Below are 43,246 nucleotides of genomic sequence, written 5' to 3' on the forward strand. Positions count from 1 at the left end.
TCAGATGTGTATAAGAGACAGGTGAACCAAGTGAACCGAGCGAACCGAGCGAACCAAGTGAACCAAGCGAACCAAGTGAACCAAGCGAACCGAGCGAACCAAGTGAACCAAGTGGACCGAGTGAGCCGAGTGAACCAAGTGAACCGAGTGAGCCAAGTGAACCGGTGCTACCAGGACACGCTGACGAGGATAGTGATTCAGATCAGGTTGTCACAACGAAGACTGAGACAGCTAAGTTAGTCAAGCAAACTAATTTAGTAACCACGACTCGGCCAACGAAATTGTTAGGACAGCCAATAAAATTAGTAGCAACTTCTAAACCAGTTGTTAAAGTTACAAAAGCAACTAATCGCAAGTCGGCGCAACAATTGCCACAGACTAGTGAACAATCAATGGATTGGCTAATGATTTTGGGCTGGTTCTTGCTAGGGCTAACAGTTGTTAGTCGTCAACGGCGATTTAATTAAACAAAAAGGCTACTGGAATTTCGCTTCCAGTAGCCTTTATTTATATCATAGATAAGTGTCGCCACATTATCGACGATTTTGAGATGTGCGTTGGTCATGCTTAATTCTGACTGGTTGGGCAGCGGGAACACGGGCGCCAGCCACGACGCCGGCAACGGCAGCTAGTCCGGCTGCGGCCAATAAACCTGCTAATAACATGGGCAAGACCTCCTCAATAGTTGTAAAAACTCGTCTTTTAATACTTGCAGTTTAGGCGACTTATTAACAAAAATCAATTATTTAACCGTAAATTAGTGAGAATCTGAATAACTTGAAATATTCTTAAGTAATTGCCGGTTATTGTTCATTCTGGCAAGGGCGGCCGCATCATTTAAATATTCATGAATTTGATCCGGTTCATCGGATAATTGAGCCTGTAAGAATTTGATCCGCGCTGCGTAATAGGTAACGTGGAATCGCGCACAAATCTCAATCCCGTAGTTTAATAACTGCAAACTCCGCGGTGTATCATTAATGTTAGCGTAAAAAGCCCCCGTGTAATAAGCTAAGTTAATCACGCGCCAAACACTAGCGGTCGTTTCTAGCGGTAGGTTCGGTAGGGCGTGGCGTACTTTTTCAAAATAGTACTGGGCTTTATCGTTATCCTGGTTCTGCTGATAAGCAATCCCGATACCACAGTAGGCCAGCTGTGTATAGATTGTGATGTGAGCCTCGTCCAAATCGGTGATGATTTGGTCAAAATTAAAGATGACATCACTGATCGGGTGGTGGTTAAGGGCAGCAACATAGCCTTTTAGATAACAATATTGTAATTTGGTTTCGCGGTCATGTCGCGGCATATCCGCAGCCTTTTCAAGTTGTACTTCGGCATCTTGATATTCAGTTGTAATGAGGTCGAACTCGACCTGTTCCAAAATCTTCAAAACAGCGGCATCAGCGACGCGTTCGGTTGGAAAGACATCTTCCAATTGTAGGTTGAGTCGCTGACAAAGTTGGGCAACGATTCGTATGGCAGGTGCTTTGCCATTGTTCTCGAACTTACTTAGTGTCGCCTGAGTACAAATACCATCTGCTAGGGCCTTTTGTGAAAGTCCTAGGGCTTTGCGGCGGGCGATGAAAAGCTCAATGTTCATACCATCAACGCTTCCTTTACATATTTAAGTCATAATTGAAACAGCTTTCATTTACCCTAATTAAAAACTTTTTATATAATTTTGTCAATATTTAAACATAATCTTGCATATTCTAAAAATATATCTTGACTATATAAAAAACGCTCGCTAGTCTTTGCTAGTGAGCGTCTGTGAGTTATCTGATGGTTTATTTTGCCATATAGGCGTCTTTGAAGTTATAGTTGGTACCAGAAGTGTTATAAATCAGGCCCTTTAACTTAGGGTTGACCATCTGTGCCAGCGTTGTTTGAGTTAATGGTGCAACGCCTTCATCCGTCCCAATAATTTTTTCAGCTTTGCCTAGAGCAGTCCAGCGTACTGTCGGATCAGTTGATTGCTCGGCCTGCTTGACAGCAGCGTCATAATCAGCATTTTTCCACTTACCAAAGTTGTAATCATTCGTGGAAGTGAGAATGCCTAGGTCAGAGATGGGGTCGGCGAAGTCAGCTTGCCAGCCAGAAATAGCGAGTTGGAAATTACCCGATGTTTCACGTGCAAGTCGGTTTTTGAATGGCAAGGTAATATCGGTAATCTTCAAACCGGGTAGTTCCTTTTCTAGCTGTCCCTGAACATATTCGACCGTCTCTTTGGTTTGGTCAATATTATCGTGCGTAAGCGTTAAGGTTAATGACTTTTTGCCGGTTTCTTTTAATCCTTCTGCCCACAGTTTCTTGGCCTTAGCGGTGTCTTGAGTTGTCGCCGCACTAACTGCATTTTCAGTAGCGAAATCTTCACCAGTCGTTGGATCGGTTGCGAGCCCGGTGGTGACAAAGCCCTTTGGAACTGCTGAGCCATCCGCTAGTACGTCCGTGACAAGTTGGTGCCGGTCAATAGTTAAGGACATCGCTTGCCGGAGCTTGGCATTAGCTAGCGCGGGCACCTTTTTCTGATTAAACTCGAGGTAGTTCAGACGGGATGTCTTACGGAGCACTAACTTGGGATTATTCTTTTCGTTTTTGACTTGTTCGCCGCTCAGGGTGGCCATGTCGAGTTTGTTGCTCTGGAATAAGTTGAATCCGGTCGTGGTTGACTTAACGACTTGGTCATTGATCTTTTCTAAGTAAACGTGTTTTTTATCCCAATATTTAGGATTGCGGTTCAGGGACCATGTCGTATTAGTGCCTTTCCAGCCCTTCATGGTAAACGGCCCATCGTAGACCATCTTGGTGGCCGTTGTCCCATAGTCCTTGCCGTATTTCTGTACGGCGTGTTGGTTCTGCGGGAAGAAGATGGCAAAGCCCATTAGGAGTTTAAAATAAGCCATGGGTTTATCAAGTGTCACGGTTAGCTTGTATTTACCGTCAGCTTTAATTCCTAAACTATTGGCTTTAGCTTTACCATTGGTGATTTGGTCGGCATTCTTGATACCAGAATAAAGATAAGCATATTGCGAAGCGGTCTTGGGATCGATGGTTCGCCGCCAACTATAAACGAAATCTTGAGCGGTTACGGGATCGCCGTTGCTCCACTTGGCGTCTTTGCGCAATGTGAACGTATAAGTTTTTTTATCTTTGGAAATGACAGTATGGGTCGCAATGCCCGGTGTGATTTTATTATTATTGCCAATACGGTAGAGGCCCTCCATCGTGTTATTGATCATATTGGCACTGATCGAATCGGTGACTAGCGAAGTATCCAAAGTCGTTAGTTCGGAGCCATTTTCTGACCAGTTCAAGACTTGCTTTTGTGCCATTCCCGCGCGTAAGTTCCCCGCATTATCTGACTTGGACTGACCTTGACTACAGGCAGCTAACAAAAGGCCGGTCGATGCGGCCGCAGTAGCAGTTGTCAACATTACTTTCCATTTCATAGTAAAACTTCCCCCCAACTTGAATGGTCACGAGAATACATTAAAGCAAGATTAAAATCAATGTTTTGATTCTAATAATTAAAGTAATTAACAGCCGCAAAATGTGTCAAGGAACACAAAAAAAGTACCGTAGTTTGTTGCTACGATACCTTTTATTGTGCGATTTAAGGGTAGTTTGACGTGAGGCGATGCTAGTTAGGTCACCTTATTTTGCCATATAGGCACTCTTGAAGTTATAGTTAATGCCCGCCGTGTTGTAGACTAGGCCTTTCAGCTTAGGGTTGACCATTTGTGCGATGACGTTTTGTGAGAGCGGTGCGACCCCTTGATCCGTCGCCATCGTCTTTTCAGCGGTTGCGAGAGCTTGCCAACGCTTCGTTGTACTGGTTGTACTATTTGCTGTGTTGATAGCACTATCGAAAGTCTTGTTGGTCCACTTACCAAAGTTGTAATCGTTAGTTGATGTCATGATACCGAGGTCTGAAACTGGATCAGCAAAGTCGGCTTGCCATGCGGAGATGACCAGCTGGAAATTACCCGCAATTTCTCGGGAAATTCTCGTCTTATAAGGAACGGTGACACTTTGCACTTTAAGTCCCGGTAACTCCTTTTCCAATTGTCCCTGAACATATTCAGCGAGGGCCTTCATCTGATCTGTATCGTCATGAGTTAGCGTTAAGGTAACCGACTTCTTGCCGGTTTCTTTTAGTCCTTGTTTCCAGAGCTTTTTAGCTTTGGTGGTGTCCTGAGTAACAGCTGATTTAACCGTATTTTCGGTGGCAAAGTCTTTACCAGTCGTTGGATCAGTAGCAAGTCCGGTCGTAACAAAGCCCTTTGGAGTGACGGAACCATCGCCGAGGACATCGTTGACCAACTGCTTACGATTCAAAGTCAGTGACATTGCTTGACGAATCTTCTTATTGGCGAGTAACTTCACCTTCTTTTGATTGAATTCCAAGTAATTTAGACGTGAAGACTTACGGATGACCAGTTTGTTATTATTCTTTTCGTTCTTGACTTGTTGTCCAGATAACGTTGCCATGTCGAGCTTATTACTCTGGAAGAGGTTAAAGGCTGTCGTCGTCGACTTCACGACTTGGTCTTTGATCTTAGTTAAGTAAACGTGTTTTTTATCCCAGTAATTAGGATTGCGCTTAAGTGTCCAGGTCGAGTTGGTCCCTTTCCAACCAGTCATCTTGAATGGCCCGTTGTAAACCATCTTGCTGGAACTGGTCCCGTAGTCCTTTCCGTATTTTTCCACCGCGTGCTGGTTTTGCGGGAAGAAGACCACGAAACCCATCAATAATTTGAAATACTGCATGGGCTTTTCAAGTTTGACGGTCAGCTTATACTTACCATCGGCCTTGATGCCCAAGGTACTAGTCTTGGCCTTGCCGCTGACGATTTTGTCAGCATTTTTGATACCGGAATATAAGTAGGCGTATTGGGAAGCCGTCTTCGGATTAACTGTACGACGCCAGCCATACACAAAGTCTTGTGCGGTCACTTGATCGCCATTACTCCATTTGGCATTTTTACGCAGGGTAAAAGTATAAGTCTTTTTATCTTTGGACACGGTCGTTTTAGTGGCAATACCTGGTGTGACCTTACTGTTTTTACCTAATCGATACAAACCTTCTTGCGAATTACTGATCATCGTCCCACTGATAACATCAGTGGCTAAGGACGGGTCAAGGGTGGTCAAATCCTGGCCGTTTTCCGACCAATTGAGGACTTGAGTCTTGGCCATTTTGGCCGTTGTGTTGCCGGCATTGCTTGAACTGGATGAGGACTGACCACAGCCGACGAGTAAAACGCCGGTCGTTGCCGTTAACGTGGCAACTGTGGCAAATAATTTCCATTGCATATATGTACCCCCTGCTTCAAATGATTATGATATGTAGATGAGAATACATTAAAATTAGATTAAATACAATATTATTTTTTTAATCATTAATATTATTAAGCAAATAAAGCCAGTACGACTCGTTAAGAATCGTACTGGCTTAATTAAGAAAACTAACGTTGCCATTGCATCGTATATTCTGGTTGCTGGGTTGCTTGGTCACTAGCCTGATCAATGACACGGAAACCGTGATAGTGATAAAAGGCAATGGCTGGGCGATTAGCAACATAGACGTTTAATTGTAATTGATGATGGTCAGCTTGGGCAGTCGCCAATAGCGCCGTCCCCAGACCTTGATGTTGAGCATCATTGCAAATGAAAATTCCGGCAATGTAATCGTTTTGTAAGCCTATAAAGCCCAGAATATAAGCTTCAGGTCCGTCGGTCAGTCCGACGATGAGTTCGGCTGATTGTAATGCTTCACGTACTAAGGGGGCTTGTTGACGCCAGTAGTCGGCACTGACAAAGTCATGGGCCGTTAAATTACCACTTAACCAGATTGTCATTAACTGATCGAGTTGGTGAGTTGTCGGGTGTTGTAAGTGTTCAATCTTCATTCGACGCTACCCCGTTTTAATAGTCGAACGCGACTCACTGCCGGAATTTTAGACAGTTCAGCTATTAGGTCGGCTTGTTGTGGCTGCTGTAGGTCGTCGACGTCAATGATGGTGTAAGCAATCTGGTGCTTAGCGGCGTTAGCCATGGTAGTGATGTTGAGGTTGGCCGCTGCTAGTTTGGCCGTGATTTGACTCACCATGTTAGGCACATTTTCGTGAATGACTGTAAAGCGGTAAGCCGCGTTGAACGGGACGTTTAAGTCTGGCAGATTGATGGCCGCATGAACGTTACCGGTTTCCAAATAAGTCATGATAGTGCGCGCAGCTTGTGTGGCACCGTTGATTTCAGCCTCGATAGTCGAGCCGCCGATATGGGGTGTCACGGTAACCGCGGATTGGTTGGCAAGCTGGGGTTCGCCAAAATCGGTGTAGTAGTGGGCAACTTGTCCCGTGGCTAACGCATTCATGACGGCAGTATTGTCAACGATGCCCAGCCGTGAATAATTAAATAATTGAACGCCTGTTGGCATGGCGGCTAACGCATCTTTATTAATCAGATGAAGTGTGTCGGCATTTTTAGGAACGTGGACGGTGACAAAATCAGCTTGTTTGACTGCATCTGGCAGCGTGGCCGCTCGCTGGACTTGTTTGGCAATGTTCCAAGCGGCATCTGCAGATAGATAGGGGTCGTAACCAATTACATTCATGCCTAGACTCAATGCTGCATTGGCAACGAGAGCGCCAACATGGCCGAGTCCGATGACGGCCAAGGTCTTACCCGTTAATTCAATACCATTAAATTGCGTCTTGTCGTGTTCTGTGCGTTGAGAAATATCAGCTTCTGTATGCTGGGCCGAATAGGTCGTTGCAGCTATTAGATTACGGGATGCCATAATGAGCAGGCCGATGATGAGTTCCTTAACGGCATTAGCGTTACTTCCCGGGGTGTTGAAAACTGCAGTCCCGTTGGCGGTTGCCTGATCGATAGGAATGTTGTTAACGCCGGCACCAGCGCGCACAATGACTTTCAACGATGACGGTAATGTCTCGGTATGTAGGTTGACCGAGCGAATTAAGTAAGCATCCGGATGCTCAGATTGATTGAGCGTGTAATCAGCAGTAAACGTGTTGAGGCCGGCTGTGGCGATGGCGTTATAGGTTTTAACTTGATACATAAATATCCTCCTTGATTAACGATGGTGTGCTTCAAAAGCGGCTAGATAGTCAACTAATGCCTGAACACCGGCTAACGGCATGGCGTTATAGAGGCTGGCACGCATACCGCCAACTAAGCGGTGACCCTTTAGGTTTAATAACCCGTGCTCACGGGCGCCTTGAATGACTGCGGCATCGAGGTCGGCCTGACCTGTGACGAATGGAACGTTCATGGTCGAACGGTCGCTGGTCTTGACTGGATTAGTAAATAGTTGTGACTGGTCTAAGAAATCATAGAGTAAGGCGGCTTTAGCGTGATTGCGAGCAGTCATTGTGCTGAGCCCGCCTTGGGCCTTTAGCCACTTGAGTACGAGACCCGCGGCGTAAATAGCAAAAACAGGCGGCGTGTTGAACATCGAATCTTTAGCCGCGAATAGCTGGTAATCCAGCATGCTTGGCAGGTTGGCGACTTGACCAATTAAATCATCACGGACAATGACGATTGTCAAACCAGCGGGACCCAGATTCTTCTGAGCACCAGCAAAGATGAGCCCAAAATCGCTGACTTGGTAAGGTTCACCTAAAAAGTTTGATGACATGTCGGCTACCAGTGGTACTTGACCCGTAACTGGCAGGCGCGTCATCATGGTTCCTTCAATAGTATTATTAGTTGTAAGATGAATATAATCGAGGGATTGATCGATGGGCTGGACGACCGTTGGCAGTTGGTTAAAATGGTTGGCAGCGCTACTCCCCAGTATCGTGACTTTAGTACCGACCCGTTTAGCTTCATCGGCGGCGCGTTGTGCCCAGTGACCGCTGTCAAGCAACCCGATACGATGATGAGGCGCCAGATTTAGTGGCGCAGCTGTGAACTGTAGCGTGCCCCCGCCTTGAAAGAAGAGCACGTGATAGTTGTCAGGAATGGCCATTAAATCGCGAAGATCTTGTTCGGCATCTTGAAGGACTTGCGCAAATAAATCGGAGCGATGCGAGATCTCTAAAATGCTCATGCCGGAGTCTCGAAATGATGGTAGCTCCGCTTGAATTTGAGTGATGACTGGTTGTGGTAGAACGGCTGGCCCAGCAGAAAAATTATAAATTGGCATGAAAAATCCTCGCTTTCAGTAGTTTAATCAAGGTAATAAAAAAGTCCTCGCAGTCGGTTTCGACTACCAGGACGGATAATAACGAGATTAAGCAATTCCACCTGGTAGCGAATGTCTTAGCATCCGTGCTCAGGCTGATTTGCGTACGCAAAATTAGGCCGACACAGATGGGTGTGTAGACCAGGAGGAACTGATATGATGATTGATAGGATTAGTTAGAACCATCAGTTGGACACTCCTTCGTTAAACTGGTGTTGGCACCAGTTAGTTAATTGCGTTGGTATTAATTTAGCAAGCACGTAACTATTTGTCAAGCTAGATAATGAAAAAAGACTGTGGCACAATTAGTATTATTAATAATAATTTAATCTTGGAGGCGCACGATGACAACCTTTTACGTGGTACGACATGGACAAACAGTGGCCAACGCCCAAAATTTAAAACAAGGCACGATTAATACAGCCGTCACGCATTTGAATTCGGTTGGCAAGCAGCAAGCGCAAACGTTGCACGATACGTTTGACATTAGCTTCGCGGATCGGTTGATTTGTAGCCCGCTTGACCGGACCCAGGCCACGGCGGCGATTTTGAATCAAGGCCGGCAACTACCTGTTAGCCAGGACGAGCGGTTATTGGAAATTTCATACGGCCAGTGGGATGGACAGGATAATGATCAGTTGCTAGCGGCCTATCCGCAGTACTTTGATCCACTTTTACAGGACGTTTTGCCAAGCTACGTGGAGGTTGCGACGGATGGCGAGACTTTTGAGCACGTGCAACAACGGGTAGCAGCATTTTTGAAGACAACAGCACAAGCCCATCCAGACGAGCAGATCATTGTCGTGACCCATGGTTTTACCGTCAAAGCCATGGCCTTAGCGATACTAAAGCCGACCGATCCGATGAGCTTACCGGAGCCAGCTAATACGAGCGTCACTAAAGTAATGGTGGATGCTGTCCATGGTCGCCAATATTTAGCATATTATAACCGCCTACCTCAATTCTGACGCGCAATGACTTAACGAACGGGCGATTCCGGGCTACAATAGATGGTGGTTTGAAATAGCCACGCACTGTTGAACCTTATTTCAAATCAAAGTCTAATTAGGCAGCAACAGCAGACATCACATATAAACTCCTAAGTGAGGTGGTCCTAGCATTTGGCGAGGATCGCCCTTTTGTATCCGCTTAAGCGTTTGATCAGTACCAATATTACAGGCGCGGTATAATATAAATAGTATTCAAAAATTAGATGAGATGAGTAATGATGACATATTCAGCAGCATCAACGCGCTATGACGAATTACCGATTCGACGCGTGGGTAAGACGGGGCTACAGTTACCCGTTGTCTCGTTAGGGCTATGGCGAAATTTTGGGGATGAAGCGCCGTTTGCCAATTCACGAAAAGTGGTTCTAGATGCCTTTGATCATGGCGTTTTTAGCTTTGATTTAGCAAATAATTATGGACCATCGAAGGGATCGGCAGAGCGGACGTTCGGACAAATTATGCAACGAGATTTAAAGCCGTATCGTGATGAGCTCGTCATCACGACTAAAGCCGGATATCCGGCCTGGTCAGGGCCGTATGGGGCTTTCGGCTCACGCAAAACGTTGATCAGTTCATTGGATCGTAGTCTTAAGCAAATGCATTTAGATTACGTCGACATTTTCTACTCACATCGTCCAGACCCTAACATCGATTTGTATGAAACTGCCGCGGCCCTTGACCAGTTGGTTCGTCAGGGGAAGGCGTTGTATGTCGGAATTTCAAATTATGACCGCGACCAAACGGCAACGATGGTTAAGTATTTTAATGAGATGCACACGCCGTTTACGGTTAATCAGTACTCATATAACATGTTGAATCAACAGGCTCAAACAACGGGCCTGATTGACTATCTCGGCCAGCATAATGCGGGCTTGGTGGCATATGGTCCATTAGCTGAAGGATTATTGACGCAGCGCTACTTACAAGGAATTCCAGCCGATTTTCCGATTCATCGAACGAATAAATATTTATTTGATCAGGGGACTGCAGCCGTTGTCAATCAGTTGAATGCCCTGAACAGAATCGCTGAGCAACGGGGACAAACCTTGGCCCAAATGGCTTTGGCTTGGCTACTACGGTCACAGGTCGTCACGAGCGTCATCATTGGTACGACCAATGTCGACCACTTGCACGCTAATCTTGAAGCAACGCACAATTTAACCTTTAGTGATGATGAAGTAAAAGCTATTACCGCGATTCTAAAGTAAATTGCATTAAAGGCCACTCCCCCAATATGCCGGGGAGTGGCCTTTTTATTAGCGCGTCCTGTTTATTAAGGTCAAAAATAGCTCACTCTTAGGCTCGTTAGGTAGACCCCTGTTCTTCAGCAATAATCGCCCTATTTCCGACCTCCGGGGCGGAGCGACAATTGCTGGAACGTAAACCGACATCGATTTGAGCCCGAACCCGCCCAGTCTCAAATACGAGACTTATTCTAAGCTGGCGGCTTTTGAATTTAATGACGGTCATGTTTTGAACTGAGCCATAGCCGTGCGCTAACTTCAACTGACCGAATCCGGGCAATTTTAAAATAATTTGGGCGAATGTTCGGTAACCTCGGTAGTTAACGGCATAATTAGTTAGCTGGTGAAATTACTGATTGGTACAAGTGACCGGTTTATCAACGTCATCAAAATGTAATAGTTTTTATCGAACGTACGTTCTAAAAATGTGCTATGATGGAGCTACTATTTCGATGAGGTGATCTAATGGAACAGCTGAAACCAATTGAAGCGTCGTTATTGCAAGCTTATGAGTTAAACTGCGTGGTTCGGTTAACTTTAAGTGATGGTCATCAGCCGAGTGGCTTAATTGCGGCTGTGGACGACCAGCAGCTTTTTTTGAATCAACAAGCGGGAGTCGTTAAGCCGATTGCGTTGAGTGACGTAACCGCCATTGATTTTCTTAAACAGTCTTGGTGGCAGCGGTAATCCTAAAGGTCGTATTTCGCTATGATTTCGTGACGACGGAATTCGGTAATAGCAGTAATCAATTCAAGTGGTAGGGGCTGATCCAGCGGAAACTGGATGGCCCCTTTGCTTGTTTTATAGGTGATTAATTGATCATGAAAAGTCTCAATTGCACTTGGCGTTGGGTACAAGCCAAAGTGATGTTTGAATAAAGCAAAATGGATGACGTTTTCGTGCCAATAGAAGGTCGGCATCTGGTACTTTAACTGCTCTTGCGCCTCTGGTAAGACCGTTGCAATGGTTTGCTGTAAGGCTATTAATTGCGATTGATAGGCTTGTGGTGTGTTAGCAATATAGGCCTCAATCGGCGTCATGGTGAATATCCTCTTGGTCACGTAATTCAGCGGCTAAAGTAGCATCAGGGACAACGGTGATCGTGCGTGCAGGACCACTAAAGGTGACAAGCCCAGCCTTAGCACCCTTGGGTTTACGCATCTGGCCAACGGTGAGCACATCAACAGGTACGCGGTTCATCTGACGACCCTTACTGTAATAGGCCGTCAGTACGGCCGCTTCCTGCAAGGTTTGTTCACTCGGATGATTACTGTGAATAACCACGTGTGAACCGGGAATTTCACCACCCGCGTGCATCCAGTAGTAATCTTTACGGGCCGTCAATGTTAGGTGGTCGTTTTGACGACTATTTTTACCAACTTCAACCAGCACGTGGTCGTGCGTGTAAAAGCGGCGGGGATGGGCGGGTGTTGGGGCCTTAGACGAGTGTAAAACGTGGGTATGAATCGCGCCCGCAGCAATCAGTGTTTGCTTAAGCGCGGCGACCGCTTGTGGATCATTAGGGTCGAAAGCTGCTTGAGTTGCTAATTGCTGGTATAGTTCGGTCTTGGCCGTCGTCAAATTTTGTTGAACGGTCGCTTGACCGCGTTTGCTTTTGTGATAATGATGAAAATAATCCTCGGCATTTTCAATAATTGATTTTTTAATATCGAGTTTAATACTGAGTTGGTGGCCTTGATAGTCGGGCAATTCGACGAAATGATGGTGCCCTTCGATCTGGCTAGCATACGTCTTCAATAACGTGCCCTTGAGTTGCAAATCACTGACATCAGGCAGGTGGTCTAATGCTTTAGTTAATGATTCGATTTGTTTACGCGTGTGGTGAATTAAGTGCGCTAATCCAGTTTGGACTAGGTCGACATCGGTTGTGGTCGTCATTAATGGGTTCCTCTAATCTGTAAAAGTTAACGTCTTAATAATAACATGTTCTGGTTAGTTAATAGTGGAAGATTGGGACTAGCGAATGAATTAAGATGTCAAATGACACGATTGAAAAAAGTTGAGCAATTTTCAGAAAAGTTCGGTATTCTATTACATGGGAGTTGATTGAGAAATGCAAAAAACATTAATTATTAACGCAGGTAGTTCATCATTGAAATGGCAATTATTTGCTATGCCTGCTGAAACGGTGGTTGCTAGTGGTCTCGTTGAACGGATTAGTATGCCCGGTTCAATTTTCACCATCAAGTATGGTGACCATCAAAAGTTTGAAACGACAGTCGATAATTTAGATCAAAATCATGCGGCGCAGATGTTATTGGCTGAATTACAGCGATTAGCAATTATTGACTCATTAACGGAAATTACGGCAGTTGCTCACCGAGTCGTTGCGGGTGGCGAAACGTTCAAGCAAGCAGTTGAAGTGACGCCAGCGGTACTCGAGGCCATTAAGGGGCTTAGTGACTTTGCACCATTGCATAATCCGATGGAGGCACGTGGTATTGAGACGATGGCTCAGGCTTTACCGACCGTTAAACAGTACGCGGTATTTGATAGTCAATTCTTTACCGATTTACCAGAAATGAATGCAATTTACAGTTTGCCATATGAATTGACCCAAAAATACCATATTCGCCGTTACGGTGAACATGGTATCTCGCATGGTTACTTAACCGGTCGGGCTGCAGAACTGCTGGCTAAGCCGAAAGATGACCTCAACCTGGTGACGTTACACTTAGGTAGTGGCGCGTCATTAGCTGCCGTAAAAAATGGCCGGGCCTTCGACACATCGATGGGCTTTACGCCATTAACGGGTGTCACAATGGGAACGCGCGCGGGTGACGTTGATCCGGCCGTATTGCCATTTCTCATGAAAGCTTTAAAGATCGATGATCCGAATGAAATCATGATGATGCTTAACAATCAGTCTGGGTTGTTAGGAATCTCAGGAATTTCACCAGATATGCGTGAAATCCGTGCGCAAGAAGCCACGAATCCCCAAGCCCAACTAGCTGTTGAAATTTTTGTCAATCGGATTGTTAAGTATGCCGGTAGCTATTTGACAGAATTAAAACGGGCGGATGCGCTGATTTTTGCGGGCGGCATTGGCGAGCACAATGCGACCTTGCGCCAGCAAATTATTGATGAACTGAGCATCTTTGGTGTGACCCTGGATCCGAAATTAAATGAAGCGGGTCAAGAAGGACTCATCAGTGGCGCAGATTCCAAGATTAAAGTGATGTTGATCCCAACTAACGAAGAATTAGCGATGGTGCGACAAGTTGCGGCGTTGCAAAATTAAGCTTCTCTTAATTTACGACTGCAATCAGTCTGCCGCTGCATAGCGCGTGCTATACTAACTGGCAAGGTACCCATGATGGGACTTGTAAGGAGGGAAGCTCTCTTCGCAGAGCGCATAGATGATCGGTTTATTGATTGCTTTAGTAATTGGTTTATGGTTGCTCAAAGTTATCTTTAAAATTGGTTTTAAAATTATCGGTTGGGTGTTCATGATTGTGATTGGGTTGTTTTTATTTAAAATCGCATTATGGTTAGGCCTGATCGTCGTGGCGATTGCCGGCGTTGCATTATTCGGAAATGCCACCACGTAATTTGAAAGATAAAGATGAGCGTTGTTAAAACTAGTGTCATCGGCACGCTAGCCGTAAAGGCGGCTTGTTGGAACTAAATAGTCATTGAACAAAAACAGGAAATCTCAGTTAGTTTTGTGAGACTTCCTGTTTTTTGAGTTAGATTAAAGTTCCGAGATAAACCATGACTAGGCCACCGACGAGACTCAAGCCAAAGTATTCCCAGGCGACCCGTTGATGGTGGTTACGGCCGAGCAACACGAGTTCGTTGATCATTGTTGAAAAAGTCGTATAGCCACCCATAATCCCAGTTCCTAGAAAAATCTGCCAGTTGGGCGGTAATGAGCTGGTTAAAATCCAACCGAGCAATAAAGCGCCGGTTAGATTGATAAATAACGTGGCAATTGGTAACGGCCATCGATTGAGAGGTAGTGCTAAGCGCATGATGCCGTAACGACTTAAGGCCCCTACAGCTGCGCCGGCACCGGCCAATCCGACTAGGACTAACATTAAAATTCCTCCTTTGGTAGCCAATAGGTGCTAAGGAAGTTTCCAGCTAGCCCCGCTAGCAAACCCAACCCTAAGCTAGCAGCGACATAACTTAAAGCTAAAACGCTATGACCACTTTGAAACGATTGTAGCGTTTCAAAAGTGAAGGTGGAAAAAGTAGTAAAGCTACCAACGAACCCGACACTTATACCGATAACAATATCTTCAGAGACGGGTAACCGCGCTGGTAACAAGTTAGTAATCAGGCTAAGAACAAATGCTCCCACAATATTAATCAGACACGTTATCCAGAAATGTTGTGGCCAAGTGACGAGCAAACTAAGCCCCTCCCGGAGACCACCACCTAGCATTGCGAAGCCGGTAATTGCAATGATCTTTTTCAAGCTGACACCTGCTTTCTGAAAGTAATTTTAGTTTACTGAAAAAACTTTTAAAAAACAATGGTTCTTGCAAATTGAAATTAAACATGCTAATCTACAAAGTAACTTATAAAACACGAGGTATTCAGCCAATGCGCAACTAATTAATTCTAGTAACTGAACAGAGCCATGCCTAGCGATAGGGGTGGACTGTCCGTTTTGGGATTAATTAGGGTGCTGGTGGAATCAATTGCCAGCGTTCTCATTTTGAGGACGTTTTTTTGTGCCATAAATTAGTCCCTGCAACTAAGGGGATGCTTATTAATGACAATGATTAATTTAAAAAATATTCAAAAAGATATGGCGGGACGGCCACTATTTACAATTGACCGATTAGTCGCCAATGCCGGGGATAAAATCGGCGTGGTTGGGCGGAACGGTGCTGGTAAATCAACACTGGCCCATTTACTGACGGGTACTGATCGTGATTATACGGGACAAATTATGGTGGACGAGCCAGTCAGCTATGTTGCCCAAATCGCACCGACTTTTGACCAAAGTGGTGGTCAAGCTATGCTAACCAGAATTCGGCAGGCTTTGAGCGCCCGGCCAACAATTTTAATTCTAGATGAACCGTCATCTAATTTGGATAAAACACATCAGCAATGGCTTATTAATCAGTTACAACGTTTTCGTGGGTTGCTGTTGTTGATTTCACATGATCGGCAATTATTAAATGCTGTGACGACACAGACTTGGGCGGTTGAACACCAAAAATTCACCGCATATGCAGGCAATTACGCATATTATCAGACGGTAAAAGCGCAGCAACTCGCAACTCAGGAAGCCGCGTATCAGCGCCAAAACACTCATCAGCGTGAGTTACTAGCAGCGCAGCGTCAACGTAATGAAAAAGCCCAGCGGATTCGAAAAGGCAATCGGCGAATGTCGCAAGTAGAGCGTGCCAAGACGAAAGCGACTAGGGAAGCTACTGCAGCCAAGATGGAACGAACGGCTAAACGCATGGTCGCCCGAGGACAACGGGAACCGCAAGTTGCTAAGCCCTTTACGACTTCAGGCTTTAAGTTAGTCGCGACAGATTTTCCGACGTTTACAGGTAAGACCGTGGTAACTGGTCTTAATGTCACATTGGCTGAATATGGAAAAACGTTGTTAGCACACGCTGACTTTCAAATCAGGCCGCATGATCGGGTCGCTATCGTGGGGCCCAACGGTAGCGGTAAGACCACATTACTGCGTGCAATTTTAGGTGGCCGGGTGTCAGGATTACGATTGGCTCCGGCGGCACGAGTCGGAGTATTCAACCAAGATATGACAGTGCTCGACGGTAAACAGTCAGTGTGGCAAACGGTGCGGCAAGTCAGTCAGCTACCGGATCAAACGATCCGTAACGTCATGGGCGCGTTGGGCCTGCCAGCACGCTTTTATCCGCAACTGGTATCGGCGTTAAGTGGTGGTGAACTAGTTAAATTACAGCTAATTCGTATTTTAGTCGGTCAATATAACGTTTTAATGTTAGATGAACCAACCAATTATTTGGATGTGGACGCGCTGGATGCGTTGGCCGATTACTTACAAAATTATCCTGGAACCGTAATTTTTGTTTCACATGATGAACCGTTTCGCCAGGCCGTTGCTACTCGGGTGTTGCAATTCGAGACGCACCAATTAGTTGATCCTGACAAAGTTGTTAAAGCGCCGCAACCGGTAGAAGCTGACTTAGCAGTACTTCAGTTCAAGTATGATCAATTAATGGCAGACCCGACGTCTTCTACAGCTGCTATTCAGGCGTTACGGCAACAAATTGATCGGCTGAAAGCATGAATTAAGGTCAACTTGTTATTGTTGTGACCCGACCTAAGTGGGGAATATTACCCAAAAACAGGTTTTCTCATAATTGAGAAAACCTGTTTTAATTTAGTGTTTATTCAGTGAATGATACCACTAGCGCCACGGAATGACGAAGGCGCCGACTTGTAAAAGCAAGACGCCACTAATCACAATGGTCCAATCCAACTTAGTCAGTGGAATCTGATGATAGTGAGTGCGGGGTGCATCTTCGACAAAACCATGGGAGCGCATGGCCTGGGCAAGGTTCTGCGACCAATTGATAGAGACCAAAATTGCTTTAAAGTAGAGCTGTGGCGACCAGAAGGACAGGACCTGCCCACGCATCAGACCAGCAGCCCGAATCACTTGAACTTCGTGCTGAATCCGTGGTACCAAGTTATACGCGGCGAGGACGCCATATGCAAATTTGGCGGGTAAATGCCAGTTTTGCTCAAGCGAATCGGTTAATTGTAAGACGTCAGTCGTGAGCGTAAAAGTAGCGCCCGTAAAAACAAACGCATAGATCCGTGTGAACAGGACCCAGGCCATCAAAGTCTTGTCACCGCTACCGTTAATGTACTGGGTACTCCAAAGTCCAATTGCTGGTAGCAACGGAATGAGTAGCAACCACCCTAATGTTCGAAGCCGAGTTCGGTGACCGAGCAGGTAAATCAGTGCCAGAATAATCAGTGCCACGTTCAAACTTACAATTGTCGTGAATGAAATTTCTAGCGCAATGATGAGTAGTAATAATAATTTCATGCTAGGATTCATGATCGCACCACCCAATCTAAATGGTGATTTTCAAAGTGTAGCTGATAGTCAATCAATGGCATCAGGCCGGTTAACTGGTGACTAATAATAATCAGCGTCTGCTTAGTTGCCGCTTGGGTGGTCTGTAATAACGCGACCAGGGCATTGATCGAATGCAAATCTAGCCCTTTTAAGGGTTCATCCATGAGTAGAACTGGTGACTGCATGATTAACATGAGCAGAATTTGTAGTTTCTTTTTCTGTCCCTCACTCAAAGTATAGATGACTTGTTCATCACGACCGGATAAGTTGAGTTGCACTAAGGCCGTTTGAATACGGTCTGCGGTAAAGTAGTCGCCATACGCATAGCGTTTACTTTGAGCCAGTTCTTCAGCGACCGTGATGTTTAAAAACTGGGTCTCAGCGTCCTGAAAAAGCAAGGCGACGTGGCGAGCATAGCGTTTGCGTTTTAGCTTGTCGATAGGTGTCCCTTCGTAACGAATTTCGCCAGTATAGGGGTGCAGACGGACGAGGGCTTCAAATAACGTGGATTTACCGCTACCGTTAGGACCCGTGATCAGCGTATTGTGTTGTGCTAACAATTGACGCGTTGTCGGTACTAATAGTTGACGATCACCTGCCTGTAAAGTGACGTGATCAAGTTGAAAACAAGGGCGTTCAACGCGTTGCGGTGCTGACCATGACCGTTGTGGCTGCTCAGTAAAGGCTGAAAATAACTCAGACCAGGTGGTGCGATCAATGAGCTGTAAGTGCTGGTCCTTGATTTGGACGACTTGATCGACGAGCTGTTCGTAACCTGATAGGTCATGATCCGCCAAGATGATTGTCTTCCCATGTTGATTGCGTAGTTCCACGAGTCGGTCTAACAAGACGGCTCGTGCGGTCGGATCGACACTGGCAAAGGGCTCATCTAGTAGGATGACATCGCTATCCATAGCGACAATGATTGCAAGGGCCACTTTCTGTTTCTCGCCACCGGATAAATGATTTAATAGTCGTGACTGTAAATTTCGGATACCAACAAAGTCAAGCGCACTAAGTAAGCGGGCCGGTATTTGGTCACGGGGCACTTGTAAGTTCTCAAGTACGAAAATTAGTTCATTTTCAACGGTATCCATGGCAAACTGCTGATTAGGATTCTGAAACATCATGGCAACGTGCTGAGCGCGCTGATTAGCGGTGCTAGCAGTTAATGACTGACCATCAAAGGTAATGGTGCCGTAATCTGGAGTCAGGGGTAGTAAGCCTGCAATCAGCTTTAGGAGCGTCGACTTACCTGTTCCCGATGGCCCTGTCAATAGGATGAAGCTTTGCCGTGGTAGTGTTAGGTTAACGCGATCCAGAATGGGTGTCGACGCCTGTGGATAGGTGTAAGTTAAATTATTCAGCGCGATACTAGCCATTCGAGAAAGCCTCCATTTTATAAAGTGTATTAATGCGTTGATTTTAAAACATGACTGCGATCAAGTAGGTCCGTGATGGTTTTAGTTAACAGACCCCCGAAAACAAACATCGAAATAAAGCGAACGACCACGTATAAAACCAAGAGCCATAGCTGTAATTTATAGTAACCATTACGGGCAAGGTCCCAGCCAAAGGTGACCACAGTAGTTGTTGCGGCCGCAGCCGTTAAGCCTAACCAGTCATAGTGTTTGTAGCCAGTGACGATATAACCTAGTTCGGCCCCAAATCCTTGCACGACACCAGAAATCAATGTGGTGATTCCCCATTGACCACCGAAAAACATTTCGACGGTTGCTGCGAGGAGCTCACCTAGCGTTGCCGAACCCTTTAGTCGAATGAGGTAGCCAGCTAACATGCCGGGCATGCACCATAAGCCAAGTAGTAGTTCATTAGCCAGACCGCTTAGACCAAATGGTGTCAGGGCCGCACTTAAAATGTTATAAACAAAATTAGTCCCCATAAAGATGGCACCAAAGAAAATACCAATTAGTGCCAGTAAAATAATATCGTTCAAGTACCATGATTTAACCCATTTCATTGTTAAATCCTCCCAAAAGTAGTTTGTCATTCACGCATCCAAGCGACAAAAAACGCCTACCACGATTATCGGTGGCAGGCGGCTAAGTCTGAATTGATGGTTCCCCAAATAAAAGCATTGCTCCCTGCGCTGGCATTGTCCAGATTCAGGTTCAATGGGTATTATCTCAGCCGTGATGGCACCCCAGTTGCTATGAATGATACGTTTAGTGTAACGGATAATGACATTCAGTGCAATCAATTTTCCGGAAACTAAAGCAAAGTATGATGAAAAGTCACAATTTTGTGGTTTACTATGGATAAAGCAATGTATTTGGTTAATATTCTTAGGAGGGATCTCGATGGCAGAATCAGTGTATGATTTTACAGAAACTGAGATGAGTGGTGCGCCACTTGACTTGTCACAATATCGCGGTCAGGTCTTGCTAATCGTGAATACGGCTAGCAACTGTGGCCTGGCGCCACAGTTTAAAGGATTAGAAGAACTTTATCAGAAGTATCAGCAGGAGGGCCTAGTGGTCTTGGGATTGCCATCCAATCAATTTCATCAAGAAAAGGCGGATGACGATGAGACCCATGACTATTGTCAACGGCACTACGGGGTAACGTTTCCCATGACCAAACGGGTGATGGTTAATGGTGATGACGCTGATCCGTTATTTACTTACCTCAAACAGGCGGCGGGACATGGCCGAATCAAGTGGAATTTCACAAAATTCCTGATTGGTCGTGATGGCCGTGTGCTCGAACGCTATGCCCCAACGACACGGCCGGCAACATTTGAAGCAGCGATTCGTGATGCCTTGGCTGATCGTTCAGAAGATTAACGATAAATTTAACAATGATCGTTTAATTTAAAAGAAAGAAGTGGCTTAAGTTGGAAACTTATACGTTACGTGATGGTTTAACAGTACCTAAAATTGGCTTTGGAACATATAAACTGAATGGTGCTCATGGTGTGCAAGTGATCGACTCAGCGATTGATCGCGGCTACCGATTATTAGATACGGCCTTTAACTATGAAAATGAAGGTGCTGTTGGTGAAGCGGTTCGGCGTTCGTCAGTACCGCGTTCGGAACTCTTGATTTCATCAGAACTTCCTGGTCGCCACCACACCTACACGGAAGCTATCAATACGATTCAAGAATCATTATATCGAGCTGGCCTGGATTATTATGATTTATATCTAATTCATTGGCCTAACCCTAAGGAAGATCATTATGTTGAAGCTTGGCAGGCACTGATTGATGCCCAGAAGTTAGGCTTGATTCGTTCGATTGGGGTCTCGAATTTCTTACCAGAACATTTAGAACGATTAAACAAAGAAACGGGTGTTTTACCCGTCATTAATCAGGTCGAATTACATCCGTACTTTAACCAGCAGGCACAACGGGATTATGATCAAGCACACGGTATTTTGACGCAAGATTGGAGTCCCCTTGGCCGGGCCAGTGAGATGCTTCAAAATGAGACGCTCAAAGAGATTGCAGTGCACTACCATAAAAATGTTGGTCAGTTGATTTTACGGTGGGAACTACAGTTAGGGACCTTGCCGATTCCAAAGTCGTCAACGCCGAGCCGTCAAGCAGGTAATATGGACGTGTTTGATTTTGAAATCAGTGCAGCTGATATGGCAACAATTAATGGTTTGAGCCAAGTGGATGGTCGCTTGAATAATCAAGATCCAGCAGTGTACCAAGAATTTTAATTTGAATGATATAAAAAGATAGCGACGTTGTGATGATAACTCGTCGCTATCTTTTTATGGGCAACTGCTTGTTGATGATTGGTTTGTGATATCAGCGTAATCGCAATGCATGGTGCAGTAGCGATTGGCTTTTTTAATCATACAAAATGCTAACTGTGTAGCTGTGAGCCACTATCTGGTAAAATATGTTTATAGGTATGTTTTAAGGGCGGTTGGCTGTTTTCATCTTGAAAGGTCGTGGTAGTATGACAAATACGTTTCCCACACTAGGAAAGGTTTTCAGCCGTGGTCACTCTACTTGTTTGGTTTGCTTTCTTGCAAATCATTTTGAGCATCGCACTAGCGATGTATCAGGTATGGAACTCCAGAAACAAAAAATAGCCACCCCAAAACTTTGGCCGGTATTGGGTGACTGTTCTTTGATTATCTAAATTTAAAGCCAACTGCTCTTAGAGCGGGCCTTGATTCAAGTCGGTATTAACGTACCGGCTTTTTTACTGTCTTTATTTTAGCACGTATACGCTTCAGAAAGTGTATTTTTGATTCAAAAAAATAAAGATAAGCTTCCAATCGATTGGCATAACTATTTTATTACGCGCGCTTAACCGCGATTACCTTAACTTGATAAGCCCCGTTCGGTGCGTTCACAGTGACCACATCGTCAACAGTATGATTAGCGAGCGCTTGACCGATGGGAGATGTGAATGAGATTTTTTGTTGTTCGAGATTGGCTTCCTGTTTTCCAACTAATTGATAGGTGATTTGGTCATGATCATCCAGAAATTCGATGGTCACGAATTTACCGATATCGAGTTGATTGTTGTCAGCTGGTTGAACGATTTGGGCGTATTGCAACTGCTTGTTGAGATAACGCAGGCGGCTTTCTAAGCGACCTAAGTCCCGTTTGGCACTACTATATTCGGCATTCTCAGAACGGTCACCTAGTGCCGCAGCCGCAGCCAGAATTCTGATTCGCTCGGGCCGTTGTTGCTTTAAGTCTTCAATTTCCTGTTCGATGGCATGGTAACCAGTCGCAGTCATTTTGTTAAAAGTTGGTTCCATAGCAAAAACCTCGTGTCCGTTGAATTTCTGGGAATAGTTTACCGCAAATGTGATTAGAATGGTACCGTCTAGGTGATATCTGATGTTAATCACGATCGCGCAGGTGGTTGCTATACAGCATGATACCGCTAGTGACGGTGGTCAGGGCGATACCAGCGATCAGACTAATGAACGGCTGATTTATCGCAATCAGGAAGTAGAATAGGGCGGTGAAACCGATTAGTTCAATGAGTGCCCACAGGCCAAGGTAGCGCCATGACCGTTTGGGTTTGTCTTCTATTGGGGTGCTGACATTAACAGACAAAATGATCATGGTAAAAACGGCAATCATCAGGACAATATACAACGGATTGTCGTACGTAAAGGCTTTCTGAAGATTGTTTTTTTGCCAGCCTTGCCAAAATAAAATCAGTAAGATAGCACTATTTTCAATTAACAACGTGGTACGGATGTTCTTGAAATTTTGTAAAATTAAACGTTCGTCACGAATCTTTTTCATGGCAGGGATCTCCTAACTGGGTTCGACCCAAAAGACAGTATCGAGTGTTTGGTTGAGTGCGTGACAGAGGTTGAGGCAGAGTTTCAGTGATGGGTTATAGGTGCCCTTTTCAATCAAACTCAGGGTTTGACGGGTGATGCCAGTCTTGCTGGCGAGTTCTTTTTGTGAGAATCCGGCCATTAACCGGTATTGCTTGACATGATTCGCGGTTAACACCTCCCTTTATGTAATATATATCTTCCATACAAAGCTAATTTTAGCCGTTACCAATTGCAATGTAAATATTGGATAGTTTGATTGAAATGTGAACAAATAAATGGTTGGCGTAGAGGTATGAGCGCAAAAAAATAGCCAATGACTTTGCAGCCTTGGCTAGTCGTGGAATTTCTCACGTTCCACGGAGTTACGAACATGTTAAGTATAGGCAAAATTATCGAAAAATACAATTAATTTATTAAAGGAGTTTGGCTTGACAGTTTAACAATGATAACGATTGCAAAAAATAAAAGTGAAATATTTCAGACAAACCTCTTGAATTTTAGTCTAGACCAATATACAATTGGACTATACCAAACAAAGAGGGAGTCAGTTAATTATGAAAGTTATCGTAGTAAAGGATCAAGCTGCCGGCGGAAAAGAAGGTTTCAAAGTATTTAAGAATGCTTTAGACAATGGTGCGAAAGTATTTGGGTTGGCAACTGGTTCGACACCCGTTACAACTTACAAAGAAATCGTTAATAGTGACTTAGATTTCAGTGACTGCACATCCGTTAACTTGGATGAATACGTTGGGATTGCACCAGACAACGACCAAAGTTATAAATACTTCATGCAAACTCATTTATTCAATGACAAGCCATTTAAGGAATCATTCTTGCCAAACGGTTTAGCTTCAGATCCAGAAGCTGAAGTTAAGCGTTACGACAAAGTGATTGACGAACACCCAATTGACTTACAAATCTTAGGGGTTGGCCGTAATGGTCACATTGGTTTTAACGAACCAGGTACTCCTCGCGATATTACGACGCACGTGGTTGATTTAACTGAATCAACCATTGAAGCTAACGCGCGGTTCTTCGCCAGCGAAAATGATGTTCCTAAGCAAGCCTTCTCAATGGGCTTAGCTTCCATCATGAAGAGCAAGCACTTATTGCTCGAAGCATTCGGCGAAAACAAGGCTGATGCGGTCAAGGGTATGATTGAAGGCCCAGATACCCCTGAATTACCAGCAAGTATCTTGCAAAACCATCCAGACGTTACCGTTATCATTGACGAAGCGGCTGCTAGCAAGTTAAGCAAGAAGTATTAATTTTAATTAAGTTAAAAATGAACTGAAAGCCGTGCTTCATAACGATTGCGTTGTGAAGCACGGCTTTTTAATAAGTACTCATGTAAAGTAAAAAATGATTCGACTACTAGGATAGTTAGCAGTTGAATCATTTTTGGCTTATTCATAGATTTTGTCCTTTTTCCCAAGTCGTTTTCGATAACAACAGCCCTTGCTTAACTAAAGTATCAAACAACGCATGGGTCCGGTTGGAAATTTCGGCGGCGGTTTCGCTATTGGCTTTGGTCAAGAAATCGGTCGGATTGCCGGTAATGGCTGCGTCGGTTGCAGCAACCCGGCCACGGGCATATGATTGGCACCCGTCGCGATAGGCATTGACCGTTTCAGAAAATTCATGCCAGTGTGGTTCAATCAAGACGGAGAGCGTTTTTGATAACCAGTAGACGTTATCAACGCTGACCGTGCTAGTTGTATTGCGATAATCAATCGGCGTGTCATTGATGTTGGTAAAGAAGGGCACGTATGGGGCGTAAGCGAAGAAACCTAGTGCGATCCATTGAATGGCGGCTTGCTTAGCAGGCACGTCATTCCGGATTTGCAGAATAGATGAGCACTGATTGCGATCCATCGCGATAGACCGGTAACGTGTTTGTTCACGGGCGTTACCAGAAGCGAAAGTGCCAAATGGATCGTAAGGCGTCCCGTTATAGTGTGAAGATAAGAAGAACTGGACGTCTTCAATAGCCAATTTTTTGCTTGGTTGTCGGAATAGCGGCATGTTTTGATCAGTGGGATTCTGTTCGATTTCGGGATTAAATAGTTTTTGACCATACCATGTTCGCGGAGTGTTGTAATAAGCATCCGCCTCACTTTGGGTACCGAAGATTTCACGGAAATTAAAGTGACCGGGTGTTGGGTTGAGGTGATACTTTTCAACGAAGTCCACTAAATCACTGGCACCTAGGAAATTGTCGGTATCGTTGAGATCCATCTCTTGCACCACGGTTTGGTTGGGAACAATTGCGTAGGTGTCTTCGGGCATCCGAACTGCCCCCCAATGGTGACCACCAGCGGTTTCGAACAACCAGATATCGTCGTGATCGTTAAAGGCGATACTGTTGCTTTCACCAGTTCCGTATTTTTCAATTAGGGCACCTAAGCGTTGGACACCTTCCTTAGCACTTTTAATGTAGGGTAAAACGAGGGTGACCATGGCTTCTTCATCTACGCCATCATGGACGAGCGGATCATAACCGAGTACGCGGGCATTGGTGGCAGTGGTTTCAGTTGCGCTCATCCCGACATTTAATTCGTTGATCCCAGCTTCCTCGTACTGCCCATCGCTTTGATCGGCTTGGGGGGTTGCGGTGTAGCGGTAGGCATGGTCAGGCAGCGGAACGGTGACGCCGGTAGTTACGGAAGTGTAGCTGGCGTTAGTTTGGTCGTGGGCTTCGTGCACAATAAACTTAATCGGATTAATTGGGCCGTAGCCATCTTCGTTGCGGGCAACGATGGTCGAACCATCCATGCTAGCAGCTTTCCCAACCAATATTTCGGTACAATCAGTGTCTTTTTTCATTACATAGGTCACTCCTTAGTTAATTATAAGTATAGGAGCTTGCGGGGGGATTTCAACGTTAAATCGTATTCGTAATCATTTAAATAATAAAATGATGAGAAAATTGCCAGGTGTTTTCTGCATAAAATGTTGAATTTGATTGTGAAAATTAAATCATAGCTGACGAAAAAAGTTTAATTAGTCTGCTGGTATTGCCGATATAAAAGTTTTTATCGATACTGTGCCAAATTTTAACTTTGTGAATTAGTGAGTTTAATTGTGGCACAGTTTCCTGTGCCACGGGTCTAACTAGAAGTTCTTGAAACCGCTTACCCCGATGGATATGATTAAGTTGTTAAGAAAAAGGAAGGAGCTTTACCTAATGAGTGAAAATGTAAATACGAATGCAACCCAAAGCGCTCCTGTTGCGAAAAAGAAACTGGGCGTTAAGGCACGCGTTCAAAAATTTGGGAGTGCACTAAGTAATATGGTTATGCCGAACATCGGCGCCTTCATTGCTTGGGGCTTAATTACCGCCATCTTTATGGCTGGTGGTTGGTGGCCTAATGCTGGATTAGCTAAGATGATTCAACCAATGGTCCATTATTTATTGCCATTATTGATAGCGTTTACTGGTGGGACTTTGTTTGCCGGTCATCGTGGTGGGGTCGTTGGTGCGATTGCCACTATGGGGGTCATCGTTGGTTCTTCAATCCCAATGTTTATCGGTGCCATGATTATGGGGCCTTTAGGCGGTTGGTGCATTAAGAAGTGGGATGACGCCATTTCCGATAAGATTAAGAGCGGGTTTGAAATGTTGGTTAACAACTTCTCCGCTGGGATTATCGGGATGTTACTAGCAATCCTGGGTTACTTTGCAATCGGCCCATTGGTTGCTGGTGCAAGTGCTGCTATGGCTGCCGGTGTTGACTGGATCATTAAGATGAAGCTATTGCCATTAGCCAACGTCTTCATTGAACCAGCCAAGATTTTATTCTTAAACAATGCGATTAACCAAGGTATCTTAACACCGCTTGGGATTCAGGCTGCATCTAGTGCGGGTAAGTCAATTCTGTTCTTGCTCGAACCAGATCCAGGTCCAGGTCTTGGGGTCTTATTAGCCTTTGCCTTGTTTGGTAAAGGGACTGCTAAGGCTTCTGCACCCAGTGCGATTATTATTCATTTTCTTGGTGGGATTCATGAAATTTATTTCCCATACGTATTAATGAAGCCAGCATTGTTCCTAGCTGTTATCGCTGGTGGGGTTACTGGGACAGCCACATTCAGTTTACTAAACGTTGGTTTACGTTCAACACCTTCACCTGGTTCCATTATTTCATTACTATTAATGTCACCAAAGAGTATTTCTAACTACATTGGTTTAATTATCGGGGTAACGTTAGCAACCTTAGCATCATTTATCGTTGCCGCAATTGTCTTGAAACGTGATAAGTCGACCAGTGATGATGACTTAGCCGCTGCTCAAGGTAAAATGAGCGATATGAAGAGCGGCAATACTGAAGCCGGCAGTGCTACTGACGCTGAACCAGCTGATGTGATTGCTTCATACAAAGATGTTGACCATATTATCTTTGCCTGTGATGCCGGAATGGGATCATCCGCAATGGGGGCTTCCTTATTACGGGATAAAGTCAAGAAGGCTGGCATTAGCATGTCCGTCACCAACACGGCGATTAGCAATTTGAAAGACGAACCTGGTTTATTAGTGATTACGCAAAACGAATTAGCTGATCGGGCGGCTCAAAAAGCACCACACGCCTTACGGTTAGCCGTTGACAACTTCTTGAGCAGTCCAAAGTATGACCAAGTTGTGGTTAACTTAAAGGCTCGTGATCAAGTTAGCGATGCTGCACCTGCATCCGCAGCACCACAAGCAACGACGGCTGCACCCGACGACCTACCAGCTAACTTAGATTTGAGTGTTGTTGATGAAATTGTCTTTGTTCACCACGATGGTCATTTAGGAACAGCCACAATGGCAACGTCCTTGATGAAGGATCGGGTCAAGAAAGCCAACAAGCATGTGAGTGTTAAGAACTTAGGAATTGACGAATTGGCTGATAATAATAGTTTATTAGTTGTTTCAAGTGCAGAAGCAGCTAAAAACTTGAAGACCCGTTACACGCAGGTCCAAGTATTAATTACTGACGATCTATTGAGTTCACCTAAATATGATAAGATGGTATCAGAATTGAAATAAAATGATATTATTACCATTATCGTATGAGGTGGCATCATGGTTAAGTTTACACAACGTCAAGATGAGTTGCTACAGCTGCTACTAGCGAATCCCGCCGGCCTTTCAATGAGTCAGATTGAAACCGGTCTCAATAGTAGTCGCCGAACAATTTATCGCGAGTTCAGTAATTTGGAATTGGTATTAGCCAATGCTGATTTGAAAATTGTTAATGAGAAGCATCACTTTCAACTAAGTGGATCGCAGACGGCCCTGGCCAAGTTTCAAAGCCAATTGACAGCAGAGCGGAAGATTGCACCGGCGTTTGACTCACAAACGCGGCAAAACGCCCTAGCTTGTCGGTTACTGATGACGGGCCATTCCGTAAAATTAAAAGAACTTGCGCTTGACTTTGATGTGAGCGTTGCAACGATTTCAAACGATTTGACGGCATTAGCAACGCCATTCGCTGACTACGACTTATCGATTGAACGGTTGAAGTCCCGGGGTATTCAGGTGGCAGGGACTGAGGGTAGTATTCGTAATCTGTTTGCCACCATTTTGAATAATGAAATCAACGACTACGAGTTTTTTAAAACAATCGGGAAGCTGAACCAAGGCTTAGCAATATCAGCAAGTGATGAGCAATCGTATTTTTTGAACTTACTGGACGCCCAAACGTTGATTATCTGTTATCAAGCAGTGCGAAGTTTGAAGAAAAAGTACTTTTCTTCGGTGCCGGATGGTCAGCTACAACAGTTGATCATCACGTTGACGACGGGAGTAATGCGGTTACAGCATGAACGTCGGGTCACGTATTTGCGCGGGATCAATCGGGATGATTTCTTGAAATATCAACGGATTGCTCTGGCAATTATGACCCAACTACCCGCTGAGATTAAGACGGTGGTGACGGGAGCTGAAATTGATTTTCTCGCCCAGCAAATTAAGGGCTTGACGTTTCGAATCGATCAAGACGCGTCGCTATCGAATTATGATTTGCAACTAACGTATCGGGTCAAAAAGTTTATTGACGCGGTTGCGACTAACTTTAACTGGTCGTTTGGGACGGATGACCGCTTGTTGAATAACTTGACGGCACATATGCAAATTGCCCTACAACGTAACGGTGTTAATGGTCCCGTGCCGCCAACCGCTGAGTTACAAGAGGTCCGTGAACAGTATCCTAAGCTGTATTCGGCGGTGGTGCGCGGCTTCGCAACGATTTTTAAAGATCAGGATTTTACAACTGATGAGTTGACGTACTTGTTGATCCACTTTGCTAGTACGTATGAGCAACAGTTGAGTCACCAAGCACTCAAGGTTTTGGTCCTGTGCCCGAATGGGATGACGACGGCGCGAATTTTGAAAACGCGACTGATGCGGTTAGTACCTGAAATCACGGCTATCGAGGTTGCACGGATTGGTAATTTAGGCCAAGTTAATTTACAAGACTTTGACATGATTTTATCCACGACAACGTTACCGGGATTTAAGTTGAATTACCGCGTTGTCAGCCCACTGTTACTAGAAAACGAAGTCACTGCCTTACGGGAATATATTCATCAGTATTTTCCAAGCACCAAAGTGATCGATTCACCGGTTGATGAGCCGACGAAAATCAACTTGGATTTTGACACCGTTTACCAACAGATGACGATTGCTAAACAGATCTTAGACCGTTTCACTATCACGCCGATTCGCAACGATGATGAGACGGTGGCCGAGACGCTAGTTAAGATCACGCGGCATATTGATTCGAACTTGATTCATGATCCGCTAGAAGTTGCGGGCCGGTTGTTACACCGCTTAGGACTGGCGCCGGTCGGTATTCCCAATACGAACTTGGCGTTGGTGCATACGTTAAGTCAGGAAGTCACCGCACCATATTGTGCGATTTTCGAACTTGACCAGCCATTACCATTTAAGAGTATGGACAACCAATCGATTCGGTTGCAGCGAATCGTCCTAATGCTCGGGCCCGCCAATATCAGCGATTTTGAAAATCGGTTGATGGGTAAGTTAAGCGCACTAGTCATTGAAAGTCAGGCCAATACGCAGACGTTTATGACTGGCGATCGCCAGCAACTTTATCAATTAATTAGTAAAGCATTTTTGAACGAACTAACGAAATAGCGTAGGTGAAAACAATGGAAGCTTTAGATAAGAAAATGATTGCGTTGAACCAGCAAGTGGCTACGCAAGAAGAAGGCATCCGCTTAGCCGGTCAACTATTGGTCGATGGCGGTTGTGTCGAACCAGAATACATTGATGCAATGCAGGCTCGTAATCAGGATGTCTCCGTATATATGGGTAATTTCATTGCCATCCCCCATGGTACTGAAGATGGCATGAAGTATATTAAAAAGACCGGGATTTCCGTGGTCCAAGTACCAATGGGTGTGAGCTGGGGTAATCCAGATGATAACGATGATGATAAGACTGTAACGGTTATCTTCGGGATCGCTGGGTTGAACGGTGAACACTTGAACCTCTTGTCTCAGATTGCCATATACTGCAGCGACGTTGCCAACGTTGCTAAGTTAGCGGACGCTCAATCTGAAGATGAAATCATAAATCTATTAAAGGAAGTTGATTAGCATGTTAGACGTACATTTTGGCGCAGGGAATATTGGTCGGGGCTTCATTGGCGAAACCTTGGCTGACAACGGGTTTAAGATTACTTTCGTTGATGTTAATGATACTTTGATTGACGAATTAAACAAACGGAATGGTTATACCATTGAATTGGCTGCAGAAGGTCAAAAACATATTGAAGTTCACGATGTTAAGGGTATTAACAACGGTAAGGATCCTAAGGCGGTTGCTGAAGAAATTGCCCAAGCCGATATGGTTACGACTGCGATTGGACCTAAGATCTTGAAGTTCATCGCGCCATTAATTGCTGACGGGTTAAAGTTACGGCAAGCTAACAACAATACGACACCAATTGATATCATTGCTTGTGAAAACATGATTGGCGGGAGTCAGTCATTAAAGAAATCCGTTTATGAATCATTAAATGAAGACGAACAAGCTTGGGCTGACCAAAATGCGGGCTTCCCTAATGCCGCTGTTGACCGGATCGTACCGCTTCAAAAGCATGATGATCCATTGTTCGTTTCAGTTGAACCATTCAAGGAATGGGTTATCGACAAGTCCCAGATGAAAAACCCTAAGATTCAATTAAAGGGTGTTGATTATGCTGACGACTTGGAACCATACATTGAACGGAAACTCTTCTCCGTTAATACTGGTCATGCCACCGTAGCCTATACTGGTAACATGAAGGGCTACAAGACGATTGGCGAAGCGGTCAAGGATGACAGTGTTGTTGACCAAGCTAAGCACGTTTTAGGTGAAACCGGCGACTTGTTGATTCAAAAGTGGGGCTTTGATCCTGAAGTACACCATGCTTATCAAAAGAAGATTTTGAGTCGGTTTGAAAACCCATATATCTCTGATGATATTGAACGGGTCGGCCGGACACCAATTCGGAAATTAGGTTTCAACGAACGTTTCATTCGCCCAATTCGGGAATTGAAGGAACGTGGTCGCGATTACAGCGCCTTAGTTGATACAGTTGGTGAAATGTTCTTCTTCAACTATCCTAATGATAGTGAAAGTGTTAAGTTACAACAATTATTGAAGGATGAACCAATCGAACAAGTCATTCGCGAAACAACTGACTTGAAAGATGAAGATTTAGTTAATGAAATCAAAGCTGCTTACGAAAAGCACTTAGCTGCAACGAAGTAGTTCGATAAAAAAACTAATTACTAACCGCCATGGTAATTAGCTGCAAAAGGCGCCCAGAAATTTAATTCTGGGCGCCTTTTGCGTCTTGCCTGACAAAGAGTCACTTGATAGCAGCCATCGCTGGGCGAGTTAACTGGAACGATGAACGTGTAGGTAGCTTATTTTTAAGACTGGCAGCACACGTTAATTTGGATTGTAGGTAATGCTTGCCCTACCGAAGTAAGTCTGATGAGCAAGTATGTTGACCAGCATATGGCTACTTTTCCCAAAAATGCCACCAAGGTTTGGCCGCTTGACTGGCTTGTTGATCAAGTTGGTCAAGGACTTGGTTTAAGCGGTCACTGAGTGAATCTAAGCGCCGGATGATCATTTCTTGCTGCTTATAGAGCTCAGCATTAGTCGGGCCATCTGGCTTGGCCGCTGGTGCCATTTTGCTGGGATCGACGGTGGTTGTCGTGATGAGGGGCGACTTGGTGGTAGTTGCAGGCGCTGGTTTCTCAGACTGAGTCGTCGTTGCCGCCGGTTGTTTGGATGTCGGGACCTTAGAACCAAACGCCCGTCCTAGCGCAGTGGCTAACGTTGTGCCCTGTTCGGCGAGTTCGATGGCCGCCTGAAAAGTTTTTAAATCAGCGGCTGTATATAAGCGATGACTGTTATCGGCCGGGCGGAAGCGATTTTCATCGTTAAGCTGTTTTTCAACCATGGTGCTATATTTGCGCAACGTCACGGCTTTAATACCGAGTTGTTCAGCGGCGACGGAAGCGACTAATTCGGAGTCCTGTTCGGGACTGATTGTTTGTGTGGACACAAAAATTCCTCCTTTAGGTTATATCGTTTCTATAACGCTATTATATCGAATTTTTGATTGGTAGAACACCGATATACCAAGATTTTGTGACCTATGTACGTGATTCAGACCCGGAAGTCATAATTTTGTGGGAAAACATGCTATGATAGAACGGAAATCAATTGGAAATGAGGATTAGATATGATCGAACCAGTCGATAAGACGACTTTTGCGACGGTGGCTGATGGTACCGCGTTAACTGTGGTTGACTTTTGGGCGGATTGGTGTGGCCCTTGCAAGATGCAGGAACCAGTGCTTGAAGCGTTAGATGAACTGTACGATGGGCAAGTGAAATTTGCTTCGCTCGACGTTGATCAACATCAGGAAATTGCGCAACAATTTGAGATTATGAGTATTCCGGCGTTAGTGATATTCAAGAATGGCCAGCCCGCTGAAAAGGTGGTTGGTTTTCATCCCCAAGCAGCATTGAAGAAATATCTGGATCAAAAACTAGCCGAAGTGAAGCCTGCCTAACGAGCGTTATTTAACGGTAGCTGTTGAAGCAATCAATAAGTCCCCCCAGAAACGGTTACCGCATCTGGGGGACTTATTTTTCTTGGTGAGTAATTTACGCGTTATGACGTAATTGATAAGCTGCCCATGTGCTGAAAATGGCAATGCCAAGAATTGCGAGGTTAATGAGAATCGTTTCTGTCAGTGGCTGGGTTGATGGGGGAGAAATACCATTGTTCTAGTAAAAAAGTGTACAAAAACACGGGTGCGTAGAAGAAGCGGAGCCATCGTTGCTGGCGGTGTAACCACACCAGCGTAATTCCCGACAACCATATCAGTACTGATATAACAACCGTTGTCAGTGGACTAACTAGGATCGTCAGTGTGGCGATTATGGCTAGCAGATAGGGTGTTGTCATAAGTGGGTTCTTGAATGAGTTCATCAGTAGTGCCTCCTTATTGAAAAAGCTAATGCTCGTCTAATGTATATCGCGATAATCAAAGTGTTTGTATTGCCATCATAAAATAAAATATTTAAATAGTGATTTTGACAATAAATCAGTTTAGCTGTCAAGTTAGAAATCGTTAATAGTTTAAGGGGAAGCGCAACTAGAGATAGCGAGTTGGTGCGACTGCCCTATTAATAATTAAATTATTACCGGCTTTGCCAATATAATTAGCTAAGACCATGTTAAATTAAGTAGCGTAATTATGGTAAAGTGGGGGCTAATCATTGAAAAAATTGATTTGGGCATTACGGGTCGGTATCGTCCTCTTTGGTGTTTGTTTGGTGTGGGAACAAGTGCAGCTTGAACGGCATACAAGCCAGCGCCGGACCTATCATCAACGTCGGCTGCAGCGTAGTACCGCAGCAACGTTTAAGGCAATCCGTCAGCCACAACTTAGTGATTTTCCGGCAGCTAAGGTGGAAGCCGCACAAGTTTGGCTACACCTGAAGGGGACTCGGGTCATCAACGAGGCAACCCCGTTACATATCCGCAAAATTGCGGCCGGACAGCGAATTCAGCCAGACGATCCGCACAGCGCGGTCTATCATCACCAAATGACCCAGATTTATAGTGATGATTTACAAGATGCTACTAATAGTGTGATATACGCGCGGAATGCGGATAATACTGTATTGGTTGCGCATAGTCGTTCGGGGCAACGCTCGCAAGTGGGTCCGGTTGCCCAAAATGTTCACACAGCAATGCCAGCCGTTCAAAAGATGAAGATTCCGGCTAAACCATCCGCGACACTGCTTAAAGTCGTTCAACTGATCATTTAATATGGGGCAATTTAAAAGGCTAACCCACACGGTGGGTTAGCCTTTGGTGCGTGATGCTGGCCAGCTAATAGTGGTCATAGAGTTGCTCAATTAAGTCATCACTATTGGTAATGAGCTGGCGATTTAGTGAAATCAGATAGTCTGGTTGTGCTGGGTGAACGGCGTTGTAGAGCGTGTCTTCAATGAGACAGCCAGTCAGCGTGAACGACCGCTGCCGACCTTGAACAATGATGGTGAAGGAACGTCCACGACTAGTTACGATGACATTCAATCCCATTAAGTGGGTTAGGTTCAAACCTAACGTTGCAGTTGAATCAATTAATCCTGGTGTGCCAGTACGTTTAATCAAGACTAGGCATTCATCAATTCGTCGTAGCGAATTAAACATCGAAAATTTACTGGTGATGCGCGGGTCCGATTTGACAGCCCGCGGCCGCCGTACATATGGTCCAACGACTATGTTCATAATGATTCCCCCAAACCATTTAGTTGATTGGTTTAATCATAACTAGTGCGAACGATTAGTGCGAAAATTTCGGCGCGTGTTGGCAGTTAGTTGGGCCAGTTTACGGGTTATCTTTGGAAGCTTTACTAACGTTGTGACGGAAAACATCCAGTGTATACAAATTCGCAATTACTGGACGCAATGGCGTTCAGACCATTGATCAGTAATTGCGAATTGCGTAATCGTGATGTTAAAAATGAAGCTAGGCTTTTACTTTGTTGTCTGCTTTTCGTGCTTTAACGGCTAATTCGGGGAACCAAATTGCAATTTCGTGATGCGCATTTTCACGGCTATCTGAGGTATGGATAACATTTCGTAAAATACCGTCTGGATATTCATGAGAGAAATCCCCCCGAATTGTGCCAGGTTGTGCTTCGGCAGGCCGGGTGCTACCAGCTAAACGATGCACCGCTTTGACGACGCCAGTACCACTTACGATAATGGCGACGAGTGGACCTTCCATCATGTAGGTCTCGATTTCCTTAAAGTAAGGCTTACCAACCTTCTCACTGTAATGTTGTTGAAGTTGCTCCGCGGTTGCTTTAATAACCTTTAAGGCGGCAATTTGATAACCCTTGCGTTCTAACCGGGTGATAACCTCACCAATGTGTCCTTCACTGACACCATCGGGTTTAACTAGGACCAATGTTTTTTCAGAATTTGCCATAATACGTGACCTCCTCGCTTTTTGAAAGCGGTATCATTTATAACTTAAATTGTAGGTGACTTTGAGGGGTACGTCAACTAGAATCGCCGTTTTATCATGAAAATTGCTTGTAAATTGGCGTCAGCTGGTCAATAATTGGGACGCGAGAAGCGGGTTCAACTAGCTGAATTATTTTCTATCGTTGGAAGATATCGCTATAATAAAATTAGTAAATCATAAAAGGATTTGATACTCATGCCACCACTTGATTTAACTCATATTCGACAACATCATACGGTTGCTGAATTAATTGCGCTAGGAAAGGCGCGGCGCCAAGTCACCCCATTTGAAAAATTAGGGACATTTACACCGGTGAAACGAAACGCCAGTGATTATCTGAAACATGTGCGGGAGATGCTGGTACCAGAACTATTGCCATTGCGGCGTGAACGAATGTCTGCTTCGGCTTTTGCATTCTTCCGGGGATCAGTTGAGTTAATGGATTACGATTTGGATTACCAGTCGTCCACTGAAATTCCCGCCGTAGTTTGTGGCGATGCCCATATTGGTAACTTTGGATTCTATGCGTCACCAGAACGGCGACTGGTATTTGACTTAAATGACTTTGACGAAGCTGGCGTTCATCCGTGGGAATGGGATTTACGTCGGTTATTAGTTAGTGTGTTGCTAGCTGCTCGTGATTCTAACTTTAAACCAAAAAAGGTCGAAAAATTGATACAGGCGGCGAGTGCGAGTTATCGGGAAGCACTCAAACGGATGTTTGATCAGACGACGTTAGACCGTTTTTATCGCGATAACGAAGTTCAGGCTGTCTTGAACTTCGGTGGTGCTCCCGAAGATACGGCCGATTTAATTGCATCCTTGGTTAAAAAGGCTCAAAAACGTAATTCAGAACAAGTTGTGCGTAAGTTTACGGTCACTAATAGTCGCGGTGAACGGCAATTTAAGGAGAACGCGCCCCGTTCTGTCCATATTGATCGGCAAACTTATCAAGGGCTAAAGGCCGGAATTAGCGAGTATTTATTGAACGTACGGACCGATGTCGCTTTGCTGTTGTCGCAATATGAAGTTACTGATATTATTCGGCATAGTGTGGGCGTCGGGAGTTTTGGGTCACTATGTTACTTGGTTCTTCTGACGAGTACGGATGGTAGCCATATGGTGTTACAAATCAAGGAAGCTTTACCAACGCGGAAAGTCGGGAGCCAGTCGCGGCCAGCGTTAACGGCCGCCATGGAATTGACGGAAGGGCAACGGATCGTCAGTTCGCAACGCATTTTACAAGCAACCTCGGATGCGTTCCTGGGCTATTTCCAAATGGAAAATAAGAGTTTTTATGTCCGTCAATTTCGGGATATGAAGGAATCCATCGATATTCCAACCCTAGACTGGGGTCAATTCCAAGCCTATGCAAATACGTGCGCAATGATTTTGGCAAAGGCTCATGCGCAAAGTCCAACGGCGGCCATGATTCGGGGATACGTTGGTAATTCGGCGAAGTTTGATGAAGCCATGGCTAAATGGGCCACGGCGTATGTTGAACAAGTTGATAATGATTATCAAGATTTCTTAGATGTTTGATGGTTTAAACGAAGAGTTGATCAAATATCGCGCTGAAACGCGTGACGATTAGACGTGTATTGAAAATAAAGAAAGGGTCATCGGAATCATTGATACTCCGATGACCTTTTCTGTCGGTAATTAGACATAGACTAAAATATTTTTCTGGAGCGTAAGTCTTGATTTAACAACGTTTTTTGGCGATTGAACAAGTGATTTTGAAAATTGATAGGCTAAAATGGTTGCACTTTTTCAACAACTTGATATACTTACTATTAGTAAGTGAAACGAAGAAATTAGTTTTGAAAGGATTGTTTGATATGACAAAATATGGTGTAATTGTAGGTTCTATTCGTAAAAATTCTTATTCTAAAGGGGTCGCTGAAGCCATCGTTGCTGGGTTACCAGACGACGCTGAAGTAACGTACTTAAATATCGCTAAGTTGCCACTATATAACCAAGACTACGATGCGGATTCACCCGTAGAATATACAGAATTTCGTCAGGCCGTTGCGGCTCAAGATGCGTTCATCTTTGTCACACCTGAACATAACCGTAGTATCCCAGCAGCCTTGAAGAATGCTTTGGACGTTGCTTCACGTCCATGGGGTCAAAGTGTTTGGGGCGGCAAGCCTGCTTTGGTTGCTTCCCAATCGATCTCTGGTATCTCTGGCGTCTTAGCACACCATGTTTTACGTCAATCCTTGGTCTTCTTAGACATGCCAACGATGCAACAACCAGAATTGTACATCGGTAATACTGATAAGTTGGCTGATGAAAATGGTCATATCACAAATGAAGGCACCCAATCATTCTTAGCTGGTGCTGGTAAGCAATTCAGCGAATTTGCAGCGAAGTTTGTCAAATAATTGTGGATAATAAATAAATTTTCAAAGTAACGTAAAAACGTACTTATAAAATCAATTTTGATTTTATAAGTACGTTTTATTGTCGACACAATAACTGATACGAGCAAACGGTTATTCTAAGCCGCAGTTTTGATAAGAATCAAGCTTGATTGCTGGTTGTTTCATGATAAGCATGCAATTGAGTGGCAACTAGATGGGCCGGGTTACCGACCGCAGTAACGTGGGCGGGAACGCTATCTAAAACAATCGCACCAGCACCAATTTTACTGTTGGCGCCAATCGTAATAGGGCCCAAGAGTTGGGCGTGGGCACCAATGAAAGCACCGCGACAAACATAGGGATGCCGGCGCCCAGCTTGTTCGGTTTTACGTGCGCCTAAAGTGACGCCGTGTAAAATTGTAACGTCGTCTTCAATGACCGCCGTTGCACCAATGACAGTACCAATACCATGGTCAAAGAAGACCCGGTGACCAATTTGCGCGGCCGGGTGAATCAGAATCCCGGTACGCCGGGCCGCATGTTGGCTCAGCAAGGCGGCCAATAATGGTAAACGGTGTGTTTCAAAATAATGGGCAACCCGGTACCAGGCGAGCGCGTGAATACCAGGATAGGTCAACATAACTGTCCGCAAATTGATCGCGGCGGGGTCACGATTGAGAATGGCACGAGCCGTCTGAAACACCAGCTTAATCTGCCTGAATGCTAGCGAACCCGCGCTCAAGGTCTGCTAACAAATCGTCACTGGCTTCAACACCGACTGATAAGCGAATCAGCTCGTCTTTGATGCCATTCTGTAGCCGAATTGTGCGTGGGATGGCACCGTGAGTCATTAAGGCTGGAATTTCAATTAAACTTTCCAATGCTCCGAGACTTTCGGCGAGCGTGATGACTTGTAAATGTTCAACGAAGGTCTGGGGGTTCATTCCTGGTTGTAATTCAAACGAGATCATTGCGCCGAAGCCATTCATCTGTTGCTTGGCAATCGAAAAATCGGGATTATCAGGATCGCCTGGATAGTAAATCTTAGCAACTGCTGGGTGAGACTTTAAGTAAGTAAAGATTTTAGCGGCATTATTCAGGTGGGCTTGCATGCGCAATGCCAGAGTCTTCATACCACGTTGTAATAGCCAGCTTTCTTGCGGGGCCAAAATACTACCGATGGCATTTTGCAAGTAGCCGATTTTTTCGCCAAGTGCTGGCGTCTTGGTGACAACCAAGCCACCGATAACATCACTGTGACCACCGAGATACTTGGAAGCACTGTGTAAAACAATGTCAACGCCTAAATCCAGGGGCTTCTGGACGTATGGGGAGGCGAAGGTGTTGTCGATGATACTCAGTAAATCGTGTGCTTGCGCGAGCTTCGCAATGGCAGCAATATCCGTAATGTGTAATAACGGGTTCGTCGGTGTTTCCAAATAAATCGCCTTAGTTGTGGGGGTAATTGCGGCTTCAACGGCGGCCAAGTCACGCGTATCTACGGCTGTAAAAGTCATGCCAAAGTGTTTCAAAACGGCGTCGATCAAGCGGAAGGTGCCACCGTAGACATCATTTCCCACAATAATGTGATCACCAGCCGAGAATAGTGAGAAGACGGTATTAATGGCAGCGGAGCCAGAAGCAAATGCGAAGCCAGCGCTGCCATGTTCGAGGGTGGCAATTAATGCTTCGACGGCGGCCCGGGTTGGATTTCCCGTCCGTGAATATTCGTATTGATTTTGACCGATTTTTGTTTGGCGGAAGGTCGAGGCCATGTAGATGGGTACCGAAGTCGCGCCAGTAGTGGCGTCCTCACTGATACCACCGTGAATTAATTGGGTTTCAAATTTCATTGTTAAAGTCCTCATTTCGTATAGATTTTTTGGCTCAGATAACGCTCACTACTGTCTGGAAAGATGGTCACGATATGACTATTGGCAGGCAGGTTGGTGGCAAGTTGTAAACTAGCGGCTAGCGCAGCGCCGCTAGAACTGCCAATCAGTAAACCGTGGTCACGGGCTAGGTGTCGAACTTGGGCAAAGGCATCATCGTCCGCGATGGTCAGTGTCTGATCGATGCGAACCTGATCGAAAAATGGTGGGATGAATTCGACGCCGATTCCCTCAGTACGATGTGCGTGAGCCGGTCCACCATTTAAAATGGAACCTTCTGGCTCAACGACTACGGCTTTGGTTGCTGAATCTTGGGCTTGAAGATAAGCCGCTACTCCGGCAAATGTCCCACCGCTACCGGCTCCAGCGACGAAGGCGGTTATAGGTGCAGGCATGTCCGCCAGAATTTCTGGTGCCAGTGTGTGGTAATAAGCCGCGGGATTAGCCGGATTCTTGAATTGCATGGGGACGTAACTGTTGGAAATCGTTGCGGCTAGTGCCTCAGCTTTGCGAATGGCACCTTTGATTCCTTCCTCGCTAGGTGTATGAACAATTTCAGCACCCAATGCTTGCATTAAAACTTGTTTTTCCATACTGAACTTTTCTGGGACGACTAAGATGGTACGTAGGTGGTGCGCTTGAGTTGCTAAGGCTAAACCAATTCCGGTGTTACCAGCAGTTGGTTCAATAATCGTTGTCTTGGCGTTAACCCGGCCCCGTTGCAAGCCGTCTTCAATCAGATAGGCTCCCAGCCGGTCCTTAATACTGCCGCCGGGGTTGAACATTTCAAGTTTGGCATAGATGTGACTGTGATTTGGAACCTCGATGGGTAACGCCATCAGGGGGGTGTGGCCGATAAGTTCTTGAACGTGCTGAATGAGCATATAAATTCCTCCAATCGCTGCGGTGGGGTGCCAAAAGCGACAAAAAAGGCGCGAGAATTCGAATGAATTCCTCGCGCCCAGTACAATATCCAGCCATGCTGGACATTGATTTTTAGGATGACACTCCTCAAAAAGTCAATGCTTAACAGGCCGAACATCGCGATAAGCGCGCAGTTCGGCAACAACAGTTATTCAAAGCACTACTTGTTAATTGAGTCATGTCTGATCCTCCTCTGGATTAATTGGGACTAACTATACAAGATGATTTTGAGCGCGTCAAGTGGTGAATGACGATTTGCAATAAGCGGTAAAAGATGAAGATTGGCTGAGAACGTTATTGCATCAGCGTTAGTTTTGCCAAACGGGTGTCATTAAAATAAATATATTAGGTGGTTGAATTAGTTGATTGTGACCGAGGATAAAGGTGTTAAAATTTATCCAATATCAGTTTTTCGTGTCTTATAATCAAGACGTTTTCCAAGATACATATAACTAGTTTTATTCTGACAATAGCTAGTGAACGTGCTGTTGATAATAGCTAAAACAATCCCACCCTGATTAGCAAGTTACTAAACTAGGGTGGGATTGTTCGTGATTATAATTTAAATGATATTACTTATTCCATAAGTATTTAGCATCAAAATCATTATCGAATGATGATAAAATCTTAGGACCGTCATCGGTAACGACAAGGGTGTGCTCGTATTGGCAGCTAAGACTGCCATCTAAAGTGCGAACAGTCCAACCGTCATCGGCAGTTTCGCCAGAACGCCAGTCGCCAATGTTGACCATTGGTTCGATGGTAATGGTCATACCAGCTTTTAGACGAGTGCCGTGACCAGCTTCGCCATAATGTGGAACATCAGGCTTTTCGTGCATCGTCGGTCCAATACCATGACCAATGTATTCGCGTACAACGCCATAACCCATTTCGTTTTCAGTGTAATTCTGAATAGCCCAGCCGATATCACCAATTCGGTTGCCAACAACGGCTTGGTCAATACCGAGGTATAGCGCTTTATGGGTCACTTCCATGAGTTTTTTAACTTCGGGTGATGGTGTACCAGCAACAAAGGCGTGGCAAGAGTCACTAAGGTAGCCATGGTAGTTAATGACGGTATCAACTTTTAATAAGTCTCCATCTTTGACCAAGATATCTTTACTAGGACAGCCGTGACAAATCATGTCATTGACGCTGACACAAGTTGAGTACTTATAACCTTCAAAGTTGAGTTCGCCAGGAGTAGCGTCGTGTGCAACGATGTATTCGTAGGCAAAGTGGTCAACATCCCAAGTCGTAATTCCAGGCTTGATGTAATCTTCAAGGGCGTGAAACAGGCCAACCATGATGTCACCGGCAGCTTGCATCCCTTTGATTTCGCGATCTGATTTAAGCGTAATCATGAGGTTCCTCCAAAAAAATTAATTATATTGTGATGCTAAAAGTTTGTTCCTCTCCAGTATACTGCAAGCATTGTATTGCGACAAAACGCATTGTTTTGACCTGATATTGACAACGCTATCAGTAGGCCGAAACCAAAAAAATATAAAAAAATCAGCACGCCAAAAATACCAAATTGCCGGGGCGCAGTTGGATTAATCGTAAACAATTCAATATAAATTTGGAATTTTACCCTTTTCATCGGCCAAGATAATGATACAATATATTGTGTTGTTTTAAACAAAAGCACTACATGTAGTAGTGTGACGTGACTGGTTGGCCAACTAGACACCTACAACCGCATATGAAAACGGAAAGAGGAGCATGATTTTGAGTAATTATTTTAAATTCTTATCACACCAACTAAAAGGTTGGCCCCAACAGAACTACTATCTATTCTATTTTAGCCTAGGATGTCAAGTAATGACGTTAGTAAGTGCGCCAATTACAGCATTGTCTATTTTAACATTTATTGGGACCACTTTGGGTGTTCTTTGTGTGTTAGCCATTAATGCGGCTAAGTCAGTCAATGGATTATTAGGCGTCATCTCCGCCGCTTGCTTCATCGTAGTTGGTTTTTCAGCTAAGAACTATTTAAGCATTGGGGAACAATTAGCCTACGTCGTAACGCTTGATATTCCAGTACTATTAAGTGCTAATTGGAACGTCAACATGGTTTCAAAGATTCGGAAGTTTACGGGTAAGACGTGGATCGTCGCAATTGTCGCAACTTTAGTTGTTTATGCCATCTCCGGCTATCTTATTGGTGCCTTGACTGATGATCCCCGGCCATGGGTCGATGCCATTAGTTTTGCGATTTGTTTAACGGCCGGCGTTATTTGCTTCCTCCGTTACAACAACCAGTATTTCTGGTGGATTGCCTCTGGTTTAGCACAAATGGTCCTCTGGTTCATCTCGTTCCGTCAAGGTTCGGCGACACTAGCAATGTTCATTAATAGTTCCGTTTATCTGATGAACGATGTCTTGGCTTTCACTGTTTCACCTTGGTATAACAAACATGAGCGCGCTCGGTTGATGGCCGAAGAACAAGCAGCTAGTGATGCAGCTAGCGCGGATGCTAGTGATAATCAGGCATTTGGATTGAACCACTAATTTGAATATAATGAGCACGGCTGTTAATGCAGTCGTGCTTTTTGGTATGAGAAAAGCCCTATGATACTCGAGAAGGCCAGATTGGACTATAACAGAAGAATGTTCATAAGAGGCTGTGACATAACTAGCCTCTGTATAAGTAAATGGGACGAGAAACCGAAT

The 43,246-nt window shown here is 44.8% G+C and carries 43 protein-coding genes, 1 pseudogene and 1 riboswitch; of the genes and pseudogenes, 19 read left to right on the forward strand and 25 right to left on the reverse strand.

The annotated features are described in order from the left end of the window. Window positions 1–23 precede the first annotated feature (23 nt). A pseudogene (locus tag MMY95_RS11295) lies at window positions 24–467 on the forward strand (LPXTG cell wall anchor domain-containing protein); the annotation flags it as partial. Window positions 468–533: 66 nt separating this feature from the next. On the opposite strand, the gene MMY95_RS15985 reads toward MMY95_RS11295, so the two are convergent. The 7 genes from MMY95_RS15985 to serC all read right to left on the reverse strand — a co-directional run bounded on the left by MMY95_RS15985 (window position 534) and on the right by serC (window position 8,176). Further along, window positions 534–665 (reverse strand): hypothetical protein, encoded by a 132-nt coding sequence (locus MMY95_RS15985; protein ID WP_003641790.1) that lies wholly within the window; start codon window positions 663–665, stop codon window positions 534–536. Between the two features lie 92 nt (window positions 666–757). Continuing rightward, a complete protein-coding gene (locus tag MMY95_RS11300; RefSeq protein WP_003641791.1) occupies window positions 758–1,600 on the reverse strand; it encodes a helix-turn-helix transcriptional regulator in 843 nt (280 codons plus the stop codon). A 187-nt stretch (window positions 1,601–1,787) separates the two neighbouring features. Beyond that, a complete protein-coding gene (locus tag MMY95_RS11305; protein ID WP_241277648.1) occupies window positions 1,788–3,449 on the reverse strand; it encodes a peptide ABC transporter substrate-binding protein in 1,662 nt (553 codons plus the stop codon). A 205-nt stretch (window positions 3,450–3,654) separates the two neighbouring features. Further along, a complete protein-coding gene (locus MMY95_RS11310) occupies window positions 3,655–5,316 on the reverse strand; it encodes a peptide ABC transporter substrate-binding protein (RefSeq protein WP_011100915.1) in 1,662 nt (553 codons plus the stop codon). 152 nt (window positions 5,317–5,468) lie between these two features. Continuing rightward, window positions 5,469–5,912, reverse strand: a complete 444-nt coding sequence (locus MMY95_RS11315; RefSeq protein ID WP_003641794.1) for a GNAT family N-acetyltransferase — start codon at window positions 5,910–5,912, stop codon at window positions 5,469–5,471. Then, window positions 5,909–7,087 carry a phosphoglycerate dehydrogenase gene (locus MMY95_RS11320; protein WP_087509617.1) on the reverse strand — a complete coding sequence of 393 codons (1,179 nt, stop codon included), beginning with the start codon at window positions 7,085–7,087 and terminating at the stop codon, window positions 5,909–5,911. Before MMY95_RS11320 ends, MMY95_RS11315 begins: the two co-directional genes overlap by 4 nt. Before the next feature lie 15 nt (window positions 7,088–7,102). Further along, window positions 7,103–8,176, reverse strand: a complete 1,074-nt coding sequence (gene serC, locus MMY95_RS11325) for a 3-phosphoserine/phosphohydroxythreonine transaminase (protein WP_003641796.1) — start codon at window positions 8,174–8,176, stop codon at window positions 7,103–7,105. Window positions 8,177–8,559: 383 nt separating this feature from the next. Here serC and MMY95_RS11330 point away from each other — a divergent pair, with 383 nt between their 5' ends. The 3 genes from MMY95_RS11330 to MMY95_RS11340 all read left to right on the forward strand — a co-directional run bounded on the left by MMY95_RS11330 (window position 8,560) and on the right by MMY95_RS11340 (window position 11,156). After that, window positions 8,560–9,183 carry a histidine phosphatase family protein gene (locus MMY95_RS11330; RefSeq protein WP_003646364.1) on the forward strand — a complete coding sequence of 208 codons (624 nt, stop codon included), beginning with the start codon at window positions 8,560–8,562 and terminating at the stop codon, window positions 9,181–9,183. A gap of 260 nt (window positions 9,184–9,443) precedes the next feature. Next, window positions 9,444–10,433 carry an aldo/keto reductase gene (locus MMY95_RS11335; RefSeq protein WP_003643690.1) on the forward strand — a complete coding sequence of 330 codons (990 nt, stop codon included), beginning with the start codon at window positions 9,444–9,446 and terminating at the stop codon, window positions 10,431–10,433. A gap of 501 nt (window positions 10,434–10,934) precedes the next feature. Next, a complete protein-coding gene (locus MMY95_RS11340; protein ID WP_003641799.1) occupies window positions 10,935–11,156 on the forward strand; it encodes a hypothetical protein in 222 nt (73 codons plus the stop codon). Window positions 11,157–11,158: 2 nt separating this feature from the next. Here the strand turns inward: MMY95_RS11340 and MMY95_RS11345 are convergent, their stop codons facing one another. After that, window positions 11,159–11,509 carry a DUF1801 domain-containing protein gene (locus tag MMY95_RS11345; RefSeq protein WP_003641800.1) on the reverse strand — a complete coding sequence of 117 codons (351 nt, stop codon included), beginning with the start codon at window positions 11,507–11,509 and terminating at the stop codon, window positions 11,159–11,161. Next, entirely contained in the window at window positions 11,496–12,368 is an 873-nt protein-coding gene (locus MMY95_RS11350) for an NFACT RNA binding domain-containing protein (RefSeq protein WP_011100918.1), read from the reverse strand. The genes MMY95_RS11345 and MMY95_RS11350 overlap by 14 nt, the downstream gene beginning before the upstream one ends. A gap of 175 nt (window positions 12,369–12,543) precedes the next feature. On the opposite strand from MMY95_RS11350, the gene MMY95_RS11355 reads away from it, so the two are divergent. Both MMY95_RS11355 and MMY95_RS11360 read left to right on the forward strand, forming a co-directional pair. Continuing rightward, on the forward strand, window positions 12,544–13,731 hold the full coding sequence (locus tag MMY95_RS11355) for an acetate/propionate family kinase (RefSeq protein WP_003641803.1): 1,188 nt from the start codon (window positions 12,544–12,546) through the stop codon (window positions 13,729–13,731). Between the two features lie 130 nt (window positions 13,732–13,861). After that, window positions 13,862–14,041, forward strand: a complete 180-nt coding sequence (locus MMY95_RS11360; RefSeq protein WP_015639870.1) for a hypothetical protein — start codon at window positions 13,862–13,864, stop codon at window positions 14,039–14,041. Window positions 14,042–14,179: 138 nt separating this feature from the next. Here the strand turns inward: MMY95_RS11360 and MMY95_RS11365 are convergent, their stop codons facing one another. Then, entirely contained in the window at window positions 14,180–14,530 is a 351-nt protein-coding gene (locus tag MMY95_RS11365) for a CrcB family protein (RefSeq protein ID WP_003641805.1), read from the reverse strand. Further along, window positions 14,530–14,913: a CrcB family protein gene (locus MMY95_RS11370; RefSeq protein WP_202861229.1), complete on the reverse strand. Its 384-nt coding sequence runs from the start codon at window positions 14,911–14,913 to the stop codon at window positions 14,530–14,532. Before MMY95_RS11370 ends, MMY95_RS11365 begins: the two co-directional genes overlap by 1 nt. A gap of 300 nt (window positions 14,914–15,213) precedes the next feature. Between MMY95_RS11370 and MMY95_RS11375 the strand changes: the two genes are divergently transcribed. Next, on the forward strand, window positions 15,214–16,734 hold the full coding sequence (locus MMY95_RS11375; protein ID WP_063721103.1) for an ABC-F family ATP-binding cassette domain-containing protein: 1,521 nt from the start codon (window positions 15,214–15,216) through the stop codon (window positions 16,732–16,734). A 120-nt stretch (window positions 16,735–16,854) separates the two neighbouring features. On the opposite strand, the gene MMY95_RS11380 is transcribed toward MMY95_RS11375, so the two are convergent. The 3 genes from MMY95_RS11380 to MMY95_RS11390 are packed head-to-tail and all read right to left on the reverse strand — an operon-like array spanning window position 16,855 to window position 19,516. Beyond that, window positions 16,855–17,514, reverse strand: a complete 660-nt coding sequence (locus tag MMY95_RS11380; protein ID WP_202861230.1) for an energy-coupling factor transporter transmembrane component T — start codon at window positions 17,512–17,514, stop codon at window positions 16,855–16,857. After that, on the reverse strand, window positions 17,511–18,917 hold the full coding sequence (locus MMY95_RS11385) for an ABC transporter ATP-binding protein (RefSeq protein WP_104795491.1): 1,407 nt from the start codon (window positions 18,915–18,917) through the stop codon (window positions 17,511–17,513). The genes MMY95_RS11380 and MMY95_RS11385 overlap by 4 nt, the downstream gene beginning before the upstream one ends. Before the next feature lie 29 nt (window positions 18,918–18,946). Beyond that, window positions 18,947–19,516 carry an ECF transporter S component gene (locus MMY95_RS11390; protein ID WP_015639877.1) on the reverse strand — a complete coding sequence of 190 codons (570 nt, stop codon included), beginning with the start codon at window positions 19,514–19,516 and terminating at the stop codon, window positions 18,947–18,949. A 102-nt stretch (window positions 19,517–19,618) separates the two neighbouring features. Beyond that, window positions 19,619–19,712: riboswitch (TPP riboswitch) on the reverse strand. A 144-nt stretch (window positions 19,713–19,856) separates the two neighbouring features. On the opposite strand from MMY95_RS11390, the gene MMY95_RS11395 reads away from it, so the two are divergent. Further along, window positions 19,857–20,342 carry a glutathione peroxidase gene (locus MMY95_RS11395; protein WP_003646371.1) on the forward strand — a complete coding sequence of 162 codons (486 nt, stop codon included), beginning with the start codon at window positions 19,857–19,859 and terminating at the stop codon, window positions 20,340–20,342. A gap of 50 nt (window positions 20,343–20,392) precedes the next feature. Further along, window positions 20,393–21,223, forward strand: a complete 831-nt coding sequence (locus tag MMY95_RS11400) for an aldo/keto reductase (RefSeq protein WP_241277649.1) — start codon at window positions 20,393–20,395, stop codon at window positions 21,221–21,223. A gap of 591 nt (window positions 21,224–21,814) precedes the next feature. Here MMY95_RS11400 and greA read toward each other — a convergent pair. The 3 genes from greA to MMY95_RS11415 all read right to left on the reverse strand — a co-directional run bounded on the left by greA (window position 21,815) and on the right by MMY95_RS11415 (window position 23,000). Further along, the gene (greA, locus tag MMY95_RS11405) at window positions 21,815–22,285 is read right to left on the reverse strand and encodes a transcription elongation factor GreA (RefSeq protein ID WP_013355131.1); all 471 of its coding nucleotides are present in this window, start codon (window positions 22,283–22,285) and stop codon (window positions 21,815–21,817) included. A gap of 85 nt (window positions 22,286–22,370) precedes the next feature. Continuing rightward, a complete protein-coding gene (locus tag MMY95_RS11410) occupies window positions 22,371–22,784 on the reverse strand; it encodes a hypothetical protein (RefSeq protein ID WP_003641815.1) in 414 nt (137 codons plus the stop codon). Between the two features lie 12 nt (window positions 22,785–22,796). After that, complete coding sequence (locus tag MMY95_RS11415; protein WP_003641816.1) at window positions 22,797–23,000, reverse strand: helix-turn-helix transcriptional regulator; 204 nt, start codon at window positions 22,998–23,000, stop codon at window positions 22,797–22,799. Window positions 23,001–23,379: 379 nt separating this feature from the next. Between MMY95_RS11415 and MMY95_RS11420 the strand changes: the two genes are divergently transcribed. Beyond that, the gene (locus MMY95_RS11420; RefSeq protein ID WP_104795492.1) at window positions 23,380–24,093 is read left to right on the forward strand and encodes a glucosamine-6-phosphate deaminase; all 714 of its coding nucleotides are present in this window, start codon (window positions 23,380–23,382) and stop codon (window positions 24,091–24,093) included. Window positions 24,094–24,235: 142 nt separating this feature from the next. Here the strand turns inward: MMY95_RS11420 and MMY95_RS11425 are convergent, their stop codons facing one another. Beyond that, entirely contained in the window at window positions 24,236–25,651 is a 1,416-nt protein-coding gene (locus MMY95_RS11425; RefSeq protein ID WP_003643696.1) for a C69 family dipeptidase, read from the reverse strand. A 361-nt stretch (window positions 25,652–26,012) separates the two neighbouring features. Between MMY95_RS11425 and MMY95_RS11430 the strand changes: the two genes are divergently transcribed. The 4 genes from MMY95_RS11430 to MMY95_RS11445 are packed head-to-tail and all read left to right on the forward strand — an operon-like array spanning window position 26,013 to window position 31,586. After that, window positions 26,013–27,851, forward strand: a complete 1,839-nt coding sequence (locus MMY95_RS11430; RefSeq protein WP_015379691.1) for a PTS mannitol-specific transporter subunit IIBC — start codon at window positions 26,013–26,015, stop codon at window positions 27,849–27,851. A 36-nt stretch (window positions 27,852–27,887) separates the two neighbouring features. After that, complete coding sequence (locus MMY95_RS11435) at window positions 27,888–29,963, forward strand: PRD domain-containing protein (RefSeq protein WP_015825069.1); 2,076 nt, start codon at window positions 27,888–27,890, stop codon at window positions 29,961–29,963. Window positions 29,964–29,977: 14 nt separating this feature from the next. After that, a complete protein-coding gene (locus MMY95_RS11440) occupies window positions 29,978–30,427 on the forward strand; it encodes a PTS sugar transporter subunit IIA (RefSeq protein ID WP_003641824.1) in 450 nt (149 codons plus the stop codon). A 1-nt stretch (window position 30,428) separates the two neighbouring features. Further along, window positions 30,429–31,586 carry a mannitol-1-phosphate 5-dehydrogenase gene (locus tag MMY95_RS11445; RefSeq protein ID WP_003643700.1) on the forward strand — a complete coding sequence of 386 codons (1,158 nt, stop codon included), beginning with the start codon at window positions 30,429–30,431 and terminating at the stop codon, window positions 31,584–31,586. 256 nt (window positions 31,587–31,842) lie between these two features. On the opposite strand, the gene MMY95_RS11450 is transcribed toward MMY95_RS11445, so the two are convergent. After that, a complete protein-coding gene (locus tag MMY95_RS11450; protein WP_241277650.1) occupies window positions 31,843–32,394 on the reverse strand; it encodes a hypothetical protein in 552 nt (183 codons plus the stop codon). Between the two features lie 180 nt (window positions 32,395–32,574). Between MMY95_RS11450 and trxA the strand changes: the two genes are divergently transcribed. Together trxA and MMY95_RS11460 are read left to right on the forward strand one after the other, a co-directional pair. Further along, window positions 32,575–32,907 (forward strand): thioredoxin, encoded by a 333-nt coding sequence (trxA, locus tag MMY95_RS11455; protein ID WP_003641827.1) that lies wholly within the window; start codon window positions 32,575–32,577, stop codon window positions 32,905–32,907. Window positions 32,908–33,619: 712 nt separating this feature from the next. Then, window positions 33,620–34,174 (forward strand): hypothetical protein, encoded by a 555-nt coding sequence (locus MMY95_RS11460; protein WP_015825071.1) that lies wholly within the window; start codon window positions 33,620–33,622, stop codon window positions 34,172–34,174. 64 nt (window positions 34,175–34,238) lie between these two features. On the opposite strand, the gene MMY95_RS11465 is transcribed toward MMY95_RS11460, so the two are convergent. Both MMY95_RS11465 and ndk read right to left on the reverse strand, forming a co-directional pair. Then, on the reverse strand, window positions 34,239–34,640 hold the full coding sequence (locus MMY95_RS11465) for a hypothetical protein (RefSeq protein WP_015825072.1): 402 nt from the start codon (window positions 34,638–34,640) through the stop codon (window positions 34,239–34,241). Window positions 34,641–34,881: 241 nt separating this feature from the next. Beyond that, a complete protein-coding gene (ndk, locus tag MMY95_RS11470) occupies window positions 34,882–35,346 on the reverse strand; it encodes a nucleoside-diphosphate kinase (protein WP_011100930.1) in 465 nt (154 codons plus the stop codon). Window positions 35,347–35,580: 234 nt separating this feature from the next. Between ndk and MMY95_RS11475 the strand changes: the two genes are divergently transcribed. Together MMY95_RS11475 and MMY95_RS11480 are read left to right on the forward strand one after the other, a co-directional pair. Beyond that, window positions 35,581–36,927 carry a DUF2252 domain-containing protein gene (locus tag MMY95_RS11475; RefSeq protein ID WP_003641832.1) on the forward strand — a complete coding sequence of 449 codons (1,347 nt, stop codon included), beginning with the start codon at window positions 35,581–35,583 and terminating at the stop codon, window positions 36,925–36,927. 299 nt (window positions 36,928–37,226) lie between these two features. Then, entirely contained in the window at window positions 37,227–37,775 is a 549-nt protein-coding gene (locus MMY95_RS11480) for an NADPH-dependent FMN reductase (RefSeq protein ID WP_003643701.1), read from the forward strand. Window positions 37,776–37,914: 139 nt separating this feature from the next. Here MMY95_RS11480 and epsC read toward each other — a convergent pair whose 3' ends face one another. The 4 genes from epsC to map all read right to left on the reverse strand — a co-directional run bounded on the left by epsC (window position 37,915) and on the right by map (window position 41,934). Further along, window positions 37,915–38,457 carry a serine O-acetyltransferase EpsC gene (gene epsC, locus MMY95_RS11485; RefSeq protein WP_003646384.1) on the reverse strand — a complete coding sequence of 181 codons (543 nt, stop codon included), beginning with the start codon at window positions 38,455–38,457 and terminating at the stop codon, window positions 37,915–37,917. A gap of 4 nt (window positions 38,458–38,461) precedes the next feature. Further along, window positions 38,462–39,607, reverse strand: a complete 1,146-nt coding sequence (locus MMY95_RS11490; RefSeq protein ID WP_003643702.1) for an aminotransferase class I/II-fold pyridoxal phosphate-dependent enzyme — start codon at window positions 39,605–39,607, stop codon at window positions 38,462–38,464. An 11-nt stretch (window positions 39,608–39,618) separates the two neighbouring features. Continuing rightward, on the reverse strand, window positions 39,619–40,530 hold the full coding sequence (locus MMY95_RS11495; protein ID WP_015379705.1) for a cysteine synthase family protein: 912 nt from the start codon (window positions 40,528–40,530) through the stop codon (window positions 39,619–39,621). 612 nt (window positions 40,531–41,142) lie between these two features. After that, window positions 41,143–41,934 (reverse strand): type I methionyl aminopeptidase, encoded by a 792-nt coding sequence (gene map / locus MMY95_RS11500; protein WP_087509342.1) that lies wholly within the window; start codon window positions 41,932–41,934, stop codon window positions 41,143–41,145. Window positions 41,935–42,295: 361 nt separating this feature from the next. Between map and pnuC the strand changes: the two genes are divergently transcribed. Further along, entirely contained in the window at window positions 42,296–43,084 is a 789-nt protein-coding gene (gene pnuC, locus MMY95_RS11505; protein ID WP_003641839.1) for a nicotinamide riboside transporter PnuC, read from the forward strand. The last annotated feature ends 162 nt before the right edge of the window (window positions 43,085–43,246 follow it).

It is taken from the genome of Lactiplantibacillus sp. ME-2 (assembly GCF_022549155.1).
In the GTDB taxonomy this organism is placed as follows: domain Bacteria; phylum Bacillota; class Bacilli; order Lactobacillales; family Lactobacillaceae; genus Lactiplantibacillus; species Lactiplantibacillus plantarum.

What these genes read in the sequence shown, in the direction of transcription:
- MMY95_RS15985 (WP_003641790.1), bottom strand. Translation starts at nt 665, where the DNA reads ATGTTATTAGCAGGTTTATTGGCCGCAGCCGGACTAGCTGCCGTTGCC.
- MMY95_RS11300 (WP_003641791.1), bottom strand. Translation starts at nt 1,600, where the DNA reads ATGAACATTGAGCTTTTCATCGCCCGCCGCAAAGCCCTAGGACTTTCA.
- MMY95_RS11305 (WP_241277648.1), bottom strand. Translation starts at nt 3,449, where the DNA reads ATGAAATGGAAAGTAATGTTGACAACTGCTACTGCGGCCGCATCGACC.
- MMY95_RS11310 (WP_011100915.1), bottom strand. Translation starts at nt 5,316, where the DNA reads ATGCAATGGAAATTATTTGCCACAGTTGCCACGTTAACGGCAACGACC.
- MMY95_RS11315 (WP_003641794.1), bottom strand. Translation starts at nt 5,912, where the DNA reads ATGAAGATTGAACACTTACAACACCCGACAACTCACCAACTCGATCAG.
- MMY95_RS11320 (WP_087509617.1), bottom strand. Translation starts at nt 7,087, where the DNA reads ATGTATCAAGTTAAAACCTATAACGCCATCGCCACAGCCGGCCTCAAC.
- serC (WP_003641796.1), bottom strand. Translation starts at nt 8,176, where the DNA reads ATGCCAATTTATAATTTTTCTGCTGGGCCAGCCGTTCTACCACAACCA.
- MMY95_RS11330 (WP_003646364.1), top strand. Translation starts at nt 8,560, where the DNA reads ATGACAACCTTTTACGTGGTACGACATGGACAAACAGTGGCCAACGCC.
- MMY95_RS11335 (WP_003643690.1), top strand. Translation starts at nt 9,444, where the DNA reads ATGACATATTCAGCAGCATCAACGCGCTATGACGAATTACCGATTCGA.
- MMY95_RS11340 (WP_003641799.1), top strand. Translation starts at nt 10,935, where the DNA reads ATGGAACAGCTGAAACCAATTGAAGCGTCGTTATTGCAAGCTTATGAG.
- MMY95_RS11345 (WP_003641800.1), bottom strand. Translation starts at nt 11,509, where the DNA reads ATGACGCCGATTGAGGCCTATATTGCTAACACACCACAAGCCTATCAA.
- MMY95_RS11350 (WP_011100918.1), bottom strand. Translation starts at nt 12,368, where the DNA reads ATGACGACCACAACCGATGTCGACCTAGTCCAAACTGGATTAGCGCAC.
- MMY95_RS11355 (WP_003641803.1), top strand. Translation starts at nt 12,544, where the DNA reads ATGCAAAAAACATTAATTATTAACGCAGGTAGTTCATCATTGAAATGG.
- MMY95_RS11365 (WP_003641805.1), bottom strand. Translation starts at nt 14,530, where the DNA reads ATGTTAGTCCTAGTCGGATTGGCCGGTGCCGGCGCAGCTGTAGGGGCC.
- MMY95_RS11375 (WP_063721103.1), top strand. Translation starts at nt 15,214, where the DNA reads ATGACAATGATTAATTTAAAAAATATTCAAAAAGATATGGCGGGACGG.
- MMY95_RS11380 (WP_202861230.1), bottom strand. Translation starts at nt 17,514, where the DNA reads ATGAATCCTAGCATGAAATTATTATTACTACTCATCATTGCGCTAGAA.
- MMY95_RS11385 (WP_104795491.1), bottom strand. Translation starts at nt 18,917, where the DNA reads ATGGCTAGTATCGCGCTGAATAATTTAACTTACACCTATCCACAGGCG.
- MMY95_RS11390 (WP_015639877.1), bottom strand. Translation starts at nt 19,516, where the DNA reads ATGAAATGGGTTAAATCATGGTACTTGAACGATATTATTTTACTGGCA.
- MMY95_RS11395 (WP_003646371.1), top strand. Translation starts at nt 19,857, where the DNA reads ATGGCAGAATCAGTGTATGATTTTACAGAAACTGAGATGAGTGGTGCG.
- greA (WP_013355131.1), bottom strand. Translation starts at nt 22,285, where the DNA reads ATGGAACCAACTTTTAACAAAATGACTGCGACTGGTTACCATGCCATC.
- MMY95_RS11410 (WP_003641815.1), bottom strand. Translation starts at nt 22,784, where the DNA reads ATGAAAAAGATTCGTGACGAACGTTTAATTTTACAAAATTTCAAGAAC.
- MMY95_RS11420 (WP_104795492.1), top strand. Translation starts at nt 23,380, where the DNA reads ATGAAAGTTATCGTAGTAAAGGATCAAGCTGCCGGCGGAAAAGAAGGT.
- MMY95_RS11425 (WP_003643696.1), bottom strand. Translation starts at nt 25,651, where the DNA reads ATGAAAAAAGACACTGATTGTACCGAAATATTGGTTGGGAAAGCTGCT.
- MMY95_RS11430 (WP_015379691.1), top strand. Translation starts at nt 26,013, where the DNA reads ATGAGTGAAAATGTAAATACGAATGCAACCCAAAGCGCTCCTGTTGCG.
- MMY95_RS11435 (WP_015825069.1), top strand. Translation starts at nt 27,888, where the DNA reads ATGGTTAAGTTTACACAACGTCAAGATGAGTTGCTACAGCTGCTACTA.
- MMY95_RS11440 (WP_003641824.1), top strand. Translation starts at nt 29,978, where the DNA reads ATGGAAGCTTTAGATAAGAAAATGATTGCGTTGAACCAGCAAGTGGCT.
- MMY95_RS11445 (WP_003643700.1), top strand. Translation starts at nt 30,429, where the DNA reads ATGTTAGACGTACATTTTGGCGCAGGGAATATTGGTCGGGGCTTCATT.
- trxA (WP_003641827.1), top strand. Translation starts at nt 32,575, where the DNA reads ATGATCGAACCAGTCGATAAGACGACTTTTGCGACGGTGGCTGATGGT.
- MMY95_RS11465 (WP_015825072.1), bottom strand. Translation starts at nt 34,640, where the DNA reads ATGAACATAGTCGTTGGACCATATGTACGGCGGCCGCGGGCTGTCAAA.
- ndk (WP_011100930.1), bottom strand. Translation starts at nt 35,346, where the DNA reads ATGGCAAATTCTGAAAAAACATTGGTCCTAGTTAAACCCGATGGTGTC.
- MMY95_RS11475 (WP_003641832.1), top strand. Translation starts at nt 35,581, where the DNA reads ATGCCACCACTTGATTTAACTCATATTCGACAACATCATACGGTTGCT.
- MMY95_RS11480 (WP_003643701.1), top strand. Translation starts at nt 37,227, where the DNA reads ATGACAAAATATGGTGTAATTGTAGGTTCTATTCGTAAAAATTCTTAT.
- MMY95_RS11490 (WP_003643702.1), bottom strand. Translation starts at nt 39,607, where the DNA reads ATGAAATTTGAAACCCAATTAATTCACGGTGGTATCAGTGAGGACGCC.
- MMY95_RS11495 (WP_015379705.1), bottom strand. Translation starts at nt 40,530, where the DNA reads ATGCTCATTCAGCACGTTCAAGAACTTATCGGCCACACCCCCCTGATG.
- map (WP_087509342.1), bottom strand. Translation starts at nt 41,934, where the DNA reads ATGATTACGCTTAAATCAGATCGCGAAATCAAAGGGATGCAAGCTGCC.
- pnuC (WP_003641839.1), top strand. Translation starts at nt 42,296, where the DNA reads ATGATTTTGAGTAATTATTTTAAATTCTTATCACACCAACTAAAAGGT.